Consider the following 40,764-nt stretch of genomic DNA (forward strand, 5'->3'; position numbering starts at 1 on the left):
TTGATGCCGTCGATCAGGGAGTGGCGGCAGCCGTACTTGTTGTCGAACTTCGACTTGGTGACCGCGTCGTTGACGTTGATCGCCGGGAACAGGAGCGTGCCGTCGCGGTGCATCTCGTACAGGCGGTGGACACCGGTCGTCGTCTCCTCGGTCACGCCGCGGATCTCGGACGCCATCGAGGTCCAGTCGAGGGGGCTGCGCTCCAGCAGGGCGCGTACGACGGCGAGTTCCTCGTTGTCGGCGGCCGGGAGTTCACCCGTCTTGCGGTACTCGACGCCCTTGTGGACGAGGAGGGTGGCGTCACCGCCGTCGTCCAGGATCATGTTGGGGCCGTCGGCCCCGGGCCAGGTCAGGGCCTGCTCGGTGCACCACCAGTACTCCTCCAGGGTCTCGCCCTTCCAGGCGAAGACCGGTATGCCCGCGGCGGCGATGGCGGCGGCCGCGTGGTCCTGGGTGGAGTAGATGTTGCAGGAGACCCAGCGGACCTCGGCGCCCAGGGCAGTCAGCGTCTCGATGAGTACGGCGGTCTGCACGGTCATGTGCAGGGAACCGGTGATGCGGGCGCCGGCGAGCGGCTGGGCCTCGGCGTACGCCCTGCGGATCGCCATCAGACCCGGCATCTCGTGCTCGGCGAGGGTGATCTCCTTGCGGCCGAACTCCGCGAGCGAGAGATCGGCGATTTTGAAGTCCGTGATATCAGCGGACACTGAGGCTCCTTGACGTCTGAAGGTTGCGATGGATGTCGAGTGCGGCGGTGGACCGGTTGAGTGTGATGTAGTGCAGCCCCGGGGCTCCCTCCGAGAGCAGCCGCTCGGCCATGGCGGTGGCGTGGTCGACACCGATACGGTGTCCGGCGGCGGGATTGCCACGCGCCTGCTCCAGACGATGCGCCAGGTCCTCGGGGAAGGCGACACCGGAGAGTTCTGCGAAACGGTGTATCTGGCGGGCATCCGTTGCGGGCATGATCTCCGGGATGATCGGGATGCCGCACCCCGCGGCCGCGACGCGGTCGCGCAGCCGTAGGTAGTCCTCCACATGAAAGAACATCTGGGTGATGGCGTAATCGGCGCCGGCCCTGCACTTGTCTATGAAGTGCCGGATGTCGGACTCCCAGTCGGACGAGCGCGGATGCCGCTCCGGAAAGGCCGCCACACCGATGGTGAAGTCACCCAGCGAGCGGACCAGTTCCACCAGCTCGCCGGCGTACGTGAACCCCTTGGGATGCGCAGTCCACGGGCCGCCCGGGGCGCCGGGCGGATCCCCGCGCAGTGCGAGCACGTCACGGATGCCGGCGTCCGCGTACTGACCGATAATGTGGCGCAGTTCGGCGACCGAGTGGCCGACGGCGGTGAGGTGGGCGACCGGTCTGAGGGTGGTCTCCGCCGCGATGCGCCGGGTGACGGCGACCGTGCGGTCCCGGGATGAACCACCGGCTCCGTACGTGACGGAGACGAAGTCGGGGCGCAGCGCCTCCACCCGTCGGATCACCTCCCAGAGCACGCGCGCGCCCTGCTCGGTCTTCGGGGGGAAGAACTCGAACGAGAAGGTTGTCATGCCCGCCCTCCCGCGTTGAAGTAGCCGGCCTCGGGATGGTGCGTGATGGCGGCGTCCGTCGACTGCTCGGGGTGGAGCTGGAACTCCTCGGAGAGCTGGACGCCGATGCGTTCCGGCGTAGCAGGTCGGCGATCTTGGCGCGGTCCTCCCTGTCCGGACAGGCCGGGTAGCCGAGCGAGTAGCGGCAGCCTTGGTACTCGGTGCGGAGCATGCCGTTGAGCGACTCGGGGTCCTCCCCGGCGAAACCGAGCTCGGAGCGGACGCGGGCGTGCCAATACTCGGCGAGGGCCTCGGCGAGCTGGACGGACAGGCCGTGCAGTTCGAGGTAGTCGCGGTAGGCGTTGGCCTGGAACATCCGGGCCGTCTCCTCGCCGATCCGGGAGCCGACGGTGACGATCTGGAAGCCGACCACGTCGGTCTCGCCGGACTCCTCGGGGCGGAAAAAGTCGGCCAGGCACAGGCGCCGGCCGCGCCGCTGGCGCGGGAACGTGAACCGGGTGCGCTCGTTGCCGGCCTCGTCGAGGACGATCAGGTCGTCGTCCTTGGAGACGCAGGGGAAGTAGCCGTAGACGACGGCCGCTTCCAGCAGGTTCTCCGTCTGGAGCCGGTCCAGCAGCCCGCGCAGTCGCGGCCGGCCCTCCGTCTCGACCAGTTCCTTGGTCCGCCGGACCCGTCGCGCAGTTCAGGCCGATCATGTCGATACCCAGCGGCTCCAGCGCCGTCAGCGCCGCGCCGATCTCCGAGCCCAGCAGCATCGTCCCGGTCGTCTCCACCGTCACCGAGCAGATCACCGGCACGTCCAGCCCCAGGGCGTCCAGCGCGCGCCGGGCACCCAGCACCGACGCCTTGGTCTGCAGCAGGTCCTGCGCCGTCTCCACCAGCAGCGCGTCCGCGCCGCCGGCGACCAGACCCTCCGCGTTGCGCTGATACGCGTCGCGCAGGACACCGTACGGGGCATGACCCAGGGTGGGCAGCTTCGTGCCCGGACCCATGGAGCCCAGCACCCACCGCTGCCGGCCGTCCCGCGCGAAGAACGCGTCGGCCACCTCACGGGCCACCCGCGCACCGGCCTCCGACAGCTCGTGCACACGCTCGGGAATGTCGTACTCACCGAGCGCCGAGTGGTTCGCACCGAAGGTGTTCGTCTCGACGCAGTCCACGCCGGCCGCGAAGTACTCCTCGTGCACCGAACGCACGATGTCGGGCCGCGTCAGGTTCAACACCTCGTTGCAGCCCTCCAGCTGCTGGAAGTCGTCCAGCGAGGGGTTCTGCGCCTGCAGCATGGTGCCCATCGCACCGTCGGCCACCACCACACGGGTGGCGAGTGCCTCGCGGAGGGCGTCGATCCGCTGCCTCTGCCCGCCGCTCATGATGCGCTCACCAACAGGGGCTCGAGATCGCCGGCCGCCGCCCGGCCGTAGACGCGGTCGACGCGGGAGAGGAGGTCGGCCGGCACTATTTTGTACTCCTGGGTGCCCACCGTTTCCAGTACCGCGGTGGCGAACACGCAGCCGAGCTGGGCCGCTCGCCGGTACGGCAGTTCACCCGCGATGCCCGCGAGGAAGCCGGCCCGGAAGGCGTCGCCCACCCCGGTCGGATCGGCGACCGCCTCCGACGGCACCGCCGGGACGTCCACCGGGGCGGCGTGGCCGGAGAGCAGAGAGACCCCGTCCGCTCCTCGGGTGACGATCCAGGTGCCCACCCGCCGCAGTACCTCGGCCTCGCTCCAGCCGGTGCGCTCCCGAAGCAGCGCGGCCTCGTACTCGTTGGTGAACAGCCAGCGGGCCCCGTCGACCAGGCGTCTGGTCTGCTCGGTGTCGAGGCGGGCGAGCTGCTGCGAGGGATCGGCGGCCACGTCGAGGCCGAGGTCGTGTGCCGTGCTCGTGTGTCTGAGCATGGCCCGGGGATCGTCGGCGCCGACCAGGACGAGGTCCAGGCCGCCGACCGAGCGGCCGACCGCGCCGAGGTCGATGCGGCGGGCCTCGGTCATGGCGCCCGCGTAGAAGGTGGCGATCTGGTTCTGGTCGGCGTCGGTCGTGCACACGAAGCGCGCCGTGTGCAGCGTCTCGCTGATCCGCACGGCCGATGTGTCCACGCCGGCCGCCCGCAGACTGTCGCCGTACTCGGCGAAATCGGCACCCGCCGCGCCGACCAGTACGGGGCGCAGCCCGAGCCTGCCGAGGCCGAAAGCGATGTTGGCCCCCACTCCGCCGCGCCGGATGTCGAGCCGGTCGGCGAGGAAGGACAGGGACACACGGTCGAGCTGTCCTGAGATCAGCTGGTCGGTGAAGCGGCCCGGGAAGACCATGAGATGGTCGGTCGCGATCGAGCCGGTCACGGCGATACGCACGGCGTTTCTCCCTGAGAGGTCGGATGCCCGAGGTCGGGCCGGCGTGGGGCGGATCAGTTCGGGGGCTGCCACGTCGGACGTGGCACAGAGAGCCAGGCGCCTGCGGCGCGGTGCGGCCCCTGGCGCAGCGCCCATCCGGCTCCCGGCCGCTGGAGCGCGGTGCGCAGCGCACCTTCGTCCCGGGCCGCCAGGGAGAGGAGGACCGCGGTGAGGGCGGCGAGCTCCTCCGGCCCGGGGTTGCCGCGCAGGACTCGGACGGCGGCGCTCATTGCGGCTGGTTTCCGTGCTTGCGGCTCGGTAGCGGAGCGTGCTTGGCCCTGAGGGCCTTGAGCGCGTCGACAAGCCGGGCGCGGGTGTCCGCGGGGTCGATGACATCGTCGACCAGGCCGCGCTCCGCCGCGTAGTACGGGTGCATCAGCTCCCGCCGGTACTCGGCGATCCGTTCGGCGCGGGTCCGGGCCGGGTCGTCGGACGCGGCGATCTCACGGCGGAACACCACGCCCGCCGCGCCTTCGGCGCCCATGACGGCGATCTCGTTGGCCGGCCAGGCCAGGGCGAGGTCGGCGCCGATGGAGCGGGAGTCCATCACGATGTAGGCGCCACCGTACGCCTTGCGGAGCACGACGGAGACCCGGGGCACTGTGGCGTTGCAGTATGCGTACAGCAGCTTGGCCCCGTGTCGGATGACACCGTCGTGTTCCTGGTCGACGCCCGGCAGGAACCCCGGTACGTCCACGAGGGTCACCAGCGGAATGTTGAAGGCGTCGCACATCTGGACGAACCGTGCGGCCTTCTCGGACGAGTGGATGTCGAGCACCCCGGCCAGGCTCGACGGCTGGTTGGCGACGACACCGACCACGGCACCGCCGAGCCGTGCCAGGGCGCAGACCACGTTCGTGGCCCAGCGCTCGTGGACCTCGACGTACTCGCCGTCGTCGGCGATCTCCTCGACCACGCGGCGTATGTCGTACGACTGGTTCGGGTCGGCCGGTACGAGGTCGAGCAGTGCCTCGCACCGACGGTCCGCGGGGTCGTCCGTCCGTGCCGGCGGTGCGAGCTCCCGGTTGTTCGACGGCAGGAGGGACAGCAGGTAGCGCACCTCGGCGAGACAGCTCACCTCGTCGTCGTGGACGAACGAGGCCACACCGGAGGTGGCGGCGTGCACCTCGGCACCGCCCAGCCCGTCGTGGGTGATCTGCTCGCCGGTCACGGCCTGCACCACGTCCGGTCCGGTGATGAACATCTGGGAGGTGCCCCGGACCATGAAGACGAAGTCGGTCAGGGCGGGCGAGTAGGCGGCGCCCCCCGCGCACGGCCCCAGGATGACGCTGATCTGGGGAATCACCCCGGAGTTGCGGACATTGCGCTGGAAGATGCCGCCGTACCCGGCGAGGGCGGTGACGCCTTCCTGGATCCGCGCGCCAGCCCCGTCGCACAGCCCCACCAGCGGTGCGCCCGCGGCCTCGGCCAGGTCCATGATCTTGTGGATCTTCTGAGCGTGTGCCTCGCCCAGCGCGCCGCCGAACACACGGAAGTCATGGGCGTACGCGAAGACCCTGCGCCCGTCCACCAGACCCCAGCCGGTGATCACGCCGTCGGTGTGCGGACGCCTCGCCTCCAGACCGAAGCCGCTCGCCCGATGCCGACGCCATGGCTCGATCTCTGTGAACGTCTCCTTGTCGAAAAGGAGTTGAAGACGTTCGTGCGCCGTGAGCTTGCCCTTGGCGTGCTGCGCCGCTGTCGCCTCGGGGCTCGGTCCGTGACGGATCCGCTCCCGGAGCCCGGCCAGTTCCGCGGTGCGCTCCCGCAGCGTGGGCGCGCGGGTCGTCTGGGGGACGGGCGCGGAGCGCTGTCCCGGTACGGCGGAGGGGGCCGGTACGGCGGTGAAGGAGTGCAGGGGATGCGCCGAGTTCCTCTCCTCGACGATACTCATGGGCTGTCCTTTCGGCGGTGGGGTGGACGTGAGGGGAGGTACGTCCTACAGCCCGGCCGCGGCGCGCAGCGCCTCCACGCGGTCCGTCGTCTCCCAGGTGAAGCCGGGGAGTTCTCGGCCGAAGTGGCCGTATGCGGCGGTCTGGGCGTAGATCGGGCGGAGCAGGTCGAGGTCGCGGACGATCGCGGCGGGACGCAGGTCGAAGACCTCCGTGATGGCGCGCTCGATCAGGTGCTGGGCGACGGTGGCGGTGCCGAAGGTCTCGACGAACAGACCGACGGGCTCGGCCTTGCCGATGGCGTAGGCGACCTGTACCTCGCAGCGACGGGCGAGGCCGGCGGCGACGACGTTCTTGGCGACCCAGCGCATGGCGTATGCCGCGGAGCGGTCCACCTTGGAGGGGTCCTTGCCGGAGAAGGCGCCGCCGCCGTGCCGGGCCATGCCGCCGTAGGTGTCGATGATGATCTTCCGGCCGGTCAGACCCGCGTCTCCCATGGGTCCGCCGATCTCGAAGCGGCCGGTCGGATTGACCAGGAGCCGGTACCCGTCCGTCTCCAGGTTGACGCCGTTCTCGGCGAGTTCCTTGAGTGTGTACTCGACGACGTGCTCGTGGATGTCCGGTGTCAGCAGGGATTCGAGGTCGATGTCGCTCGCGTGCTGCGAGGAGACGACGACCGTGTCGAGGCGGACGGGTCTGCTGCCCTGGTACTCGATGGTGACCTGCGTCTTGCCGTCGGGACGCAGATAGGGCACGTCGCCGCTTTTGCGTACCTCGGTCAGACGGCGGGACAGCCGGTGGGCGAGGCTGATGGGCAGGGGCATCAACTCGGGCGTCTCGTCGGTGGCGTAGCCGAACATCAGGCCCTGGTCGCCCGCGCCCTGCCGGCTCAGCTCGTCTTCGCGAGCCTGCGGGCCGGATCCCACGGCGCGTGCCTCGTACGCCGTGTCGACGCCCTGCGCGATGTCGGGCGACTGGGCGCCGATCGAGATCGAGACGCCGCAGGAGGCGCCGTCGAAACCCTTGGCGGAGGAGTCGTAGCCGATGTCGAGCACCGCGTCCCGCACCAGGGTCGGGATGTCGGCGTACGCGCTCGTCGTGACCTCCCCGGCCACGTGCACCTGGCCCGTGGTGATCAGGGTTTCCACCGCGACGCGCGCCGTGGGGTCCTGTGCCAGGAGTGCGTCGAGGACGGTGTCGCTGATCCGGTCGGCGATCTTGTCCGGATGGCCCTCGGTCACGGACTCCGAGGTGAAGAGCCGAGAAGACATGCGGTTCTCCCATTCGGGGCGGAGGTTGGTTCCCATCGCACCGATGGTCGAGAGGCTCACGGAAGCGGGGCAACGGACGGCGGGCCCGGTGGCCCGAAAGGAGTACGGCGCCCCCACCACCTTCGGCGTAACCGCTGGTCAGAGCGGTCCGGGCGGGGAATCGAGGACCTAACTTCGACAGCGCACACGTTCCTGTGGAAGGTTTCGTACACACAGAATAAGCAGGACGGCTAGTACGTGCTGTGTGTTCAGTGTATTCTGAACACGCCAAAGGAGGTGAAGGTCGATGTCGGTAACCGCGGTCACTTCGGAGGAGCTGGAGTTCGTCGAGGCGGTCGCTCTGCAACTGGAGCAGCAGGGGCTGATCCGCATGTCCGGCCGGGCCATCGGCTGGCTGCTGATCTGCGATCCGGCCGAGCAGACGCTCGGACAGATCGCCGCGGCACTCTCCGTCAGCGTCGGCTCGATCAGTACGGCGCTGCGGCATCTGGTGCCCAGCGAGTTGGTCGAGCGCTTCCGCAGACCGGGCGAGCGGGGCGACCGGTATCGCATCAACCCTCACGCCTGGATCGAGCACGCCATGACCCAGGCCTCGCGATACGGCGAGTTCAAGCGGGTCACCGCGCGCGGGCTGAAACTGCTGGCGGACCAACCGCCGGTACGCAGTCGGCGCCTACAGGAGATGTACGACTTCTACGAGTGGCTGGAACGCGAGATGCCCCTCGTCTGGAGTCGCTGGGAGCAAGAGAAGAAGGAGCGGATGCAGCATGACCCCTGTGGCGCTGGCCGAGGGACTCAGTAAGTCCTACGGGAAGCACAAAGCCCTGGACGGTCTGTCACTGAGCATCAACCAGGGGGAAGTGTTCGGTTATCTCGGCCCCAACGGTGCGGGCAAGACCACGACCATCCGGCTGCTGCTCGATCTCATCCGACCCTCCTCGGGCCGGATCGAACTCTTCGGCAAGAACCCTCGAGAGGGCGGCGGCGAGCTGCGCCGGCGCGTCGGATACCTGCCGGGCGAACTCCCGCTCGCGGGACGCGGCAGCGGCCTGGAACTCCTGGGATTCCTGGCCAGGGTCCGCGGCGGAGTGAACAAGGCCACGATTCTGTCGCTCGCCGAGCGACTGAACGTGGACCTCAAGCGCCCGGTGCACAACCTCTCCAAGGGCAACAAGCAGAAGGTCGGCATCATCCAGGCCTTCATGCACAACCCCGAGCTGCTGATCCTCGACGAGCCGACGACCGGTCTGGATCCACTGGTGCAGCAGGAGTTCCTGGCCATGGTCCGCGAGGCGAAGCAGAACGGGCAGACCGTCCTGATGTCCTCGCACATCCTGTCCGAGGTCCAGCACGTCGGGGACCGCGTGGCCATCATCCGCGGCGGACGGCTCATCTCCGTCTCGGACGTCGACAGCCTGCTCGAACAGGCCCAGCGCCGGGTGGAGATTCGCTTCGCCGACCCCGTGGACCCGCGTCGCTTCTCCGTCCTGCCCGGTGTGCGCGACGTCGACGTTCGGGCCAACACGCTCAGTTGCACACTCGACGGCGCGGCCGACGCGCTCGTCAAGACGGCTGCTCAGCACACCGTGGTCAGCCTGGTGTGCGAGGAGCCCGATCTCGAAGAAATCTTCCTGCACGCCTACGCGCAGGACCCCAAGGAGGAGATGCACGGTGTCCGCTGAACCACTCGCCGTCTTCGGAAAGGCACTGCGCGACCAGCGCCGCGGCCTGACCTTCTGGGCGGCCGGACTGGCTCTGGTCACCCTGATGTACACCTCGAGCTTCGACCCCGACAAGGTCACCGAGGACCCCAGCGGCTTCCAGAAGGCCTTGTCCTTCGACGACCTGGCGACCGGGCCCGGCTTCCTGCGAGCCACCATCCTCGGCATGATCGTGCCGCTGCTGCTCATGGTGTACGTCACGATCACCGGCTCGAAGTCGGTCGCCGGGGAAGAGGAGACGGGGCTGCTCGACCTCTACCTCGCCCAGCCGATCGAGCGCGGGCGGCTGCTGGTGCAGCGGTTCGCCGCGACCTGCGTCGCGGTCGCCGGTTTCTCGCTGCTCGTCCTGCTCGAACTCGCGGTGCTCAACTCCGCGCTGGACATGCAGGTCGAGTTCGGCAACCTGCTCGTCACGGTCGTCGGACTGGCCTTCCTGGTGATCACGTTCGCGGCCGTGGCGTTCGCCACCGGCGCGATCACGGGCCGCCGTACCCTCACACTCGGTGTGACGGCGGGCTACGGCGCCTTCGCCTTCGTCGTGAACGCCCTGGCCGGCCAGTCGGAGGCGATCGAGCCGCTGAAGTACCTGTCCGCTTTCCACTACTACCTGGGCGGCAGCCCGCTCCGCGAGGGCTTCGACCCGGGGATGCTGGTTCTCCTGGTGGCTCCCGCGGTGCTCTTCGGTGTCGGCCTCGCCCGGTTCAGGAGCCGCGACCTGAACGTCTGAGCCGCGCGTCCACATCGCTCGACGACCATACGACCCTCCGCCGCGCCCCTGCCGGGCGCGGCGGAGTCACAAGGAGGGACGATCCTTGACGTACGGCTCAGCGAAGAACGCACCGCAGGGCAGCACCACGCCGAGGGCCTACCTGCCTGCCATGGACGGTCTGCGTGGCCTGGCCGCAGTGATGGTGGTCACCATCCACCTCGCCGGATGGACCGGGGTGGCCTTCGACCCGCAGGGCAAGGGACTGCTCGCCACCCTGGTCAACCGCTTCGGGGTGTCCGTGTACATCTTCTTCGTCATCTCGGGCTACCTGCTCTTCCGGCCCTTCGCGGCCGCAGCGCTGGAGGGGCGCGAAGCCCCCGGCATGAAGGCTTACTACTGGCACCGGTTCCTGCGCATCTACCCGGCGTTCTGGGCGCTCATCCTGCTCTCGGCACTCTTCTTCCACCGGAGCCTGACCGAGGAGCCGGCGCACCTGCTGCGTGTGCTCGCCCTCCAGCACACGTTCGTGGCGGGCGATTTCCCGCACACGCCTGAGTGGCCGTGGAGCACGTTCTCCCAGACCTGGAGCCTGTCCACGGAGATCAGCTTCTACCTGCTGCTGCCGCTGCTGGCCGCGTTGTTCCGCGGGCTGCTCGGGGGTGGCCGGGGCCTCGGCCCGGCGCTGGCCGGCTTCGCTCTGCTGGAAGCGGTGAACGTGGCGTGGTGGATCGGCATCTGGTCGAGCGCGGACACCGCGGTCCAGCCGACCCGGTGGTGGTGGCTGCCCGGATACATCGGCTTCTTCGCCGCGGGGATGGCTCTGGCCACGGTGTCCGTGTACGCGAAACGGCAGGCCGACGGGCCCCCGGCCCTCGTGCGGTTCGTCGTCCGCCGCCCCTGGCTGTGCTGGGCCGCGGCGCTCGCGGCGTACGTGGTGATCTCCACACCCCTGGCCGGCGGGCACATGGAGCCGCCGTCCCCGCGCACCGCCCTGGTCGAGCACTTCGGCTACCTGGTGGTCTCCGTGGGCCTCGCGCTCCCTTTGGCGCTCGCCCCCGGGAGCGGCCCGGGGCGGTTGCTGTCGACCCGGGTCATGACCTGGCTGGGCCGGATCTCGTACGGAATCTTCCTGTGGCACATGTTCGTCATGGCGGCCGCGCTGCGCCTCAGCGGATGGGACTGGGGCGAACCTGGGATGAGGGGCTTCCTGCTCCTGCTCCCGGTCACGGCCGCGGGGACGGTGCTCCTCGGATGGCTGAGTTACGTGCTCGTCGAACGGCCACTGCGACGTCGATTCCGCCGCCGAGTCCGCCCCTCGGACCCCGCTGGGCACGTGACGGCCGCGCGGGCGAACGACGATCGCGGCGCGCAGAAGGCCGGCACGTGATCACCGGTTCCCGCTGCCGCGGCGCGGTACGGACGGCCATCGACGTCACTCCGCTCGCGGCAGGACGGCGACAGCCCGCAGACCGCCCGTGGGCGCGCGGCCCAGTTCCAGACGGCCGCCCGAGGCTCGCAGGAGGGCCCCGGCGATGGTCAGGCCCAGCCCGGTGCCCTGCCTGCCGCGTCCCGCACTGCCCCGCCAGAACGGTTCGCAGGCATGGGAGGTCTCCTCCTCCGTCATGCCCGGACCCTGATCACAGACTTCGACCTGTACCTCGGCGGACGACTCGTGGACGGTGACGGTGACACAGCCGCCGTCCGGCGTGACATGCAGGGCGTTGTCCAGGAATACGTCGAGGCACTGCTCCAGGGAGCCCCGGACCTGGCTGCCGGTGGTCGCGATGCCGTCCAGTCTCAGCCGCACACCGCGGACGGACGCGAGGACGTCCCAGGTGTCGACGCGCGCCGCGGCGACGCCGAGGGCGTCCACCGTCTCCATGGGAACGTCGCTCTCCTGCTCCACGGTGCCCCATGCCAGGACCTGCTCCAGCACCTGCGAGAGGCGGCCCACCTCCCGCAGTGCGCCGCGGACTTCGCGTCGGGCGTCCGCACCCGGTGCCGCGGCGAGCCGGTCCAGCAGCAGCTCCAGGCGCAGACGAACGGACGACAGAGGGCCGCGCACCTGGTGGGCGGCGACCGCGGCCACCGTGGAAGAACCCTCTCGGGGCAAGGGCGGTGCCGGAATCGGCGCGGGGGCGGGCGGGCTGATCGTCATCGTCGTGGGTCCCGTCTCAGACGTGGGCGGCCGTCGGTACCGCCAGTCGGTAGCCGACCCCCCGAACGGTCTCGATCCACTGTGTGTTGCCGAGCTTGGTGCGCAGCGATCCCACATGGACGTCGAGGGTGCGGGTGGATCCGAACCAGTTCTCGTCCCACACCCGGGACATGATCTGCTGGCGTTCCACCACGGTTCCGGGCTCCTCCAGCAGCATCGTCAGGAGGTCGAACTCCTTGCGTGTGACGCGTATCTCCGCCGCATGCACGAACACCTTGCGGGTACGTGGATCCAGCTGGACGGGGCCGGCCTGCAGCGGTGCCTGTGCGGGCCGGGGCGGTTCGTCGCCCGGTCCCCCGGAACCCGTTCGCGATCGCGTGGCGGCGACGGGTGCGAGGAGGGGCGTGGTCACCGGCCCAGGTGCCACCGGAGGGGCGGCGACCGTGGCCGGAGCCGTTGTCTGCGCGGGAATCAGGGAGGGAAGCACCGGCTGGTGCGGTGGCGCGCCCGCGGCGGCCGTGCGCCCCGCCCCGTGCAGAGCGCAGCCTCCCGCCCGGCGCAGGAGTGACCGGATCCGCGCCACCAGCTCGTGCCTGCCGAAGGGTTTGGGAACGAAGTCGTCCGCGCCCATGTGGAGGGCCATGACCCGCTCCAGCTCTTCGGTCCTGCCGCTCAGCGCGATGACCGGAAGGCAGGACACCTCGCGGATCCGGCGGCAGACCTCGTGGCCGTCGAGGTCCGGAAGCCCCAGGTCGAGCAGGACGAGTCCGACGTGGTCGAGGTGGTCCAGGGTCTCGGCGCCGGTGGCGACACGACGGGTGCGGAAGCCGTGGGCGCCCAGGACCTCCTGGAGCGCCTCGGCCATTCCGTCGTCGTCCTCGACGATCAACACGTTCATGGATCTGTTGCCTCCCCGCAGGCAGAGCCCTGTCGCGATCTCGAAGAACGGTGGAACGGTCTTTGAACGCTGCGAGTTAATCAATACTGGTCAACCGGTATCAACAGTGCGCGGCGGCTTGGCGCCCAGCGAGGTATCCCCCGATGTGTCTTTAGGGGCACCGGTTGCGACCACCCGAAGGCCGAAGGGGATCTTGACGCATTCTTGACGCGCCTCGGTCAAGCGAGCGATGTAGTCTCGAATACCGGACGCAGGTGCAAAGCGGAGGGGACGTTCGCCTGCTCAGCGGGGGTGTTTCGACGTGGAAGCTCGACTGGGCATGCGCAGCATCGCCGCTGCCGTGCTGGAGCGCCGTATGGACGAGATCCTGGCGGCGTACGAGGCGGCGCTGCACAGCACCGACTCCTCCCTGCTCAGGGAAGTGCGGAACGCGGAGCCCTACGTCGCGGAGGCGCGGCGCGTCCTGGCCCATGTCATCTCCGAACTGCACCGCGGAACGTATCTGCCGCACGGTACGGACTACCTGGGCGACGCCCTGGGGCCCGGCGGTCCCCGCACCCATCCGGTCGAGTCCGGACGTGCCGCGACGGCACTGTTCGACGCGGTGGTCGTCGTGCTGACGGACGAGTCCGAGACGAGCCGGCCCGCCGCGGCCGAGACGGCCGTCCTCTTCTCCCTGCTGCACCGGCAGATCGTCGCCAGGCACACCGCCCGGTCCGTGGCGCACATCGGCTACCTGCTGGAGCGGATCCGCAGCGCGCACAACGACGAACGCCGACGCATCGCCAGGGAACTGCACGACGAAGTGGCCGGCCAGCTGGGCACCGCCCTCAACTGGTTCGAACTGCACGAAGTGTACGAGCCCGACCAGCCAGAACTCGCCCGGCAGAAGCTCGACGCCGCCCGAGCCACGGTGCGGGACTCCCTCGGCAGCCTGCGCGAAGTGATGACGGGCCTGCGCCATCGGATCGACACCGCCTCGCTGCACACTGCCCTCACCCAGGACCTCGACGGCATGGGTGAGGAAGGCGCCGAAGTGCGGGTCTCCGTGACGGGTGACGAATCGTGGCTGCCGCCCGGAGCGGCGGAGGAGCTTTTCCTGATCGTCCGTGAGGCACAGCGCAACGCCGTGCGCCACGCCCGCGCCACGCTGATCACGGTCGAGGTACACGTGGCCCCCGGAGAGGTGCGTGCGGCCGTCGAGGACGACGGCATCGGGTTCGACCCGGTGGCCACGGCCCCGCGCGGTCACAGCGGCGTGCTCTCCATGCGGGAACGGGCCGAACTGCTCGGCGGCAGTGTGACGGTGGAGTCGCAGCCCGGCTGCGGCGCACGCATCTTGATCTTCTTACCGCTGGAGGGGGACAACAGTGGCGAGCCCGCGTAGACCGATCAGGATCCTGATAGCCGACGACCACACGCTGTTCCGGGAAGGCGTCACGGAGATCCTCACCGCCGCCGGTGGCGTCGAGGTCGTCGGAGAGGCCCACAGTGGCAAGGACGCCTGTGCAAAGGCGGCCGCACTGCGCCCGGACGTCATCGTCCTCGACGTCGAGATGCCCGGCCAGGGAATCCGGGAGACGCTCCCGCAACTGCGGCGGGTCTCGCCCCGGTCCCGCGTCGCCGTGCTGACCATGCACGACGACGTGGTGCTGGCCCGGGAACTGCTTGCCCTGGGCGCCAGCGCCTATCTCGTCAAAGGGTCGACACGGCACGAACTGATCTCGGCCATCCACAGCGTCGTCGTGGATCGCGGAGCGGGCCACGTGATCCTCTCCGTCTCTCAGCAGGGCCTCGACCGGGTCGGGCAGGCACCGGGCGACCTCCTCTCGGAACGCGAGCGCGAAGTGCTCGCCCTCACCGCCGAGGCGCTCAGCAACTCCCAGATCGCCCGGCGGCTGAACATCGCCGAAGGGACCGTCAAGCGCCACCTGCGCAACGTCTTTCGCAAACTCGGCGCGGTGTCCCGGCTGGACGCGGTGAACAAGGCGGTGGCGGCCTCGCTCATTCCGGCGCCGCAGCCGAGGGAGGACTGAGTACTCACGTCGGGCCGGCTCCGGTCCCGGATCAGGGGATCATCGCGGCGTAGAGGTCCCCCGTGACGTCCGCGACGAGCTCGGCACGGCTCGGGTTCAGGAAGAAGTGGCCGCCCGGGAAGGTCCGCAGGCGGAACGCCGACGCGGTGTGCTGCTCCCAGCCGTCCAGCTCGCCGGAGCCGAACTCCGGGTCGTCCCGGCCGCCGTAGGCCGTGACGGGGCAGGGCAGCGGCGGTGCGGGGAGGTGGACGTATGTCTCCAGCAGGGTGACGTCCGCGCGGAGCACCGGCAGGTAGAGGGCGCGCATCTGAGGATCGTCGCGGATGGCCGGCGGGATGGCGTTGAAGCGCCGGTCCAGTGCCTCCAGGAGCAGGTCGTCGGACAGTTGGTGGACCACGGCGTGCCGGAGCGGGAGGTGGGGAGCCGAGCGGGCGGAGACCGCCAGGTGGACGGGCCCCCTGCCGTGGGAACGGCGCAGTTCGCGGGCGAGTTCGAAGGCGATCAGCGCGCCGAGGCTGTGCCCGAAGAAGGCGTACGGGCCGTCCAGGGCCGGACCGAGGACGGCCGCCGCCTCCTTGACGAGGACGGAAATGTCGGTGTGCGGATCCTCGCGGAAGCGGGCCTCGCGGCCGGGCAGCCGGAGGAACCAGGGTTCGACGGTATCCGGCAGCAGGTCGCTCCAGCCCTGGAAGGCGGCGGTGCCCCCGCCGGCGTACGGCACGCAGAGGAGCCGGAGAAGGGGGGCTTTGCGTGGAGCGGGGCACAGGACCCAGCGGTCGAGGTCGGACAGGGCCGTGGTCATGGTGGCACTCCAGGGGAGAGGACGGCGCCGGCGGCGGGTCGGCCCGCCGCCGGCACCGGACTGCGGGGTGTCAGTTCCGGGCGTAGTACCAGGACAGGGCGTCGTCCGGGGCCGCGGCGGCGGAAGGCGCGGGGGACGCGAAGCGGGCCCGCAGCTCGTCGAGGCTGGGCAGCATGCCCAGGACCGTCTCGAACGGGACGCCGAAGTCGACCAGGCACGCGATCTCGCCGACGCCGATGTCGCTGAGCCGCCGCACCACCTTCGCGCACTTGTCGGGCGTACCGAGCAGCGAGCGGCGCTGGTAGAAGTCCTCCGCCGCGACGTCGACGAGCGCCTTGTGCTCGGCGTCGCTCATGGCCGACGACGCTCCGTCGACGGCGGCGTCGTTGCGTTTCTGAGCGACGAAGGAGGACAGGTAGTTCCGGACCGGATCGTGCACGATCCGCTTCACTTCCGCCTCGTCGTCGCCGACGAACGTGTGCAGACCCACGGTGACGATGCCGGACGCCGGGTCGAGCCCGGCCTCGCCCCGGGCCTTGCGGTAGGCGGAGATGTTCTCCTCCAGGCGCTCCCAGCTGTCCAGCAGCGTCAGGACGTTGAGCCCGGCGCGGCCCGCCTGGAGCCACGTCTGCGGGTTGGACGTGTGCACCAGCCACAGAGGCAGCTCCGGCTGGTGCGGACGCGGGTAGGTGCGCACGTTCAGGGGCTGTCCGTCCGGACCCGGGAACGCCACCTGCTCCCCGCGCCACAGGGCGCGCAGCGTCTCGATGTGCCCGAAGGTGTACTCCCGCCGCGTGTCGTACAGGTCGGGGTGGAAGACGAAGTCGCCCTTGTGCCAGCCCGTGGCGAGGCAGATGCCGACGCGCCCGCCGGAGAGCTGGTCGACCAGGGCCCACTCCTCGGCGACCCGCACCGGGTGGTGGTGCGGCAGCACGACGCTGCCGGCCCGCAGGTGCAGGTTCTTCGTCGTGGCCGCCAGGGCCGCGCTGAGGACGGACGGGTTGGGGAAACTGCCGCCGAACTCCTGAAAATGGCGCTCCGGGGTCCAGATGGCCTTGAAGCCCTTGTCGTCGATGGCGCGGGCGACGTCGAGGACGAACCGGTACCGGTCCCCGAAGCCGTTGCGGTCGTTGGAGGAGAAGAAGTAGACGCTGAAGTCGGTCATGTGCGCGGTCCGTTCGGAGCGAGAGCGGGCAGGGTGCGGGTCACGACCTCGGCGATGGTGCGCAGGTTGTCCTCCAGGACGATCGTGAAGTGGTCCGCGTCCAGGTCGTGGACGCTCACGTCGTCCCCGGCGAGCGAGCCGAGCCCGTTGGTGGTGTCGGAGTCGTCGCGCCCGATGGCGGGCATGCCGTACGGGTTCTCCGCGGCGGAGAAGCCTTTCGTGGCGTGGAAGACCGTCGTGCGCACCGGGCGGGCGAGCGGCCGGGCCTCGTAGTCGAGCAGCAGCTTGCCGTTGAGGTCGAGCAGGGCGAAGCGGGTGCGGACCAGCCGGTGCACCTCGTCCGCCGAGAGCTGCGCCGGGGAGCCTTCTACGACATGTCGGGTGACGTGGTCGATGGCCTCGTCGCTGGACATGCCGATCAGTTCGTCGATGGTCAGCGTCGGATCGGCCTTCCACAGCTGGGAGGCGGAGTTGCCGATCAGCATCAGCGTCACTGCGTCCTGGTTCTCCTCGGTGATCACCGTGTTGTCGACGCCGTTCCAGGCACCGGTGCCCGGCAGCAGCGCGTCCACCAGGTACAGGCGCGACACCTCCTGGCCCGCCTCGACGAGCTGACGCGCCATCTCGAAGGCGAGGATGCCGCCGAAAGAGGCGCCGCCGAGCACATACGGTCCCTCGGGGTGCTCCTCGCGGATCTCCGCCACATAGCGGGCCGCCATCGCCTCGATCGACGGGAACTCGGTGAACCGCAGGTCGGAGTCGAGCTGCTCCAAGCCGTACAGCGGGTGCTCCATGCCGAGATACCGGGACAGGTAGATGCAGTAGCTGACATCCCCGAACAGGTGGTGCACCCAGAACGACGGCGTCTTGCCGCCGCTGCGGTTGATCGGTACCAGGAAGTGTCGGTCCTCCGCGGGCACGGTGCGGACCTCGCGGTCGGTGATCCGCAGCGGTGTCCGCGCCGCGGGCGTCGGCTCAGCGGTGCGCGCGGCCAGCAGGGCCGCACCCTCGCGGGACACCGCCCCGCCGGGCACCGTCACCGGTTCCAGCAGCGCCGGCGGCGGCACGAGCGCTCGGTCCCAAGACCTGGCGTCGGGCGTGGCCAGGACGGCGGTCCGGCCGGCCAGGGCCAGCGGGCGGACCGCCGTGTCGCCGGCCGCCCGGCGCAGCACCCCGCGCCAGTCGGCGGCGAAGGCCAGGCGCTCGGCGAGTTCCGTGCCGCGCAGGGGAATGCCGGGCAGCGGGGAGAGGGACTCCGCGGCCCACCGCAGGGCGGACTCACGGTCCGGACCGGTGCCGGTCGTCGTCAGCGGACTGCCGGACCACACGGCGGCGAACTGCTCGGCCACGGCCCGGACGTCCGCCGCGGCGTCCTCCGCGAGCGCAGCGTCGGGTCCGGGCGCGTCCAGGAGGACCAGCTGCGCGACCTCGTGCCCGGCGTCGGTCAGAATCCGGGCCGTCTCCGCCGCCAGACGCGCGGCGACCGAGTGCCCGGCCAGTCGGTACGGGCCTTCAGGGCGGTCGGCCAGGATCGCGCCGGCGCACGTCTCGGCGAGCTCGGTCAGACCGTGGCCGTTGTTCGTGCCGTGCGGCGCCGGGGAGGTGAACTCCACGCCCCGGACCGCTCCTTCGGCGCCGAGCCAGGCGCGCAGGTGCAGCAGCCAGGTCAGTTCGCCGGTGGCTCCGGGCAGGCCGTACAGCGGTGTGCCGGGGCCGTCATCGCCGAAAGGGACGACGGCTGCCTCCGGGGCGGCGGCGACCGGCTCGGCGGGCGCCTCCGACGTGTGCCGGGCGGCTGCTTCGGTGTCACCGGCCGCCGGGCCGTGCGGGGAGACGCCGTACTCGTCGATCAGGTGCTGGACCAGGCTGTTCAGGGTCGTGCACTCGAAGATCGCTGCCATCGGGATGTGGTCGCCGAACGCCGCCTGGATGCGCTGCATGATCCGCAGGGCGGAGATCGAGTCGACGCCGTACGCCGCCAGGTCCCGGCCGGCGTCCACGGACTCGGGCGGCAGCCCGATGCCCTCGGCCAGGAGGACCCGAACCTGTGCGGCCAGTTCCTTGGCGGAACCGGAGGCCGGGCCCGCCGCGGAGGTGCCGGCCGAGTCGGCCGCGGTCGCGGCGGTGGGCTGGGCCGGGACGGACGGGGCTTTGGGCCCAGGGTCGGTGACGGCACTCGTCGGGGCGGTGGCGTTCGCCGAAGGAGCGGCACCGTTGACGGGGGAAGCCACCAGGAGCGGTGGGGCGGTGGGGGAGACCGGGCCTGCCGCGGCCGGGGCCGCCGGAACCACCGCCGGAAGCGGGGCGGGCGGCGCCGTGGGACGGGGAGCGGCGTTCGCCGGCGCTGCGGCCGGGGCAGGAGCGGCCGGCGCGAGGGTCGGAACCGAAGGCAGCCAGTGGCGCTCGCGGGCGAACGGATACGTGGGCAGTCCGGCCACCCGGCGCCACGGGGCACCGGCGTGCAGCGCCGACCAGTCGATGTCCGTGCCGCGCACCCACAGCGCTGCCGCCTTGCCGAGGTCACCGGACCGGGCCAGCTCCAGCACACGTGCCCGGTCGTCGTCGTCGAGCAGGCCGGCGGCGGTCCGGTCGGGGGCGGCCGGGGTGGTCTCGACGGCGAGGTCGTTCTTCTCCCCGGTGGCGAACGCCCGCAGCGCGTCCGCCAGCCGGGCGGCCGAGTCGGTGACCACGGCCAGACGGCGCTCCAGCGCGGGCCGCCCGAGCTGGAGCGTTCGGGCCAGTGCCCGCAGGTCGACGGCGTCGCCGCCACGGGCCGCCGCCCGTGCCACGTGGTCGGCGAGCAGCGCCGCGTACTCCTTGAGCCGGTCGTCGGTGCGGGCGCTGAGGACGAACAGTTCGGGGGTGCCGTCGTGGACCTCGGCCGGACGCGGGTCGACGAACTCCTCGACGACCACATGGGCGTTGACCCCGCCGAAGCCGAAGGAGCTGACCCCGGCGAGCCGCGGCGCCTCGGCCCCCGAGGCGGTGCGCGGCCGGTCCCAGGGACGGGCCGAATCGACCAGGTGGAACGGGCTGCCCGCCAGGTCCAGCAACGGATTGGGCCGCTCGACATGCAGGGTCGGCGGGAGTATGCGATGGCGCATCGCCAGCACGATCTTGATCAGACCGGCGATCCCCGCCGCGGTCTCCAGGTGGCCGACGTTGGTCTTGACGCTGCCGAGCCCGATGAACTGGCCCCGATCGGCGCCCACTCCCAACTCGCGGAACGCCTGGGTCAGGCCGTTCAGTTCGACCGGGTCGCCCAGGGCGGTCCCGGTGCCGTGCGCCTCGACGTAGCCGACGAGGGAGGCATCGGTGCCGCCGCGCCGGTGGGCCGCCGTGATCACGGCCGCCTGCGATCCGGAGTTCGGCGCGGTCAGCGAGGCGGCCCGGCCGCCGTGGTTCACCGCCGTACCGCGCACGAGCGCGTACACCGTGTCGCCGTCACGCAGGGCCGCCGACAGGGGCTTCAGCAGGACCGTGCCTACCCCCTCACCACGCACATAGCCGTCGGCGCGGTGGTCGAACGTCTTGCAGCGGCCGTCCGCGGCGAGCATCCCGGACTTGCCGAACGCCAGGTAACCCGTGGGGGTCAGGGTGAGATTGACGCCGCCGGCGATCGCCGCCGAGCACTCGCCGTCCTGGATGGCCCGCACCGCGCGGTGCACTGCGACCAGACTGGAGGAGCAGGCCGTGTCCACCGGCTCGCTCGGACCGCGCAGGTCCAGCAGGAAGGACGCCCGGTTGGCCAGGACGCTGTGCGCGTTACCGGTGGCCAGCTGGCCGTCGATCTCGACGCCGGACTGGAGCAGCAGCGTCGCGTACTCGGTGGAGCCGCAACCGACGAAGACGCCCGTATCGGTGCCGGCCAGGGACGCGGGGTCGTGCCCGGCGTCCTCGACGGTCCGCCACACCGTCTCCAGGAAGAGCCGGTGCTGCGGGTCCATCAGCTTGGCCTCGCGCGGCGAGATGCGGAAGAAGCCGGGGTCGAACAGGTCGGCGTCGGCGAGGAAGCCGCCCCAGCGGGAGGGCACCTTCTCCGGGTCGGTGCTCGGGTCGCCGTAGATGTCGTGCCAGTCGAAGCGCTCGGCGGGGATCTCCCCGACGAGGTCCCGTCCGGCCAGCAGATGGGACCAGTACGCCGGGAGGTCGGGGGAGCCGGGGAAGGACCCGGCCATGCCGACGACGGCGACGGGCTCGTCCGCGTGTCCGCCCGGGACCTCCTCCCGTACGGCCGTCGGGGGCACGGGCTCCTGCCGTGTGGCAGCGGGTTCGTCCCGTGCGGGGGCCGGTGCCGCCGCTCCGGCGGTCTGCCGGGCCAGCGCCTGGACCAGCGCCCCGACGTTGCGGAACCCGTACAGGTCGGCCGGGTTCAGGGCGGTGCCCAGCTCGGCGTTGACCCGGTCGGCCAGGTCGATGACCGTGACCGAGTCGAAGCCGAAGTCGCTGAGGTGCTCGTCCAGGCCGATGTCCTCCGGCCGTACCCCCAGCACCGCCGCCACCGAGTCCACCACGGTTGTACGTATGCGCTCGACGGCCTCCGACGCAAGGTGGCCGTTGGTGTCTGACACGTCGTTCTCCTCCAGGTCCGAGGGCTGCCGGGACTGTGGTGCCCGGGATGTGAGAGCGGCGGGCGCCGGGGTGCGGTGAGGCGTTTGCGCGCGGTCCGCGTCGGGCGTCCGGGCGGCCGTGGCGGGAACCGGCTCGGCGGGCAGGCGGTGCACCGTCCGCGCGAACGGGTAGCCCGGCAGCGACACGATCCGTCCGTCGGGGTGGCCGAGCGCCCCGTCCGCGCCGGTCAGCCGGGCGCCCGTGGCCCAGGCCGCGCCCGCCGCGACGAGCGCCGTGGTGCCGGCGCCGGCGGGGACGGCATACTCGGTGTCCGCGTCGGCGGGGGCATGACCGGTGCTGACCCGCTCCGGCCGCTCGCCCGCGAGGTGGCCGCCCAGCAGGGTCAGCAGCTCAGGCACGTCACGCGCGACGACGGCCAGCCGCCGGCCGAGGGGTTCACGGCCCGCGGCGAGCGTCCGCGCGATGTCCGCGAGCGCGGGCGCAGCGGTGCCGAGCGCCGCCAGATGATCACGCAACCGCTCGGCGTGAGTGCGCAGTTGCTCCTCCCGGCGCGCCGAGAGCAGCACCAGTCGCGGCCCGTCCTGCGGAGCCGGTGTCCGTGCCGGGGTGGGCGGTCCGGCCACCACCGCATGGGCGTTGGCACCGCCCGCGCCGAAGGAACTGATCGCGGCCACGCGCTCGGCCGGGGGCACGCGGCCCGGCCATGGCTCCCGCTCGCGCACCAGGCGCAGTGTGCGGCCGTCGAACTCCTCGACCGGCTGCGGGCAGTCCAACGTGGCGGCCAGCTCGCCGTGCCGCATCTGCAGCAGCACTTTGGCCAACTGGGCCATGCCGGAGGCCGCTTCCAGGTGTCCCAGCGACGGCTTGACGGAGCCGACGGCCGTGCCGCGCCCGCCGAACACCCGGGCCAGCGCCGCGGCCTCCACCGGGTCGGCCAGCGGGGAGCCCGTCGCCTGGGCCTCGATGTACTGCACCCCGTCAGGGCGCACGCCGGCGCGGGCGAGGGCCCGGCGGAGCAGTTCCTCCTGGGCGTCGGCGCTCGGGGTGACCATGCTGTCGGCCGCCCCGTTCGCGTTGACGGCGGTGCCGAGCACCAGCCCGTGGACGCGGTCGCCGTCGCGCAGCGCCGCCGACAGCGGCTTGATGACGACGGCGCCGACGCCTTCTCCGGGCACCATGCCGTCGGCGTCCTGGTCGAAGGAGCGGCTGCGGCCGTCCGGCGAGAGCATCTTCATACCGGCCAGCGCGGTGTGGTGGGACGGGTCCAGGATCAGATTGACCCCGCCCACGACGGCCGCGCCGCAGTCGCCGCGCCGCACGGCCTCGCCCGCCAGGTGGAGTGCCGTCAGCGCGGACGAGCACGCCGTGTCCACGGCGAGGCTCGGCCCGGTGAAGCCGAAGACGTGCGAGGTGCGGTTGGCCACGGACCAGTGCGCCGAATGGGCGTGCGCGTCGGACCCCGCGCCGCGCAACTCGGCGGCCAGCACCTGATAGGGACTGTGCATCAGGCCGGCGAACACGCCGACACCGGTGCCGGCCGTGGCCCGCGCCGAGCGCTCCAGCCCCGCGCGCGTCGTCCCCGCGTCCTCCAGCGCCGTCCACACCGCCTCCAGGAACAGCCGCTCCTGCGGGTCGCTGCGCTCCGCGTCCCGCGGCGACATCCGGAACACCAGCGGGTCGAAGGCCTCCACGTCGTCGAGGAACGCGCCCCAGCGGCCGGCGCCGCCCGCGCCCGCCGGGTCCCAGCGGTCGCCGGGCACCTCCGTGACGGCCCGGCGGCCCGCGCGCAGGTGATCCCAGAGGCCGTCGAGCGTGTCGCCGCCGGGGAAGCGGCCGGAGACTCCGACGATCGCGAGGGGGTCCTCCACGGCCGACGGTGGCGTGGCCCGGGCCTCTGCCAGGTCGGCGACGGGAGCGTGCGCGGTGGCCGAAGAGGTCACGGTGCGAGGCGCATGGGTGGCGGCCGGTGCCCGCGTGGTGACCGGAGCGGCCGTCGCAGCGGGTGCTCGCGTGGCGACCGGAGCGGCCACCGTGCCCGGTGCCGGGGCGGCCGCGGCAGCTTCCGCCGATGCGCCGCTCCCGGCCGGCGCTGGCCGTGCTTCGGCCGGCGCGGGCCGCCTGCGGCGCCGGGTGGGAACCGTCGGCGTGCTGGTGTCGACCAGGCGGACCAGCGGCTGCGCCGGATCGTCCAGCAACGCCTCGACCACACCGCTCAGGGAGGTCGACTCATAGGGAATCGTGCGCGGGACGGGGCCGAGGTCGGCCTCGATCCGGTCGACGACCTCCATGCTGACGAGGGAGTCGGTGCCGTAGAAGGACAGCGGCGCGGCCGCGTCCAGCTCCGCCTCGTCGAGCCCCAGCACATCGGCGAAGATCCGCCGCAGATAGGCCGTGGCCACCTCGGCCAGTCCGGCGCCGGACGCCGGCGGCCCGGCGGCGGGCTCCGTCGCCCCCGCCCCGGTGAACCGGGCGAACGGCTCCGCGGCAGCCTCCAGCAGTGCCGCCGCGACCCCGCCGAGGGACGTCGACTCGAAGGGCACGTGCCGCGGCGCGGTCCCCAGATCGGCCTCGATCCGGTCGGCGACCTCCATGCTGACGAGGGAGTCGGTGCCGTACGAGGACAGGGGCGCCGCGGGGTCCAGCTCCGCCTCGTCCACCTTCAGTACGTCGGCGAAGACCCGCCGGAGATAGGCCGTGGCGGCCTGGGCCAGGCCGGGCACCGGCGTCTCGGGAACCGGAGGTGCGGCCACCCGCTGCGAAGGCGCCGGCTCATCGGTCGCCGTACCGGCCGGTTCCGGGGCCCGCGGCTCGGGCACCGGCCAGGCGTCGCGCTCGGCCAGCAGCACGTGCTGGCCCGCCGCTGTGTCGTCCGGCCCGGCCGCGCCCACGGTCCGCACCCCGCGCAGCCCGGAGTCCAGCAGCACCGACCGCCAGGCGCCCGGCGTGAGCAGCGGCGAGTGGGGCTGCCGCAGCTCTCCGTCGTCGTACGCCCACCAGCCCTCGGTCAGGCCGAAGATCATGGTCACGGCGTCCAGTACCCGCGTGCCCTCGTTGACCACCAGCAGCCCTCCCGGCCGTAGCAGCCGGGCCGCGGCACGCACGTTGTGCCGTACGTCGGGGGTGGCGTGCAGCACGTTCGCCGCCAGGACGACGTCGTACGCGCCCTCCTCGAAGCCCTGGGACGCCGGGTGCCGGGCGATGTCGAGGACCGAGAACCGGGCCTGCGGGTACGGCTCGGACAACCGTTCGCGCGCCTTGCGGACCAGGCCGGGGGACAGGTCGGTGAACGCGTAGTCGAAGCGGTCACCGAAGGGCTGGAGCGCGTCGAGGACGGGACGGCTGGTGCCGCCGGTGCCCGCGCCGATCTCCAGCAGCCGCAGCCGTACGTCACCCTCGCCGAACCGGTGCTCCGCATAGCCGGCGACGGCAGCCGCGCACACCGCGTTGAAATGCTCCGAGCGCGGGTCGTCGTGGTAGAGAGGCGCCAGCTTGTGGTCGCTGCCGCCGGGGAAGAGCACCGACAGTCCGCTGCGCCGGCCGCACAGCACCTCCGGCAGCACCTCTGTGCACTCGCGCAGCAGGTCGGCCAGCGCGGTGGCGTGCGGATAGGCGGATACCAGACGGTCACGCAGGGCCGCGGCGGCCGCCGGGTCCGGAACCTCCGGCTCGGTGGCCGCAACGGTGAGCGTGCCGTCCGGGTTGGCTGTGAGGTGTCCGCCCCGGGTCAGCGCGTACAGGGCGGCGTCCAGCAGCCGCTCCTGGGCGGGCACGACGGCGAGAAGGCGGACGAGCTCGTCGCGGGCCACGGTCGTGCCGGGCTCGGGCCACGCGCCGTGGCCGAGGAAAGCGTCGCGCAAGAGCACTCGCGCGTACGGCTCGAGGGATGCGAAGAAGTCCGTCCCGGTCAGTCGTGCGTCGTCGGCGGTCCGCCTGCGTGCCGCGGTCTCGGCCACGCGCACGGCTTCGGACGAGGCGGACGAGGCGGACGAGGCGGACGAGACGGCTGGTGGACGTCCGGCCGGCTCGTCCCCGGACCCGGCGAGCCGCACCGGTGCCACCTGCACGGCGGGACCGGCGAGCACTCGCCGGAAGGCGTCGAGACCGGCCGAGTCGCTGATGGGCTCGACACCGAGCCGGGCGGTCACCCGGGCCCGGTAGTCGTCGGTGGCGACCGAACCGCTCTCGCCCCACAGCCCCCAGTTGAGGATGCGCACCGGCCGGTGCAGCCGGGCGGCCAGGAAACGGCCGTACGCGTCCTGGAGCGTGGACGCCGCCGCGTAATTGGCCTGTCCCGCATTGCCGTTGTGCGAGATGGCGGACGAGAACACGGCGAAGAAGTCGAGCGGTTCGCCGGCCAGTACCCGCTGGAGCACGACCGTGCCGTACGCCTTCGGACCGAACGACGAGCGCAGCGTCTCCTCGTCCATCCGCGAGAGCGTGCGGTCGTTCAGTACGAACGCCGAGTGCACGACGCCGTCCACGCCGCCCCACGTCTCGCGCATCCACGTCACCGCCCGTCGCAGTGCGGCCTCGTCCGTGACGTCCGCGGCCGCGTACGCCACCTGGTCCGGCACGGCGGTCAGCAGAGCCCGGGCACGCTCGGGCAGCTCCTCCTGCGGCCTGCGGCCCGTGAGCAGGACCCGGGCGCCGTACGCCGCGGAAAGGTGCTCGGCGACGACCGTGCCCAGACCGCCGGCGCCGCCGGTCACCAGATAGCGGCCGCCTTCCCGCAGGGGAAGTACGTCCTCGCCGCCGGACACGTCGACGCGCTCCAGCTCCTGGGTGTACCGCACCCCGCCGCACAGGGCGACCGGGTGGGCCGGACGGGCGGCGGGCTCGGCGGTCAACTGCCCGGTCAGCGCGGCCCAGTCGTCCAGCCAGGCGCATCGCAGCAGGTCCTCGCGAGCGACGTCGACACAACTGAGGGAGAGGAAGCCGAGCTCGCGCGACGCCGCGGCGACGAGTCCGGGCAGCCCTCCGGAGAACGGGTTGCGGGCCGGCAGGGCCTCGTCGGTCGCCTGCACACCGGACGTCACCACGTGCACGCGTACGCCGGTCCGCGCGCGCTGCGCGTCCAGGGCCTTGAGCAGATGGAACAGGGACACCGGGCCGCGGTCCAGCGCCTCCGTCAGCTGACCCAGGTCGTCGGCCGAGTACAGCCGTTCCTCGACGCCGCCCAGGAACCAGATGGTCCCCGGGTCACCGGCCTCGTCCAGCACCCGGCCGAAGGACTCCGCCGAGAGGGCGACGTCTTCCAGCAGCACGTGCCGGACCGGGTGCCCGGCCGCCCGGTGGTGAGCGGTCAACGCGCTGCCCAGACCGTGATCGCGGGCGGTGCCCAGGACGAGGACCGGACCGCTGCCGCCGGCCGGTGCCGGCCGGCCTGCCACCGACGGGCGCCACACCGGGCGGTAGAGAGGGACGCCGTCCTCCGCAGTGGTCCCCTCCCGCGCGGGCGACGCGGACCGGGCGGCGGGGCGGGCGATGCGCAGCCCCTCGAACCGGGCCAGCACGGTGCCGTCGGCGGTGGCCAGGGCGATGTCCGCCCGCGCGGTGCCGCGCTCGGCGTCCTGGGCCACCAGCGTGACGTGGGCGTAGCGCGCCTGAAGAGGCGATGCGCCGAAGGTGATCCGGGACGCCGAGGCGGGCAGCGCGGCGCGGCCGTCGTCCTCGGGCAACACCCCTTGTACGGCGTGCAGAGCGCTGTCCGTCATGGCGGCCTCGGTCGCCCACTCCGGGACGTCCGACATGGGCCGGGACAGCTCCGCCAGGGCCTCGCCGTCTCCTCGGTGCAGTGCGACCAGTCCCCGGAACAGCGGTCCGTACCGCAGTCCCGCGGCCTCCGCCCTGCCGTACACCTCGGTGGCATCGACGCGCCGGGTGCACCGGGCGCGGACCGCGGCCACGTCGAGCCGGCCGAGGTCCGCTCCGTCGCCCGCGGTGAGCCGGCCGCTGGAGTGCACCGTGCGGGTCGCGGTGCCGCACATCTCGAAGGACGTGCCGTCGCCGGTGAAGCGGACGGCCACGTCCAGCGTGTCGTCCTCGACCTCCAGCGGCACCCGCCAGCGGACGTCCTGGAACACCACGGCGCCGTCGGTGAGTCCGGCCGCCTGCCGTGCCAGCCCCAGCTGGACGACCCCGGCGACCACGGGCCGGCCCAGCACCGTGTGATCGGCGATGACCGCGTCGGTGCGGCGGATCACCGCGAGGCCGGTGTCCGGGGCGCCGGCCGCTTCCTCGACCAGGTCCACCCAGTACCGCTTGCCGCCGAACGGATACGACGGCAGTGGCACAGGTGTCGGACGAGGACCGTCCGCGAACGCCGCCCGCCAGTCGACGAGGGCTCCGGCCACCCAGGCGTCGGCGAGCTCGTCCCAACGCCCTTCCGTCGTCGAGGGTCGTACGTCCGCGGGTGCTTCGCCACCGTCGGCGCGACCGGTGCGCACGGCCGGCGACACCTCGCCGTCCAGGTGGCCACGCAGGCGGGCGAGCAGTTCGCCGACCGACGAGGCGACGACCGCCAGCCGGTGGTCCCACTCCTCCCGGCCGGTCAGCAGGGTGAAGGCGATGTCGCGCAGTGCGCGGTCCGGGTCACGGGCAAGGTCGTCGACGAGGTGCTCGACCCGCTGCCGCAGCTGCTCGGGAGTCCGCGCCGAAAGGCCCACGGCGTACGGGCGGCCGTCGTCCCCGGAGCCCTGCGGAGCGGGCCATTCCTCCAGGACCACATGGCCGTTGGCGCCGCCCGCGCCGAAGGAGCTCACCGCGGCGCGGCGGGGTGCGCCTTCCGGCGCGGGCCAGGGAGCGGTGGTCCGCTGCGGTCGGAACGGGGTGGTCTCCAGGTTGAGCCCGGGGTTGACCGGCTCGCTGTGCAGTGTCGGGACCAGGGTGCGGTGCGCGAACTGCAGCACGACCTTGGTGATGCCGCACACCCCGGCCGCCGCCTCAAGATGGCCGATGTTGGACTTCACGGAGCCGATCGCGCAGAAGCCGGTGTCATCGGTGTACTCGGCGAACGCCCGCTTCAGTCCCTCGACCTCGACCGGGTCGCCCAGGGCCGTCCCCGTGCCGTGCGCCTCGACGTACCCGATGGTGCGTGCGTCGACGCGGGCGGCCCGCAGGGTGTCCGCGACGACCGCACCCTGGGCGCGCGGGGTCGGCACGGTGTAGCCGTTGCTGCGGCCCCCGTGGTTCACGGCGGTTCCGCGCACCACGGCGTGGACGCGGTCGCCGTCGGCGAGGGCGTCGGACAGCCGCTTGAGAATGAGCGCCCCGGCGCCCTCGCCCGGCACGAAACCGTCACCGCCCTCGCCGAACGCCCGGCAGCGGCCGTCGGATGCCAGCAGCCGCATGTCGGTCAACGTCGCGTACTTGATCGGGTGGATGTTGACGTTGACCCCGCCGGCGATCGCCATTCTCGTCTCGCCCGACAGCAGACTGCGGCAGGCCAGGTGCAGCGCGGTCAGCGAGCCCGAGCAGGCGGTGTCGAGGACCATGCTGGGGCCGTGCACGTCCAGGACGTAGCTGAGCCGGTTGGCGATCGAGTAGTCCATGGAGTGCGCGAACACCTTGTTGCCGCGGCCCCACTGCTCGGCGCCGACGAGGCCGTACTGAGAGCCCGTCACACCGACGAAGACGCCCACGGAGTGCGTGTCGCCGACGCGGGTGGCCTCGTGCAGCCTGCGCCGCGAGTATCCGGCGTGCTCCAGCCCGGCCCAGGCGACCTCCAGGAAGATCCGCTCGTTCGGGTCGAGCTTGGCGGCCTCGCCGGGCGAGATGGCGAAGAAGAGCGGATCGAAGCGGGCCACGTCGTCGAGGAAGCCGCCCCACTTGCCGGTGATCGCGCCGGTCGTGCCCCGCCGGGCGGCGAGGTGCCGGTCGTTGTCCCAGCGGTCCCGCGGGACCTCACGGATCAGATCGGTGCCGGCGGCCAGCGACTGCCAGAATTGCGTCAGGTCGGCACCGCCCGGATACCGCCCGCCGACGCCCACGATCGCGACCGCCTGGTCGTAGGGCAGACCGCCGCCGAGCTCGCCCGGCGCTGCCGGCGCTGACCGTTCCCGGTCCACGGGGACCGATCCTGTGACGGGCGGCGGCCCGGCCGACTCGGCGGCCCGCGGGGTGTCCGGACCCAGGACCGAGCGGAGGGTGTCCGGTCGCCGGTCGGCGAGGAAGCGCGCCAGCTCGGCAACGGTCCGGTACTCGAACAGCAGAGTGACCGGAAGGTCGCCGAAGCGGTCCTCCAGGGTGGCGGTGAGCTTCTTGATGAGGATCGAGTCGACACCGAAGGTGGAGAACTCCTGGTCGGCGCGGAGCCGTCCCGAGGGCAGTCTCGCCGTCTCGGTGACGAGGTCCAGCAGGTACGCTTCCGCGGCGGTGACCAGGTCCTCGCCGCTCACGGCGGTCGCGGCCTCGAGCCCCGCGTCGCCGGTGGCCTCCTCCGCGGACACCTTCGCCACCCAGGCGCCGATGCGCTCGGCCCGTCCGTAAACCACCAGCGTCTCGGGTTCCCCGCCGACGACGGCGTCGGACAGGGCACGCAGCCCCACCTCGGTGGGCATGGGAAGCATGCCCTGCATCTCCTCCAGCACCCGCCGGTTGTCCGCCGAGATCGCCATGCCGCCCTCGGCCCACAACGGCCAGGCGACCGCCACCGACGCGCCGTGGCGCGAGCCCGCGGCGACCCGCCGGGCCCGGGCGGCGGCCAGCTCGCCCAGCGCCCGGTTGGCGGCGGCGTAGTCGGCTTGCCCCGGGGCGCCGAAGTAGGCCGACGTCGACGAGAACAGGACGAAGAAGTCGAGCGGCAGATCGGACGTCAGCCGGTCCAGGTGGTCCGCGCCGTCCAGCTTCACGGACAGCACCCGGTGCGCCGACGCGGTGTCCTTGTTGACCAGGTAGGAGTCCTCGTTCAGCCCTGCGGAGTGCAGCACACCGTCCAGACCGCCGTACTCCCGCTGGGCGGCGTCGACGGCCGCCTGCGCGTCCCGGTGGCGGGTGACGTCCCCGCGGACGTGGACGACCTGGGCACCCGCCGCCTCCAGACGGCGGAACTCGGCCAGTTGGTCCGCGTCGGGTTCGGAGCGGCCGGTGAGGACCAGCCGGGCGTGATGCTCCCGGGCGAGCAGCGCAGCCAGACGCAGCCCGATGCCCCTGGCACCGCCGGTGATCAGGTACCGGCCGCCGTCGCGGAACGCGGACGGCCGGTCGGGACGGGCCGGGGAGGGGCGGAGCACCCGGATCTCCCGGCCGTCCGCGCCGTACCGCACCTGGGCCAGGCCCGGCCGGGCCGCGGACAGTTCACCGAGAGCCACCTGGAAGGCGTCCTCCGCCCACGCCGGCACGTCGTCGACCTGGACGCAGACCGCCCGCAGTCCGCGGTCCTCGGCGTTCGCCACCTGCGCCAGCGCGCCCAGGGCGGCGCCCGCCTCCGGGCGGGACCGGCCGGTGAGGAACACGACGGGCACCGGGCCTTCCGCCCGGTCGGAGATCAGGGCGCGCAGCGCGGGAAGCACCAGCTCGACCGCACGCCCGCACCGAGTGGTGCCGGCCGGCAGGTCGAAGACCAGCCCGCGCGGCCGCCTGCCCCGTGCGGTCTCCTTGCGCAAGTACGCCGTCCACGACGCCGTGTCCCCGTCGAGGTCGATGCCGAGCCGGACGGCTCGGACACCGGCCGGCAGGTGTGTGTCGGCGCCGTCCACCACGAGCAGGACGTCACCGGCCGTGACAGCGGGGTACGCGGCCGGACGCGGGGCCGCCGGCTCCCAGACGGGGGTGTACCCGACGAGTTCCATGCCGCCGGCCGGGTCGGCGCCGCCGCCCGCGCGGGCGAGCAGCCGGGCGGCCACCGCCGGGTCGAGCTGCCCGCCGCGGACTCGCTCGAGTACCAGGCGGCGGACGGTTTCGGTGTTCGGTGTCATCGTTCCATCCCGTCGTTCCGGACCAGGCTCAGGTCCACGTCGTCAACGGTCAGTTCGCCCCGGCTCAGGGCGTCGAGCATGGCGACCAGTTCCTCGGGGGCGTCGTCCTCGGCGGTCGCGGAGGTCCGGTTCCCGCGGTGGTCCGCATCGGCGGTGTTGGGGTGTGTGTCGGCCTCGGCCGTCGCCCAGAACGTGGTGGGCGCGAAGGGGTAGCCGGGAAGGCTCACCCGGCGGACACCGGCCGGGGAGAGGGCGGCGAGAGTTCCCGCGCCGGCTTTCCCCTCGACCCACTGGCGGCCCAGCGCCCGCGGATCGTCCTTGGGCACGGCGGCCGGCCCGGCGCTGCCGGCCCGGCCGGTGAACAGGCGGTCGTCGCTGCGGCCCGTGGCGTACGCGCGCAGCGCCGTGACCAGCTCCGGGAGCGTGCCGGCGACCACGGCCAGGCGGTGCTCCATCGCACTCCGGCCGGTGCGCAGCGTGTGTGCCACCTCGGCGGCGGAGACCGTACGGTCGCCGTCGAGGTGATCCGCCAGCGCACGGGCCGCGTCCCTCAGCCGACCCTCGTCGCGGCCCGACAGCACGAACAGTTCGACCCGGCCCGCCTCTACGGCGGCGGCGCCCGGAGCGTGGTCCGGGTACTCCTCCAGGATCACGTGGGCGTTGGAGCCGCCGAAACCCATCGAGCTCACGGCCGCCCTGCGGGGCAGCGTCCCGTCCCGGTTGTCGGTGGGCGCCGGCCAGTGCTCACGGCGGTCCGCGATACGGAACGGGCTGCCGTCCAGGTCGAGGAGCGGGTTGGTCTCGTGGAAGTGGATGCTCGGCGGGATCTCGCCGTACCGCAGGGCGAGGGCGGCTTTCACCACGCCGGCGAGACCGGCCGCGGCTTCCAGGTGTCCCATGTTGGACTTGATGGACCCCACCGCGCACCAGGGGTCCACGCGCTCGTCCTCCCCGAGGCCCGCACGCTCCGCGAAGGCCCGGCGCAGGCCTCGCAGTTCGATCGGGTCGCCGACCTCCGTGCCGGTGCCGTGCGCCTCGACGTAGCCGATGGTGCGGGGGTCGGTGTCCGAGTCGCGGAGCACCCGTGAGATCAGTGCCGCCTGGGCGGCCGGGTTGGGCACCGGCAGTGACTGGGCGCGGCCGCCGTGGTTGACCCCGCTGCCGCGCACCAGCGTGTACACGGTGTCGCCGTCGGCCAGCGCACGGGAGAGCGGCTTGAGGTACAGCGCGATGACGCCCTCACCCCGGCTGAAGCCGTTCGCGGACCGGTCGAAGGCATGGCACCTGCCGTCCGGGGACAGCGCGCCCATCTGGCCCAGCGCGACGTACATGTCGGGAGCCAGCAGCAGGTGCACCCCGCCGACCAGGGCGTTGGAGCACTCGCCGCTCTCGATGGCGCGCGCCGCGCGGTGCAGTGCGGTCAGCGAGCTGGAGCAGGCGGTGTCCACGGCCTCGCTCGGCCCGTGCACCCCGAGCTCGAAGGAGATGCGGTTCGCCAGCACCGTCTTGGCGTTGCCGTTGACGGCGTACGGCTCCCGGTACCGGCCCACGCGGGCGAGGTGCGCCGTGTAGTCGTGGGAGGTGGCGCCGACGAACACACCGGTGTCGCTGCCGCGCAGCGACGACGGCGCGTGTCCGGCGTCCTCCACCGCGTGCCAGGCCGTCTGCAGCATCAGCCGCTGCTGCGGGTCCATCACCTCGGCCTCACGCCCGGATATCCCGAAGAACTCGGCGTCGAACTCGGTGACCCCGTCGACGAAGGCGCCCCACTTGCTGTTGGTCGTGCCCGGCTCGCGGTGCGGGTCGCCGAACAGCGGTCGCCAGTCCCAGCGTTCCGCGGGGATCTCGGTCATGTGATCGGTGCCCGCCAGCAGATCGCGCCACAGGGCCCGTGCGGTCCGTGCGCCGGGCATACGGACGGCCATGCCGACGATGGCGACGGGGTCCCGTCGCACAGCGCCATCGGTCTCGGTCTCGGTCTCGTCCTTTGGCCCCGCCGCCACAGCGGGCGCCACGGATGTCCCGGTGGTCACAGCGGTGCCGGGCTCGCGGGCGAAGCGGGCGCAGATCTCCGGTGCGCGGGCCAGTAGCTCCCGGGCGAGCGCGGCGACCGTTCCAGCCTCGTAGAGCAGGACCTTCGGCAGCTTGCCGAAGTCCTCCTCCAGCTCCCGCACGAGCTGGATGGTGCCGAGCGAGTCGACACCGAGCTCGGTGAAGGAGGTCTGCTCGTCCACGCTGTCCGCCGAGACGGACAGGAAGGAGGCGACGACCTCCCGCAGATGGGCCCGCACACCTTCCTCGGGGTCGGCCGGCCCGGACGCGGCGGGCGCGGCGGCGGGCCCCGTCCTTCGGGTTTCGTCCCGCGTGGTGGCGGACGGCGGACCGCCCTCGGCGCGCGCCACGATCACGCACTGGTCGTCCTCGTCCGGCACGCCGTTGTCGTGCGTCTGCACCCAGCTCTGCGCGAAGCCGGCCCGCCGCAGGCTGTCCTGCCAGCGGTCCTGCGCCAGCAACGGGGCGCCCGGCATCCGCTCGGTGTCCCGGCAGGTCCACCAGCTGGGGATCATTCCGAACAGCAGGAACTGGTAGTCGATGTTGGAAGTGATCTCGTTCAGCAGCAGCAGGCCGCCGTCGGTCAGCAACCGGCGCAAATGGGCCGCCGACTTGGTGATGTCCTCCGTCGCGTGCACCACGTTGGACGCGATCAGCAGGTCGTACGCACCCTCCTCGACGCCCTGGGCGGCCGGGTCGTGCTCCAGGTTGAACGTGGAGAACACCATCGGCAGGCCCGCGGTGGCGAACTTGCTGCGCGCCTGGCGGAAGTACGAGGCGGAGATGTCGGTGAAGGTGTACTCGACGCGGGCCCCGTAGCCGGCCAGGCGTTCCACGACCGGCCCGGTGGTGCCGCCGGTGCCGGCGCCGACCTCCAGGATCCGCACCGGGCGGCCGGGGTCCCGCGCCAGGCGCTCGCGGACGTAGCCGTCGGCGAAGTGGGCCACCACGGCGTTGTAGTGGTCGGCGATGGCGTTGCCGTGGTAGACGCTGCTCAGCAGGTCCGCGACCTCCCCGCCGAAGTACAGTTCGATTGCCGAGGTGCCGCCCGTCACGACGCGCGGGATGTGCGGGATCACGGCCCGGGCCAGCGCGGCCAGGTCGCCGACCTCGGGGTGGTCGATCGTCAGGTCGTCGAACTCCCTGTCGATCAGGTTGTGTTCGGCCGCCGGGTCGGGCAGCGGACGCGGAGCGGCGGTCACCACGTCGGCGAGTCGCGCGACATAGCGCTCGTACGGTTCGACGGGCGGCAGGCCGGCGAGGACATCGGCGCCGGACAGCTCACCGGTGGCACCCAGGTGCTCGCGAACCGACAGGGCGGCGAGCCGGGAGCCGACGGCACCCAGCCGGTCCAGGCCGCGCCGAACGCCGATGGCGTCGTACCCGGACCCGTACATGAAGGACCTGGCGGTGGCGAGAGCCTGGGCGTCAGGCCCCTCGGCGTCCCGCGCGGCGTGCCGAGCCGCGGTGGCGGCAGTGGTCGGGGTGTCCGGGGCCGGAGCCGTGGCGGTGGGAACGGCCGAAGGGGACGGATCCGCCGCGGTGGCCGGCGCGACCGGGACGGGCGGGGCCGGGACGGGCGGGGCCGCCGGCGCGGGTGCGGTGTGCTGCTCGGTCTCGCGCAACCAGAAGCGCTCGCCCCGGAAGGGCCGGCCGGGCAGATTCAGGCGTGGCGCGTCGGAGCCGCCTGAGACCGGTGTCCACGCCACCGTCTCCCCGCCGGCCCAGCGTCGCGCGGCCGCGACGGCCGACGCGTCCGATCCGGGCGCCGCACCGACCGTTCCCGCGTCGACCGGCCCCGCGAGCAACGCGTCCAGTTCCGCGCGCAGTTCACCGTCGGTGGCGGCGACCACGGCGATCCGGGCGGGCAGCGGATCACGGCCCTGCTGCAGGGTGGCGGCCACCGCCACCAGGCCGGGCCGCCCGTCGAGGGCGGTACGGTGCCGGCGCAGCACCTCGGGCAGCGCCTGCGCGGACGAGGCGGAGAACGGCACGACCAGGCTGCGGTCCCCCGCCCACGCCGTACGGGCGCGGTGCGGCGCCTCCTCCAGGACGACGTGGGCGTTGGCGCCGCCGAAGCCGAAGGAACTCACCCCGGCCCGGCGCGGCACACCCGGCCGCGCGGGCCAGTCGCAGGTTTCCGCGGCGATGGCCAACTCCGCGCCGTTCAGGGCGAGATACGGGTTGGCCTGCCGGAAGTCCGGCATCGCCGGGATCCGGCCGTGCTCCAGGGACAGCACCGCCTTGACGACTCCCACGACGCCCGCGGCGCCCTCGGCGTGCCCCAGGTGGGCCTTCGCCGTGCCGACGACGACCGGCGGGGCGTCGCCCGGGCGTCCGGTCAGCGCGCCGCGCAGCCCTTCGATCTCGATCGGGTCGCCGAGCTTCGTTCCGGTTCCGTGCGCTTCCAGCAGACCCATCGTGTGCGCCGGCAGACCGGCGTCACGCCATGCCCGTTCGATGAGTTCGCTCTGCCGCTGCGGACTGGGCGCGGTGACCGTGCCCGTGTGGCCACCGTGACCGACGGCGACCCCCTTGATGACGGCCCGGACCGGATCCCCGTCGGCGAGCGCTGCGCGCAGCGGCTTCAGCAGGACCGCGGCGACCGCCTCCGCCGGCACGTAGCCGTCGGCACGCTCGTCGAAGGCGTGACAGCGGCCGCTCGGCGACAGGGCTCCTGTCCCCGACAGCGACAGGTAGTGGCGTGGCGTCAGCAGCAGGTTGGCGCCCGCCGCGAAAGCCATGGAGCACTCGCCGCGGCGCAGCGACTCCACCGCCAGCTGCAGCGCGTGCAGCGACGAGGAGCAGGCCGTGTCGACGGTCAGGCTCGGCCCCGACAGGTCGAAGTGGTGCGAGGGCCGGTTCGCGGCCATCGTGGTGGCGGTGCCCGTGGCGTCGTACGGCCCCGGCCAGCGGCCGCGGGCGATCATCTCGCCCTCGTAGTCGCGGAAGCACTCGCCGACGAAGACGCCGGTGTCGCTGCCGCGCAGCCGGGGCAGGACGGCCGCGTCCTCGGCCGTCTCGTACAGCACCTCCAGCAGCAGGCGCAGCTGCGGGTCCATCGCCTCGGCCTCGGCCCGGGGGATGCCGAAGAACATGGCGTCGAAGCGGCTCACCTCGTCGAGGAAGCCCCCGGCCGGGCACTCGGTCGTCCCCGCCGCACCGTCGGCGTCGAGGTACCGGCCGTGGTCCCAGCGGTCCGCCGGCACGTCGCCGACCAGGTCCCGCCCGGCGAGCAGGGCGTCCCACAGCTCGTGGACGTTCGAGGCGCCGGGGAAGCGGCCGGCGAGGCCGATCACGGCGATGTCGCGGTCCGTCGTCTCGGAGGCGGGGGCGGGTGGTTCCACGACGGAGACGCGGGCTTTCGGGGCGGGCACGACGGTGGCGCCGTCCCGGGGGGCCGGTGTACCCGGTCCGACCGCCGTCCCCTTGAACGAGCCGTACCAGGCGCGCACCGCCTCGCCGTGCTCCTCGGCGAGGTGAGCCGCCAGCTCGGGGACACGTGTGCGACGGAAGAACACCGTGGGCGCGATCTCGACGCCCAGCTGATGCCCCAGCCGGGCACCCAGCGTCACCACGTCCACCGAGGTCAGCCCCAGTTCCATGAAGGTCCAAGCCGTCAGCTCGGCGGACAGGGTCGCGGCCTGCGGCAGGACCCCCGTCACCGTCTCGGCGATCATGGCCTCCAGGTCGGCCGCGAGCTCCGCGTCCGCCGGGCCGGCCGCCCCGTCGACGGGTTCGATCCCGCCGTCCGGGGCAGCCCCATCGCCGGGGGCGGCCCCGCCGTCCGGGGCAGCCGTCCGGACGCGTTCCGGCCAGATGACCGCGAGCAGGCGCTCGACCTTGGCTCGGTCGCCCTCGAAGACCGCGAGCTGCGGCCCGTCGTGGGCCAGACCGGCCTCCAGCGCGGCCAGGCCGTGCGCCGTCTTCAGCGGCACCAGCCCGGTGCTCTCCAGCACCTGGGCCTCCACGGCCGGGTTGATCCGCATGCCGCCGTCGTCCCACAGCGGCCAGTTCACGGCCACGCTGCGGCCCCGGCGCTCGCCCCGCCGCACGAGCCCGTCCCGCCAGGCGGCGAAGGAGTCCATGTAGGCGTTGGCGGCGGTGTAGTCGGTGGTGCCGATGGATCCGAGCACGGCAGAGGTGGAGGAGAACAGCACCAGGTAGTCCAGCGGCCGGTCGGCGGTGGCCAGGTCCAGGTTGCGGGCGCCGTCGAACTTCGGCCCCAGCACCCGCCGGACGGAGTCCCCCGTCTTGGTGATCAGCAGGCCGTCCTCCACCACGCCCGCGGTGTGCATCACCCCGGTGACCGTGCCGAACCGCTCCTCCGCGGTCGCCACCAGCCGCCGTACGTCCTCCAGCCGCGTGACGTCGGCCTGGACGTACGCGGCGCGCGAGCCGAGCCCGGCCAGCTCGGCCAGGAACTCACGCTGCGTGGCGCCCTCCGGGGAGCGGCCGAACAGCACGATGTCAGGCTGGGCCGTGCGGGCCATGCGCCGTGCCACGTGCCGGGCGATACCGCCCGTGCCGCCGCTGATCAGGCAGGTGCCGCCCGGCCGGGCCAGCGGGGTGCCGGCGGGCAGCGGACGGGTCGGCGCGAAGCCGCGCACCTCGCGGACACCGGCCGCGGTGCGCCGGACCTCCAGGTCTGCGGGCGCCGACGCCTCCGCGAGCAGCACATCGGTCGTCCGTGCCGCGTCGTCCGGGGGCGCGGCGAACCGGACCGTACTCAGCGGCAGCTTGGGCTGCTCCAGGCGCAGTCCGCGAGCCAGGCCGCCCACAGAGGCGTCCGGTGGGCACTCCGTGGGGGAGTGGTAGGCGTGCACGACCGGTAGGGCCACGCGGCGGCCCACCGCCCATGCCTGGCACAGCGCGTACACCGACAGCAGTCCGGTCGGCCGCTCCGGCGGTCCGTCGGGGGCGGAGCCGTCGAGGTGCCACAGGTGCAGGATCGCGGCGGGCACACGGCCCTCCTGCTCGAGCGCCTTGCGCAGCTGCCCGTGGTCCTCGGGGGAGTCGGGCGAGACGGTGAAGTGGTCGGCGGACAGCCGGGCGAACGCGCTGCCCGGGGTGACGAGCACCGGGCGGACGCGGGAACGCAGGGTCGCGCAGCGCGCGTCGGACGTGTCCAGCACCAGCACCGTCTCGCCGTCGAGCGGGACGGTGACAGGCGGGGCCGGACGGGGCGCCCAGGCAGGCTCGTACAGCATCACCTGGCGCAGGTCGTCCAGTGGGACGCTGCCGCTGCCGCTGCCGCTGCCGCTGCCGCTGCCGCTGCCGCTGCCGCTGCCGCTGCCGGTGCCGGTGCCGGTGCCGGTGCCGGTGCCGGGGACCGCGGTCCGCGGCTCCGGCGCGCGCTTCGGTCGGACGCTCCTCGGCTCGTCGGCGGGGGTGATCCAGTGGCGTTCCCCAGCGAACGGATAGGAGGGCAGCGCGATCCGCCGTCCGTCAGGCACCGGGGCAAGAGTGTCGACCGTGCCGTTCGCCCAGGACTCGGCGAGCTTCTCGGGAACTGCCGGCGCCTGCGCGGGCCTCACGGCTCCGGTCGCGGTCCGCCGGGCCGTGGCACGGGTGTGGGGCACCGCGGGTGTACGGCCCGTCGCGAACGTGTCGAGCGCGTCCGCCAGTTCCGCGGTGGAGGCGACGACGAGCGCGAGCCGCTCGCCCAGGTGGCGTCGCCCGACGGCGAGCGTGTGCGCGACGTCGGCGAGCCGCGTCTCGGGGCGCGTGCGCAGGGCGTCCGCGAGGTCGGCCGCCCGCCGGGTCAGCTGCTCGCCGGTGCGGGCCGACAGCGCGATGAACTGCCGGGCCGACGCCGCCTGCGTGCCGGCGGCCGGGGACTCGGGTGGCACGTATTCCTCCAGGACGACATGGGCGTTGGCCCCGCCGAAGCCGAACGCGCTGACCGCCGCGCGCAGTGGCGCGGGACACCCGGTGGCCGGGTCGGTCACCGGCGTCCAGGGCTCCTCGGCGGCCGGCAGGCGGAACGGTGACGCGGCGAAGTCGATGGCGGGGTTCGGGCGTTCCGCGTGCGGTGTCGGTGCCAGGGTGCGGTGCCGCAGGCACAGCAGGATCTTGGTGAGCGAAGCGAGGCCGGCGGCGGCCTCGGTGTGGCCGATGTTCGCCTTCACCGAGCCGATCGCGCAGAAACCGACCGCGTCGGTCTCCTTACGGAACGTCCTGGTCAGGGCGTCCACTTCGAGCTGGTCACCGAGCGTGGTCGCCGCTCCGTGCGCCTCGAGCAGCGTCACGGCCGACGCCGGGAGGCCGGCTCGCGCCAGGGCTTCCTCGACCACCCGGCCCTGCGCCTCCGGGCTCGTGATCGTGTAACCGGGGGTGCGGCCGGTGTGGTTCACGGCCGATCCGCGTACGACGGCCAGGATGCGGTCGCCGTCCGCCTCGGCGTCCGCCAGCGGGCGCATGATCAGCGCACCCACGCCGTCCGCCGGGACGTACCCGGACGCGTCCGCGCCGAAGGGGCGGCTCGTACCGTCCTTCGCCAGCAGTCCGTTGGCCGCCGAGCGGACGTACTTGTACGGGTGCAGGGACAGACTCACCCCTCCGACCAGGGCCGTGCGGCACTCTCCTCGGCGTATCGCCTCACAGGCCTGGTGCAGTGCTGTCAGCGAGGACGAGCAGGCGGTGTCCACCAGGACGCTGGGACCGCGGAAGTCGAAGGCGTGGCTGACCCGGTTCGGGATGCCGCCGAGCCAGCTGAGCGCGACGTCCGTGCCGCCGTCCCGCACGCTCTCCAGACCGTGCAGGTGGTAGTCCGCCCACATCGAACCCGCGAACACACCCACGGGGCCGCCGGCCGCCGCCGACAGTGATTCCGGGGTGTATCCGGCGTCCTCCAGAGCCGACCAGGCGACTTCCATGAACTGCCGCTCGTGCGGGTCCATCAGCTTTGCCTGCTGCGGCGGGATGTTGAAGAACAGCGAGTCGAACCGGTCGACGTCCTCGATGAAGCCGCCCCGCTTGAGGTACGAGCGGCCCGGCGTGCCCGGCTCGGGCGCGAACCAGGCGTCCGCGTCCCATCGTTCGGCGGGCACGTCGTCCAGGCAGTCGCGTCCGGTGCGCAGCACCTCCCAGAACTCGTCGAGATTACGGGCACCGGGGTAGCGGCCGGCCACGCCCACGATGGCCATCGGGGCGTCGGCGGACGGCGGCGCGGCCGGTGCGGGCGCGGCTGTGTCGGCCGGCGGGGTGGTGTCGATGGGGGCTTGGATGCCTTCGTCGGTGAGGTGGGTGACGAGTCGGCCGATGGTGGGGTGTTCGAAGAGGAGGGTGGGGTAGAGCTCGGTGTTCAGTGCGGTTTCGAGTTTTCCGGCGATGTTGAGGAGGTCGACGGAGGTGAGGCCGAGTTCGTCGTAGAAGCCCTGGTCCGGACTGATGCCGGTGGCGGGTTTGCCGGTCTGTGCCGCGACCAGAGAAGTCACGAGGGCGGTCAGGTCGCCGCCGGTGGCGGGAGCGGCCGGCGGGGTGGTGCCGGTGGGGGCTTGGATGCCTTCGTCGGTGAGGTGGGTGACGAGTTGGCCGATGGTGGGGTGTTCGAAGAGGAGGGTGGGGTAGAGCTCGGTGTTCAGTGCGGTTTCGAGTTTTCCGGCGATGTTGAGGAGGTCGACGGAGGT

The 40,764-nt window shown here is 72.6% G+C and carries 18 protein-coding genes and 3 pseudogenes; 6 read left to right on the forward strand and 15 right to left on the reverse strand.

What is annotated here, in order from left to right; translation table 11 throughout:
- From ACIQ1J_RS33925 to metK, 8 genes and pseudogenes are all read right to left on the reverse strand, one after another.
- Window positions 1–707: adenosylhomocysteinase (locus ACIQ1J_RS33925; RefSeq protein ID WP_403563013.1), on the reverse strand; the 707-nt coding region annotated here is incomplete at its 3' end.
- Window positions 697–1,554, reverse strand: coding sequence for a methylenetetrahydrofolate reductase [NAD(P)H] (gene metF / locus ACIQ1J_RS33930; RefSeq protein ID WP_403563015.1), 858 nt, complete (start codon window positions 1,552–1,554; stop codon window positions 697–699). The genes metF and ACIQ1J_RS33925, both read right to left, overlap by 11 nt.
- A 166-nt stretch (window positions 1,555–1,720) precedes the next feature.
- Window positions 1,721–2,206, reverse strand: a pseudogene (locus ACIQ1J_RS33935) (vitamin B12 dependent-methionine synthase activation domain-containing protein); the annotation flags it as partial.
- Window positions 2,207–2,213: 7 nt separating this feature from the next.
- Window positions 2,214–2,924, reverse strand: a pseudogene (locus tag ACIQ1J_RS33940) (homocysteine S-methyltransferase family protein); the annotation flags it as partial.
- Complete coding sequence (locus ACIQ1J_RS33945; protein ID WP_403563017.1) at window positions 2,921–3,904, reverse strand: carbohydrate kinase family protein; 984 nt, start codon at window positions 3,902–3,904, stop codon at window positions 2,921–2,923. The pseudogene ACIQ1J_RS33940 and the gene ACIQ1J_RS33945, both read right to left, overlap by 4 nt.
- 53 nt (window positions 3,905–3,957) lie before the next feature.
- Window positions 3,958–4,173 (reverse strand): acyl-CoA carboxylase subunit epsilon, encoded by a 216-nt coding sequence (locus ACIQ1J_RS33950; protein ID WP_310869298.1) that lies wholly within the window; start codon window positions 4,171–4,173, stop codon window positions 3,958–3,960.
- On the reverse strand, window positions 4,170–5,837 hold the full coding sequence (locus ACIQ1J_RS33955; RefSeq protein ID WP_403563019.1) for an acyl-CoA carboxylase subunit beta: 1,668 nt from the start codon (window positions 5,835–5,837) through the stop codon (window positions 4,170–4,172). The genes ACIQ1J_RS33950 and ACIQ1J_RS33955 overlap by 4 nt, the downstream gene beginning before the upstream one ends.
- 45 nt (window positions 5,838–5,882) lie before the next feature.
- Window positions 5,883–7,106 (reverse strand): methionine adenosyltransferase, encoded by a 1,224-nt coding sequence (metK, locus tag ACIQ1J_RS33960; protein WP_403563074.1) that lies wholly within the window; start codon window positions 7,104–7,106, stop codon window positions 5,883–5,885.
- 286 nt (window positions 7,107–7,392) lie between these two features.
- Between metK and ACIQ1J_RS33965 the strand changes: the two genes are divergently transcribed.
- The 4 genes from ACIQ1J_RS33965 to ACIQ1J_RS33980 all read left to right on the forward strand — a co-directional run bounded on the left by ACIQ1J_RS33965 (window position 7,393) and on the right by ACIQ1J_RS33980 (window position 10,923).
- The gene (locus ACIQ1J_RS33965) at window positions 7,393–7,908 is read left to right on the forward strand and encodes a hypothetical protein (RefSeq protein WP_310869296.1); all 516 of its coding nucleotides are present in this window, start codon (window positions 7,393–7,395) and stop codon (window positions 7,906–7,908) included.
- Complete coding sequence (locus tag ACIQ1J_RS33970; RefSeq protein WP_403563022.1) at window positions 7,874–8,788, forward strand: ATP-binding cassette domain-containing protein; 915 nt, start codon at window positions 7,874–7,876, stop codon at window positions 8,786–8,788. The genes ACIQ1J_RS33965 and ACIQ1J_RS33970 overlap by 35 nt, the downstream gene beginning before the upstream one ends.
- Complete coding sequence (locus tag ACIQ1J_RS33975; protein ID WP_403563024.1) at window positions 8,778–9,554, forward strand: ABC transporter permease subunit; 777 nt, start codon at window positions 8,778–8,780, stop codon at window positions 9,552–9,554. The genes ACIQ1J_RS33970 and ACIQ1J_RS33975 overlap by 11 nt, the downstream gene beginning before the upstream one ends.
- An 85-nt stretch (window positions 9,555–9,639) precedes the next feature.
- Window positions 9,640–10,923, forward strand: a complete 1,284-nt coding sequence (locus ACIQ1J_RS33980) for an acyltransferase family protein (RefSeq protein WP_403563026.1) — start codon at window positions 9,640–9,642, stop codon at window positions 10,921–10,923.
- Between the two features lie 45 nt (window positions 10,924–10,968).
- Here the strand turns inward: ACIQ1J_RS33980 and ACIQ1J_RS33985 are convergent, their stop codons facing one another.
- Complete coding sequence (locus ACIQ1J_RS33985) at window positions 10,969–11,625, reverse strand: sensor histidine kinase (RefSeq protein ID WP_403563028.1); 657 nt, start codon at window positions 11,623–11,625, stop codon at window positions 10,969–10,971.
- An 85-nt stretch (window positions 11,626–11,710) separates the two neighbouring features.
- Window positions 11,711–12,592 carry a winged helix-turn-helix domain-containing protein gene (locus tag ACIQ1J_RS33990; RefSeq protein ID WP_403563030.1) on the reverse strand — a complete coding sequence of 294 codons (882 nt, stop codon included), beginning with the start codon at window positions 12,590–12,592 and terminating at the stop codon, window positions 11,711–11,713.
- Between the two features lie 301 nt (window positions 12,593–12,893).
- Here ACIQ1J_RS33990 and ACIQ1J_RS33995 point away from each other — a divergent pair, with 301 nt between their 5' ends.
- Complete coding sequence (locus tag ACIQ1J_RS33995) at window positions 12,894–13,979, forward strand: sensor histidine kinase (protein ID WP_403563032.1); 1,086 nt, start codon at window positions 12,894–12,896, stop codon at window positions 13,977–13,979.
- The gene (locus ACIQ1J_RS34000) at window positions 13,963–14,628 is read left to right on the forward strand and encodes a response regulator (protein ID WP_403563034.1); all 666 of its coding nucleotides are present in this window, start codon (window positions 13,963–13,965) and stop codon (window positions 14,626–14,628) included. The genes ACIQ1J_RS33995 and ACIQ1J_RS34000 overlap by 17 nt, the downstream gene beginning before the upstream one ends.
- Before the next feature lie 31 nt (window positions 14,629–14,659).
- Here ACIQ1J_RS34000 and ACIQ1J_RS34005 read toward each other — a convergent pair whose 3' ends face one another.
- From ACIQ1J_RS34005 to ACIQ1J_RS34025, 5 genes and pseudogenes are all read right to left on the reverse strand, one after another.
- Window positions 14,660–15,430, reverse strand: coding sequence for a thioesterase II family protein (locus tag ACIQ1J_RS34005; RefSeq protein ID WP_403563036.1), 771 nt, complete (start codon window positions 15,428–15,430; stop codon window positions 14,660–14,662).
- Between the two features lie 70 nt (window positions 15,431–15,500).
- Window positions 15,501–16,595 carry a MupA/Atu3671 family FMN-dependent luciferase-like monooxygenase gene (locus ACIQ1J_RS34010; protein WP_403563038.1) on the reverse strand — a complete coding sequence of 365 codons (1,095 nt, stop codon included), beginning with the start codon at window positions 16,593–16,595 and terminating at the stop codon, window positions 15,501–15,503.
- Entirely contained in the window at window positions 16,592–31,081 is a 14,490-nt protein-coding gene (locus ACIQ1J_RS34015) for an SDR family NAD(P)-dependent oxidoreductase (RefSeq protein WP_403563040.1), read from the reverse strand. The genes ACIQ1J_RS34010 and ACIQ1J_RS34015 overlap by 4 nt, the downstream gene beginning before the upstream one ends.
- A complete protein-coding gene (locus tag ACIQ1J_RS34020) occupies window positions 31,078–40,572 on the reverse strand; it encodes an SDR family NAD(P)-dependent oxidoreductase (RefSeq protein ID WP_403563076.1) in 9,495 nt (3,164 codons plus the stop codon). The genes ACIQ1J_RS34015 and ACIQ1J_RS34020 overlap by 4 nt, the downstream gene beginning before the upstream one ends.
- 90 nt (window positions 40,573–40,662) lie before the next feature.
- Window positions 40,663–40,764 (reverse strand): annotated as a pseudogene (locus ACIQ1J_RS34025) (phosphopantetheine-binding protein); the annotation flags it as partial.

This window comes from Streptomyces sp. NPDC097107, from assembly GCF_044762405.1.
Classification (GTDB): Bacteria; Actinomycetota; Actinomycetes; order Streptomycetales; family Streptomycetaceae; genus Streptomyces; species Streptomyces thinghirensis.

Bases quoted from the DNA above. Each gene is read 5' to 3' on its own strand.
- metK (WP_403563074.1), bottom strand. From the start codon at position 7,106: ATGTCTTCTCGGCTCTTCACCTCGGAGTCCGTGACCGAGGGCCATCCG.
- ACIQ1J_RS34010 (WP_403563038.1), bottom strand. From the start codon at position 16,595: ATGACCGACTTCAGCGTCTACTTCTTCTCCTCCAACGACCGCAACGGC.
- ACIQ1J_RS34005 (WP_403563036.1), bottom strand. From the start codon at position 15,430: ATGACCACGGCCCTGTCCGACCTCGACCGCTGGGTCCTGTGCCCCGCT.
- metF (WP_403563015.1), bottom strand. From the start codon at position 1,554: ATGACAACCTTCTCGTTCGAGTTCTTCCCCCCGAAGACCGAGCAGGGC.
- ACIQ1J_RS33965 (WP_310869296.1), top strand. From the start codon at position 7,393: ATGTCGGTAACCGCGGTCACTTCGGAGGAGCTGGAGTTCGTCGAGGCG.
- ACIQ1J_RS33970 (WP_403563022.1), top strand. From the start codon at position 7,874: ATGACCCCTGTGGCGCTGGCCGAGGGACTCAGTAAGTCCTACGGGAAG.
- ACIQ1J_RS33990 (WP_403563030.1), bottom strand. From the start codon at position 12,592: ATGAACGTGTTGATCGTCGAGGACGACGACGGAATGGCCGAGGCGCTC.
- ACIQ1J_RS33950 (WP_310869298.1), bottom strand. From the start codon at position 4,173: ATGAGCGCCGCCGTCCGAGTCCTGCGCGGCAACCCCGGGCCGGAGGAG.
- ACIQ1J_RS34015 (WP_403563040.1), bottom strand. From the start codon at position 31,081: ATGACACCGAACACCGAAACCGTCCGCCGCCTGGTACTCGAGCGAGTC.
- ACIQ1J_RS33955 (WP_403563019.1), bottom strand. From the start codon at position 5,837: ATGAGTATCGTCGAGGAGAGGAACTCGGCGCATCCCCTGCACTCCTTC.